Origin of the sequence: uncultured Roseobacter sp. (assembly GCF_947488185.1) — a bacterium.
GTDB lineage: Bacteria > Pseudomonadota > Alphaproteobacteria > Rhodobacterales > Rhodobacteraceae > Roseobacter.
Genome location: NZ_CANKYM010000001.1, coordinates 166,244 through 218,105, shown reverse-complemented (window position 1 = coordinate 218,105; position 51,862 = coordinate 166,244). Strand labels below are relative to the sequence as shown.

The 51,862-nt window shown below is 59.0% G+C and carries 69 protein-coding genes and 2 tRNA genes (1 of these 71 only partly in view); 48 read left to right on the top strand and 23 right to left on the bottom strand.

From position 1 onward, the window contains the following. The first annotated feature begins 37 nt into the window (after window positions 1-37). From Q1A52_RS01230 to Q1A52_RS01215, 4 genes are all read left to right on the top strand, one after another. Entirely contained in the window at window positions 38-655 is a 618-nt protein-coding gene (locus Q1A52_RS01230; protein ID WP_300009840.1) for a uracil-DNA glycosylase family protein, read from the top strand. A gap of 306 nt (window positions 656-961) precedes the next feature. Then, window positions 962-1,444 carry a 50S ribosomal protein L15 gene (rplO, locus tag Q1A52_RS01225; RefSeq protein ID WP_299829235.1) on the top strand — a complete coding sequence of 161 codons (483 nt, stop codon included), beginning with the start codon at window positions 962-964 and terminating at the stop codon, window positions 1,442-1,444. A gap of 121 nt (window positions 1,445-1,565) precedes the next feature. Next, complete coding sequence (secY, locus tag Q1A52_RS01220; protein WP_299781060.1) at window positions 1,566-2,933, top strand: preprotein translocase subunit SecY; 1,368 nt, start codon at window positions 1,566-1,568, stop codon at window positions 2,931-2,933. Then, window positions 2,930-3,577 (top strand): adenylate kinase, encoded by a 648-nt coding sequence (locus Q1A52_RS01215; RefSeq protein ID WP_300009838.1) that lies wholly within the window; start codon window positions 2,930-2,932, stop codon window positions 3,575-3,577. The genes secY and Q1A52_RS01215 overlap by 4 nt, the downstream gene beginning before the upstream one ends. A gap of 29 nt (window positions 3,578-3,606) precedes the next feature. Here the strand turns inward: Q1A52_RS01215 and Q1A52_RS01210 are convergent, their stop codons facing one another. Then, the gene (locus Q1A52_RS01210; RefSeq protein WP_300009836.1) at window positions 3,607-4,545 is read right to left on the bottom strand and encodes a hypothetical protein; all 939 of its coding nucleotides are present in this window, start codon (window positions 4,543-4,545) and stop codon (window positions 3,607-3,609) included. 311 nt (window positions 4,546-4,856) lie between these two features. On the opposite strand from Q1A52_RS01210, the gene rpsM reads away from it, so the two are divergent. The 14 genes from rpsM (at window position 4,857) to Q1A52_RS01140 (ending at window position 17,680) form a co-directional block, all read left to right on the top strand. Then, window positions 4,857-5,225, top strand: a complete 369-nt coding sequence (rpsM, locus tag Q1A52_RS01205) for a 30S ribosomal protein S13 (protein WP_195819753.1) — start codon at window positions 4,857-4,859, stop codon at window positions 5,223-5,225. Window positions 5,226-5,240: 15 nt separating this feature from the next. After that, window positions 5,241-5,630, top strand: coding sequence for a 30S ribosomal protein S11 (gene rpsK, locus Q1A52_RS01200; RefSeq protein ID WP_159974560.1), 390 nt, complete (start codon window positions 5,241-5,243; stop codon window positions 5,628-5,630). A 113-nt stretch (window positions 5,631-5,743) separates the two neighbouring features. Continuing rightward, on the top strand, window positions 5,744-6,760 hold the full coding sequence (locus Q1A52_RS01195; RefSeq protein ID WP_195819754.1) for a DNA-directed RNA polymerase subunit alpha: 1,017 nt from the start codon (window positions 5,744-5,746) through the stop codon (window positions 6,758-6,760). A gap of 156 nt (window positions 6,761-6,916) precedes the next feature. Continuing rightward, entirely contained in the window at window positions 6,917-7,336 is a 420-nt protein-coding gene (rplQ, locus tag Q1A52_RS01190) for a 50S ribosomal protein L17 (RefSeq protein WP_195819755.1), read from the top strand. Window positions 7,337-7,471: 135 nt separating this feature from the next. Then, the gene (locus Q1A52_RS01185; RefSeq protein ID WP_300009834.1) at window positions 7,472-8,851 is read left to right on the top strand and encodes a trypsin-like peptidase domain-containing protein; all 1,380 of its coding nucleotides are present in this window, start codon (window positions 7,472-7,474) and stop codon (window positions 8,849-8,851) included. A 1-nt stretch (window position 8,852) separates the two neighbouring features. Continuing rightward, on the top strand, window positions 8,853-10,160 hold the full coding sequence (locus tag Q1A52_RS01180; protein ID WP_300009831.1) for a replication-associated recombination protein A: 1,308 nt from the start codon (window positions 8,853-8,855) through the stop codon (window positions 10,158-10,160). A gap of 31 nt (window positions 10,161-10,191) precedes the next feature. Next, on the top strand, window positions 10,192-10,572 hold the full coding sequence (gene crcB, locus Q1A52_RS01175; protein ID WP_299859108.1) for a fluoride efflux transporter CrcB: 381 nt from the start codon (window positions 10,192-10,194) through the stop codon (window positions 10,570-10,572). After that, entirely contained in the window at window positions 10,569-11,612 is a 1,044-nt protein-coding gene (locus Q1A52_RS01170) for an RluA family pseudouridine synthase (RefSeq protein WP_300009828.1), read from the top strand. The genes crcB and Q1A52_RS01170 overlap by 4 nt, the downstream gene beginning before the upstream one ends. Next, window positions 11,609-12,283 carry an HAD-IA family hydrolase gene (locus Q1A52_RS01165; protein WP_300009825.1) on the top strand — a complete coding sequence of 225 codons (675 nt, stop codon included), beginning with the start codon at window positions 11,609-11,611 and terminating at the stop codon, window positions 12,281-12,283. Before Q1A52_RS01170 ends, Q1A52_RS01165 begins: the two co-directional genes overlap by 4 nt. Next, the gene (locus tag Q1A52_RS01160; RefSeq protein ID WP_300009823.1) at window positions 12,280-12,984 is read left to right on the top strand and encodes an ATP12 family chaperone protein; all 705 of its coding nucleotides are present in this window, start codon (window positions 12,280-12,282) and stop codon (window positions 12,982-12,984) included. Before Q1A52_RS01165 ends, Q1A52_RS01160 begins: the two co-directional genes overlap by 4 nt. Window positions 12,985-13,188: 204 nt before the next feature. Continuing rightward, window positions 13,189-14,205: an amino acid ABC transporter substrate-binding protein gene (locus Q1A52_RS01155; protein ID WP_299781076.1), complete on the top strand. Its 1,017-nt coding sequence runs from the start codon at window positions 13,189-13,191 to the stop codon at window positions 14,203-14,205. 132 nt (window positions 14,206-14,337) lie between these two features. Then, window positions 14,338-15,552: an ABC transporter permease subunit gene (locus Q1A52_RS01150; RefSeq protein WP_299829256.1), complete on the top strand. Its 1,215-nt coding sequence runs from the start codon at window positions 14,338-14,340 to the stop codon at window positions 15,550-15,552. A gap of 5 nt (window positions 15,553-15,557) precedes the next feature. Further along, window positions 15,558-16,856, top strand: coding sequence for an amino acid ABC transporter permease (locus tag Q1A52_RS01145; RefSeq protein ID WP_300009819.1), 1,299 nt, complete (start codon window positions 15,558-15,560; stop codon window positions 16,854-16,856). Window positions 16,857-16,909: 53 nt separating this feature from the next. After that, window positions 16,910-17,680: an amino acid ABC transporter ATP-binding protein gene (locus Q1A52_RS01140; RefSeq protein ID WP_300009816.1), complete on the top strand. Its 771-nt coding sequence runs from the start codon at window positions 16,910-16,912 to the stop codon at window positions 17,678-17,680. Between the two features lie 27 nt (window positions 17,681-17,707). Here the strand turns inward: Q1A52_RS01140 and Q1A52_RS01135 are convergent, their stop codons facing one another. From Q1A52_RS01135 to ttcA, 9 genes are all read right to left on the bottom strand, one after another. Next, window positions 17,708-18,202, bottom strand: coding sequence for a histidine phosphatase family protein (locus Q1A52_RS01135; protein ID WP_300009814.1), 495 nt, complete (start codon window positions 18,200-18,202; stop codon window positions 17,708-17,710). 4 nt (window positions 18,203-18,206) lie between these two features. Then, window positions 18,207-18,857: a ferredoxin gene (locus Q1A52_RS01130; RefSeq protein WP_300009811.1), complete on the bottom strand. Its 651-nt coding sequence runs from the start codon at window positions 18,855-18,857 to the stop codon at window positions 18,207-18,209. Next, on the bottom strand, window positions 18,854-19,648 hold the full coding sequence (locus Q1A52_RS01125) for a sterol desaturase family protein (protein WP_300009808.1): 795 nt from the start codon (window positions 19,646-19,648) through the stop codon (window positions 18,854-18,856). Before Q1A52_RS01125 ends, Q1A52_RS01130 begins: the two co-directional genes overlap by 4 nt. Window positions 19,649-19,705: 57 nt before the next feature. Next, entirely contained in the window at window positions 19,706-20,569 is an 864-nt protein-coding gene (argB, locus tag Q1A52_RS01120; protein WP_300009805.1) for an acetylglutamate kinase, read from the bottom strand. 59 nt (window positions 20,570-20,628) lie between these two features. After that, window positions 20,629-21,282, bottom strand: a complete 654-nt coding sequence (gene yihA / locus Q1A52_RS01115) for a ribosome biogenesis GTP-binding protein YihA/YsxC (protein WP_300009802.1) — start codon at window positions 21,280-21,282, stop codon at window positions 20,629-20,631. Further along, entirely contained in the window at window positions 21,279-22,010 is a 732-nt protein-coding gene (locus Q1A52_RS01110) for an MOSC N-terminal beta barrel domain-containing protein (protein ID WP_300009799.1), read from the bottom strand. The genes yihA and Q1A52_RS01110 overlap by 4 nt, the downstream gene beginning before the upstream one ends. After that, entirely contained in the window at window positions 22,007-23,830 is a 1,824-nt protein-coding gene (gene yidC, locus Q1A52_RS01105; protein ID WP_300009796.1) for a membrane protein insertase YidC, read from the bottom strand. Before yidC ends, Q1A52_RS01110 begins: the two co-directional genes overlap by 4 nt. A gap of 155 nt (window positions 23,831-23,985) precedes the next feature. Beyond that, a complete protein-coding gene (locus tag Q1A52_RS01100; protein ID WP_367277973.1) occupies window positions 23,986-25,302 on the bottom strand; it encodes a putative bifunctional diguanylate cyclase/phosphodiesterase in 1,317 nt (438 codons plus the stop codon). A gap of 345 nt (window positions 25,303-25,647) precedes the next feature. After that, entirely contained in the window at window positions 25,648-26,472 is an 825-nt protein-coding gene (gene ttcA, locus Q1A52_RS01095) for a tRNA 2-thiocytidine(32) synthetase TtcA (RefSeq protein WP_300009790.1), read from the bottom strand. A 98-nt stretch (window positions 26,473-26,570) separates the two neighbouring features. Here ttcA and Q1A52_RS01090 point away from each other — a divergent pair, with 98 nt between their 5' ends. Continuing rightward, window positions 26,571-27,101, top strand: coding sequence for a DUF3833 domain-containing protein (locus Q1A52_RS01090; protein ID WP_300009787.1), 531 nt, complete (start codon window positions 26,571-26,573; stop codon window positions 27,099-27,101). A gap of 8 nt (window positions 27,102-27,109) precedes the next feature. Here Q1A52_RS01090 and yidD read toward each other — a convergent pair whose 3' ends face one another. The 3 genes from yidD to rpmH are packed head-to-tail and all read right to left on the bottom strand — an operon-like array spanning window position 27,110 to window position 27,922. Beyond that, window positions 27,110-27,352 (bottom strand): membrane protein insertion efficiency factor YidD, encoded by a 243-nt coding sequence (gene yidD, locus Q1A52_RS01085; protein ID WP_300009784.1) that lies wholly within the window; start codon window positions 27,350-27,352, stop codon window positions 27,110-27,112. Then, entirely contained in the window at window positions 27,349-27,762 is a 414-nt protein-coding gene (gene rnpA, locus Q1A52_RS01080; protein WP_300009781.1) for a ribonuclease P protein component, read from the bottom strand. Before rnpA ends, yidD begins: the two co-directional genes overlap by 4 nt. Before the next feature lie 25 nt (window positions 27,763-27,787). Beyond that, a complete protein-coding gene (rpmH, locus tag Q1A52_RS01075; protein ID WP_037911188.1) occupies window positions 27,788-27,922 on the bottom strand; it encodes a 50S ribosomal protein L34 in 135 nt (44 codons plus the stop codon). 311 nt (window positions 27,923-28,233) lie between these two features. On the opposite strand from rpmH, the gene Q1A52_RS01070 reads away from it, so the two are divergent. From Q1A52_RS01070 to Q1A52_RS01055, 4 genes are all read left to right on the top strand, one after another. After that, window positions 28,234-28,977 (top strand): VTT domain-containing protein, encoded by a 744-nt coding sequence (locus tag Q1A52_RS01070; protein WP_300009778.1) that lies wholly within the window; start codon window positions 28,234-28,236, stop codon window positions 28,975-28,977. A gap of 3 nt (window positions 28,978-28,980) precedes the next feature. Next, on the top strand, window positions 28,981-30,399 hold the full coding sequence (locus Q1A52_RS01065) for an FAD-dependent oxidoreductase (protein ID WP_300009775.1): 1,419 nt from the start codon (window positions 28,981-28,983) through the stop codon (window positions 30,397-30,399). Between the two features lie 13 nt (window positions 30,400-30,412). Then, on the top strand, window positions 30,413-31,840 hold the full coding sequence (locus Q1A52_RS01060; RefSeq protein WP_300009772.1) for a HAMP domain-containing sensor histidine kinase: 1,428 nt from the start codon (window positions 30,413-30,415) through the stop codon (window positions 31,838-31,840). Between the two features lie 124 nt (window positions 31,841-31,964). Continuing rightward, a tRNA-Arg gene (locus tag Q1A52_RS01055) sits at window positions 31,965-32,041 on the top strand. A 48-nt stretch (window positions 32,042-32,089) separates the two neighbouring features. Here Q1A52_RS01055 and Q1A52_RS01050 read toward each other — a convergent pair. Both Q1A52_RS01050 and Q1A52_RS01045 read right to left on the bottom strand, forming a co-directional pair. Next, entirely contained in the window at window positions 32,090-33,205 is a 1,116-nt protein-coding gene (locus Q1A52_RS01050) for a site-specific integrase (RefSeq protein WP_300009769.1), read from the bottom strand. A gap of 209 nt (window positions 33,206-33,414) precedes the next feature. Continuing rightward, on the bottom strand, window positions 33,415-33,636 hold the full coding sequence (locus Q1A52_RS01045; RefSeq protein WP_300009765.1) for a hypothetical protein: 222 nt from the start codon (window positions 33,634-33,636) through the stop codon (window positions 33,415-33,417). 98 nt (window positions 33,637-33,734) lie between these two features. On the opposite strand from Q1A52_RS01045, the gene Q1A52_RS01040 reads away from it, so the two are divergent. Both Q1A52_RS01040 and Q1A52_RS01035 read left to right on the top strand, forming a co-directional pair. Further along, complete coding sequence (locus Q1A52_RS01040; protein WP_300009762.1) at window positions 33,735-33,923, top strand: type II toxin-antitoxin system HicA family toxin; 189 nt, start codon at window positions 33,735-33,737, stop codon at window positions 33,921-33,923. Between the two features lie 18 nt (window positions 33,924-33,941). Beyond that, window positions 33,942-34,349 (top strand): type II toxin-antitoxin system HicB family antitoxin, encoded by a 408-nt coding sequence (locus Q1A52_RS01035; protein ID WP_300009759.1) that lies wholly within the window; start codon window positions 33,942-33,944, stop codon window positions 34,347-34,349. An 89-nt stretch (window positions 34,350-34,438) separates the two neighbouring features. Here the strand turns inward: Q1A52_RS01035 and Q1A52_RS01030 are convergent, their stop codons facing one another. The 7 genes from Q1A52_RS01030 to Q1A52_RS01000 all read right to left on the bottom strand — a co-directional run bounded on the left by Q1A52_RS01030 (window position 34,439) and on the right by Q1A52_RS01000 (window position 37,559). Continuing rightward, on the bottom strand, window positions 34,439-35,320 hold the full coding sequence (locus Q1A52_RS01030) for a DUF2303 family protein (protein ID WP_300009756.1): 882 nt from the start codon (window positions 35,318-35,320) through the stop codon (window positions 34,439-34,441). A 24-nt stretch (window positions 35,321-35,344) separates the two neighbouring features. Further along, complete coding sequence (locus Q1A52_RS01025; RefSeq protein WP_300009753.1) at window positions 35,345-35,677, bottom strand: hypothetical protein; 333 nt, start codon at window positions 35,675-35,677, stop codon at window positions 35,345-35,347. 94 nt (window positions 35,678-35,771) lie between these two features. Beyond that, on the bottom strand, window positions 35,772-36,005 hold the full coding sequence (locus Q1A52_RS01020) for a hypothetical protein (protein WP_300009750.1): 234 nt from the start codon (window positions 36,003-36,005) through the stop codon (window positions 35,772-35,774). Then, a complete protein-coding gene (locus Q1A52_RS01015; protein WP_300009747.1) occupies window positions 36,002-36,289 on the bottom strand; it encodes a hypothetical protein in 288 nt (95 codons plus the stop codon). Before Q1A52_RS01015 ends, Q1A52_RS01020 begins: the two co-directional genes overlap by 4 nt. Next, on the bottom strand, window positions 36,289-36,507 hold the full coding sequence (locus Q1A52_RS01010) for a hypothetical protein (RefSeq protein ID WP_300009745.1): 219 nt from the start codon (window positions 36,505-36,507) through the stop codon (window positions 36,289-36,291). Before Q1A52_RS01010 ends, Q1A52_RS01015 begins: the two co-directional genes overlap by 1 nt. Beyond that, on the bottom strand, window positions 36,507-36,869 hold the full coding sequence (locus tag Q1A52_RS01005) for a hypothetical protein (RefSeq protein WP_300009743.1): 363 nt from the start codon (window positions 36,867-36,869) through the stop codon (window positions 36,507-36,509). The genes Q1A52_RS01010 and Q1A52_RS01005 overlap by 1 nt, the downstream gene beginning before the upstream one ends. 75 nt (window positions 36,870-36,944) lie before the next feature. Beyond that, entirely contained in the window at window positions 36,945-37,559 is a 615-nt protein-coding gene (locus Q1A52_RS01000; protein ID WP_300009742.1) for a helix-turn-helix transcriptional regulator, read from the bottom strand. Here Q1A52_RS01000 and Q1A52_RS00995 point away from each other — a divergent pair. Beyond that, window positions 37,558-37,908, top strand: coding sequence for a hypothetical protein (locus tag Q1A52_RS00995; protein WP_300009741.1), 351 nt, complete (start codon window positions 37,558-37,560; stop codon window positions 37,906-37,908). The two genes, Q1A52_RS01000 and Q1A52_RS00995, sit on opposite strands and share 2 nt — an antisense overlap. 5 nt (window positions 37,909-37,913) lie before the next feature. Here the strand turns inward: Q1A52_RS00995 and Q1A52_RS00990 are convergent, their stop codons facing one another. Beyond that, window positions 37,914-38,300, bottom strand: coding sequence for a hypothetical protein (locus tag Q1A52_RS00990; protein WP_300009739.1), 387 nt, complete (start codon window positions 38,298-38,300; stop codon window positions 37,914-37,916). A gap of 98 nt (window positions 38,301-38,398) precedes the next feature. Between Q1A52_RS00990 and Q1A52_RS00985 the strand changes: the two genes are divergently transcribed. The 22 genes from Q1A52_RS00985 to Q1A52_RS00880 form a co-directional block, all read left to right on the top strand. Next, on the top strand, window positions 38,399-38,743 hold the full coding sequence (locus Q1A52_RS00985; protein ID WP_300009737.1) for a hypothetical protein: 345 nt from the start codon (window positions 38,399-38,401) through the stop codon (window positions 38,741-38,743). Between the two features lie 45 nt (window positions 38,744-38,788). Next, window positions 38,789-39,079 carry a hypothetical protein gene (locus Q1A52_RS00980; protein WP_300009735.1) on the top strand — a complete coding sequence of 97 codons (291 nt, stop codon included), beginning with the start codon at window positions 38,789-38,791 and terminating at the stop codon, window positions 39,077-39,079. Then, window positions 39,076-39,285, top strand: coding sequence for a hypothetical protein (locus tag Q1A52_RS00975; protein WP_300009733.1), 210 nt, complete (start codon window positions 39,076-39,078; stop codon window positions 39,283-39,285). The genes Q1A52_RS00980 and Q1A52_RS00975 overlap by 4 nt, the downstream gene beginning before the upstream one ends. Then, a complete protein-coding gene (locus Q1A52_RS00970; protein WP_300009731.1) occupies window positions 39,285-40,091 on the top strand; it encodes a site-specific DNA-methyltransferase in 807 nt (268 codons plus the stop codon). Before Q1A52_RS00975 ends, Q1A52_RS00970 begins: the two co-directional genes overlap by 1 nt. Beyond that, on the top strand, window positions 40,084-40,950 hold the full coding sequence (locus Q1A52_RS00965; protein WP_300009729.1) for a DUF5131 family protein: 867 nt from the start codon (window positions 40,084-40,086) through the stop codon (window positions 40,948-40,950). The genes Q1A52_RS00970 and Q1A52_RS00965 overlap by 8 nt, the downstream gene beginning before the upstream one ends. After that, on the top strand, window positions 40,950-41,357 hold the full coding sequence (locus Q1A52_RS00960) for a hypothetical protein (protein WP_300009727.1): 408 nt from the start codon (window positions 40,950-40,952) through the stop codon (window positions 41,355-41,357). Before Q1A52_RS00965 ends, Q1A52_RS00960 begins: the two co-directional genes overlap by 1 nt. Then, entirely contained in the window at window positions 41,350-41,736 is a 387-nt protein-coding gene (locus tag Q1A52_RS00955; protein ID WP_300009725.1) for a hypothetical protein, read from the top strand. The genes Q1A52_RS00960 and Q1A52_RS00955 overlap by 8 nt, the downstream gene beginning before the upstream one ends. After that, on the top strand, window positions 41,733-42,338 hold the full coding sequence (locus tag Q1A52_RS00950) for a hypothetical protein (RefSeq protein ID WP_300009723.1): 606 nt from the start codon (window positions 41,733-41,735) through the stop codon (window positions 42,336-42,338). Before Q1A52_RS00955 ends, Q1A52_RS00950 begins: the two co-directional genes overlap by 4 nt. Window positions 42,339-42,505: 167 nt before the next feature. Further along, on the top strand, window positions 42,506-43,084 hold the full coding sequence (locus Q1A52_RS00945) for a hypothetical protein (protein WP_300009721.1): 579 nt from the start codon (window positions 42,506-42,508) through the stop codon (window positions 43,082-43,084). Then, window positions 43,084-43,761 carry a hypothetical protein gene (locus Q1A52_RS00940; protein WP_300009719.1) on the top strand — a complete coding sequence of 226 codons (678 nt, stop codon included), beginning with the start codon at window positions 43,084-43,086 and terminating at the stop codon, window positions 43,759-43,761. The genes Q1A52_RS00945 and Q1A52_RS00940 overlap by 1 nt, the downstream gene beginning before the upstream one ends. Before the next feature lie 82 nt (window positions 43,762-43,843). Further along, the gene (locus Q1A52_RS00935) at window positions 43,844-44,077 is read left to right on the top strand and encodes a hypothetical protein (protein ID WP_300009717.1); all 234 of its coding nucleotides are present in this window, start codon (window positions 43,844-43,846) and stop codon (window positions 44,075-44,077) included. Window positions 44,078-44,090: 13 nt separating this feature from the next. Then, a tRNA-Met gene (locus Q1A52_RS00930) sits at window positions 44,091-44,167 on the top strand. 378 nt (window positions 44,168-44,545) lie between these two features. Then, window positions 44,546-44,713 (top strand): hypothetical protein, encoded by a 168-nt coding sequence (locus Q1A52_RS00925; protein WP_300009715.1) that lies wholly within the window; start codon window positions 44,546-44,548, stop codon window positions 44,711-44,713. Between the two features lie 189 nt (window positions 44,714-44,902). After that, window positions 44,903-45,397, top strand: coding sequence for a phage terminase small subunit P27 family (locus Q1A52_RS00920; protein ID WP_300009713.1), 495 nt, complete (start codon window positions 44,903-44,905; stop codon window positions 45,395-45,397). A gap of 7 nt (window positions 45,398-45,404) precedes the next feature. Next, the gene (locus tag Q1A52_RS00915; protein ID WP_300009711.1) at window positions 45,405-47,111 is read left to right on the top strand and encodes a terminase TerL endonuclease subunit; all 1,707 of its coding nucleotides are present in this window, start codon (window positions 45,405-45,407) and stop codon (window positions 47,109-47,111) included. After that, window positions 47,108-47,284, top strand: coding sequence for a hypothetical protein (locus Q1A52_RS00910; RefSeq protein ID WP_300009709.1), 177 nt, complete (start codon window positions 47,108-47,110; stop codon window positions 47,282-47,284). Before Q1A52_RS00915 ends, Q1A52_RS00910 begins: the two co-directional genes overlap by 4 nt. Continuing rightward, a complete protein-coding gene (locus Q1A52_RS00905) occupies window positions 47,284-48,630 on the top strand; it encodes a phage portal protein (protein WP_300009707.1) in 1,347 nt (448 codons plus the stop codon). The genes Q1A52_RS00910 and Q1A52_RS00905 overlap by 1 nt, the downstream gene beginning before the upstream one ends. After that, complete coding sequence (locus tag Q1A52_RS00900; RefSeq protein ID WP_300009705.1) at window positions 48,620-49,213, top strand: HK97 family phage prohead protease; 594 nt, start codon at window positions 48,620-48,622, stop codon at window positions 49,211-49,213. Before Q1A52_RS00905 ends, Q1A52_RS00900 begins: the two co-directional genes overlap by 11 nt. A gap of 116 nt (window positions 49,214-49,329) precedes the next feature. Next, window positions 49,330-50,562: a phage major capsid protein gene (locus Q1A52_RS00895; RefSeq protein WP_300009703.1), complete on the top strand. Its 1,233-nt coding sequence runs from the start codon at window positions 49,330-49,332 to the stop codon at window positions 50,560-50,562. 89 nt (window positions 50,563-50,651) lie between these two features. After that, complete coding sequence (locus Q1A52_RS00890) at window positions 50,652-51,104, top strand: hypothetical protein (protein WP_300009701.1); 453 nt, start codon at window positions 50,652-50,654, stop codon at window positions 51,102-51,104. A gap of 56 nt (window positions 51,105-51,160) precedes the next feature. Beyond that, a complete protein-coding gene (locus Q1A52_RS00885) occupies window positions 51,161-51,640 on the top strand; it encodes a hypothetical protein (RefSeq protein WP_300009699.1) in 480 nt (159 codons plus the stop codon). Window positions 51,641-51,699: 59 nt separating this feature from the next. Beyond that, on the top strand, window positions 51,700-51,862 hold the start of the coding sequence (locus Q1A52_RS00880) for a hypothetical protein (protein ID WP_300009696.1). Its footprint extends 413 nt past the window's final position; the window shows 163 of its 576 coding nt (coding positions 1-163); the start codon lies at window positions 51,700-51,702; its stop codon lies beyond the right edge, outside the window.

The window sequence follows — 51,862 nt, the reverse complement described above, 5'->3', positions numbered from 1 at the left end:
AGCGATGGGGCAAAACCTTAAACTTGAAGCACAACGCATGAGCGCAAGAATAGAAGAGGCGTATCAAAAGACCGAAAACACGCTCGGATGGCGCTTTCTATCCAGTCCTGTTTCCGTACTTAACAAGGCCGATATCGCTTTTATTGGGCTGAATCCCGGGGGATCAGAGGTGCCACGTGACCATGCTGAATTTGCAATGGCTCAAGGTAGCGCTTTCCGCGACGAGGAGTGGGCGGGTTGGCCAGCAGGGCAAAGCCGGCTTCAAGTGCAAGTTTTGCGCCTGTTTGAACAACTAGATGTGTGCCCCGAAGATGTGCTCGCTGGAAACCTAGTACCGTTTCGGTCGCCGTCGTGGTCCGATTTGCGGGACAGGGAGTTCTCGTTGCAATTTGGTCGATCACTTTGGTCCAAGGTTTTGGGTCGTGTGAAACCATCGCTTGTCATTTGCATGGGAAAAACTGTGACCGTTGAACTGGCTCGGCTACTGCAAGCAGAAAACGAGATTGCGGTCGACATTGGCTGGGGCGCTGTAAAAGCTACCAGAGCGGAATTTCAATCCGGCAGGATTATTGGCTTGCCGCACTTGTCCCGTTTCCCGGTGATTACTCGTCGTGAGTGTCAAGCGCCTTTGAAGAGACTATTCGAAAACTGGTAAGTTAAGAGGACTGCAATACTAACCGTGATCCCCGATCGCGGGCATCGCCCGACCGCCCCCATGGGCGGGCGCTTCGCACCCGGGGGTAAACCCCGCTGCGGCCTCAAAAGGTCCGGCGGACCTTTTGCAAGACGGCCTTCGCCCCTCGGTCGGGCGCTGCCCTTTCAATGTGCTTAAACGGACCCTTGATCCATCCCTCAACCCCGTCTATATGCCGACGATCACCTGATGAGGTGACAGAATCGAAACGCCGTGTTTGCCCGCTCCCGTCGCTGGGGGGTACATCCGGCCAAAGGAGAAGCGACAATGAAACTGAATGAACTGTCTGACAACGCAGGCGCCACCAAGAAACGCAAGCGCGTAGGTCGTGGCCCGGGTTCCGGCACCGGTAAAATGGGTGGCCGGGGTATCAAAGGTCAGAAATCCCGCTCAGGCGTGGCGATCAACGGGTATGAAGGCGGGCAGATGCCGCTCTACCAACGCCTGCCGAAGCGTGGCTTCAACAAGCCGAACCGCAAGCAGTATGCCGTCGTGAACCTCGGTCTGATCCAGAAATTCATCGACGCCAAGAAAATTGACGCCAAGAAAGCGATCACCGAAGACGTTCTGATTGAGTCCGGCCTGATCCGTCGCAAGCGCGATGGCATCCGTGTTCTGGCCAAGGGTGATGTGACGGCAAAGCTGGACCTGACGGTCACAGGCGCGTCCAAATCCGCCATCGAAGCGGTGGAAAAAGCCGGCGGGTCACTGACCGTGGCGGCGCCGGTCGCGGAAACGTCAGAGGCCTGAGGGCCTAGTTCAGGCTTGTGGGCGGCGTCATCGCCGCTTACATAGTCTTTCAAGTTTTCCCGAACGCCGCCCGCCGGAAAACGGCTCGGGCGGCGTGTCCGTATCAAAAGAGAGCCCGTTCATGGTATCTGCTGTCGAAAGCATGGCCGCCAACACCAGCTGGTCCGCGCTGGGTAAGGCCACCGACCTTCGCAATCGTATCCTTTTCACGCTTGGTCTGCTGATCGTTTACCGTCTGGGCACGTTCATCCCGGTGCCGGGAATCGACGGTGTGGCCCTGCGCGAGTTCATGGAGCAGGCGGGGCAGGGCATCGGCGGCATGGTCAGCATGTTCACCGGGGGGGCGCTGGGACGGATGGGCATCTTTGCCCTTGGGATCATGCCCTACATTTCGGCCTCGATTATCGTTCAGCTGATGACCTCGATGGTGCCGTCGCTGGAGCAGCTCAAGAAAGAGGGCGAGCAGGGCCGCAAGAAGATCAACCAGTATACACGTTACGGCACGGTGCTGCTGGCCACATTGCAGGCCTACGGGTTGGCTGTGAGCCTCGAAGCAGGCGATATCGTCACCGATCCGGGCCTTTTCTTCCGCATGTCGTGCCTGATCACGCTGGTGGGCGGGACGATGTTCCTGATGTGGCTGGGCGAACAGATCACCGCGCGTGGCATCGGCAATGGTATCTCGCTGATCATCTTCGTGGGCATCATCGCCGAGGTCCCGGCGGCCCTGGCGCAGTTCTTTGCCTCCGGTCGCTCGGGCGCGATCAGCCCGGCGGTGATCATCGGGGTGATCATCATGGTCATCGCGACGATCATGTTCGTGGTCTTCATGGAGCGCGCGCTGCGCAAGATCCACATCCAGTATCCGCGCCGTCAGGTGGGCATGAAGGTTTATGACGGCGGCTCTAGCCATTTGCCGGTCAAGGTGAACCCGGCGGGCGTGATCCCGGCGATCTTTGCCTCCTCCCTGCTGCTGCTCCCCGTGACCATCAGCACCTTTTCGGGCAATTCGACCAACCCGCTGATGTCCTGGCTGCTGGCGAATTTTGGTCCCGGACAGCCGCTCTACCTGACGTTCTTCGTGGCAATGATTGTCTTCTTCGCGTATTTCTACACCTTCAACGTCAGCTTCAAACCGGATGATGTGGCGGATAACCTGAAAAACCAGAACGGCTTTGTGCCCGGCATCCGGCCCGGTAAGAAGACCTCCGAGTACCTCGAATACGTGGTCAACCGCGTGCTGGTGTTAGGCTCAGGCTATCTGGCGGCTGTCTGCCTGCTGCCGGAAATCCTGCGTGGACAGTTCGCCATTCCCTTCTACTTTGGAGGCACGTCCGTGCTGATCGTCGTGTCGGTGACCATGGACACGATCCAGCAAGTGCAGAGTCATCTTCTGGCCCACCAATACGAAGGTCTGCTTGAAAAGTCGCAGCTGCGCGGTAAATCTGGCGGCAAACCACGCAAGAAACGGAGCCCCGTCCGCCGATGAACATTATCCTACTGGGGCCTCCCGGGGCTGGTAAGGGCACGCAGGCGCGTCACCTTGTAGAAACACGTGACATGGTGCAGCTCAGCACCGGTGATATGCTGCGCGAGGCCAAAGACAGCGGCACGGAAATGGGTAACATCGTTGCGGACGTGATGGCCCGCGGCGCGCTTGTGACCGATGAGATCGTGATCGGGTTGATCAAGGAAAAGCTGCAGACCGTCAAAGCCAGCGGATTTATCTTTGATGGCTTCCCGCGCACGCTGGCGCAGGCGGATGCCCTGGGCGACCTGTTGGAGAGCCAGAATGAAACCCTCGACGCGGTGATCGAGATGCGGGTTGATGATGCCGCACTGGTTGCGCGGATCGTTGCGCGCTCGACCTGCGCGATGTGCGGTGAGGTCTATAACGACAACACCAAACCGATCCCGGCGGATGGCAAATGCACCAATTGCGGGGGCACCGAGTTCAAACGCCGCGCGGATGACAATGAGGAAAGCCTCAAGACCCGCCTGATGGAATACTACAAGCAAACCTCGCCGCTGATTGGCTACTACTACGCCAAGGACATGCTCTCGCGCGTGGATGGGCTGGGCAGCATTGATGCCGTCCAGGGCGAAATCGGCGCGGCGCTCGACGCATCCTGACGAACCGGGGCGACTGGCACTTCGTCGTGCTAGACTTGATCAGGCCTTCTGATCTGTTTTGCAAAGTCAGGTAGGCGCTTTTTGATAAAGTTGTAGAACTTGGTGTTGCGCTCGTTTGTGTCGGTCACGCCGTGAATATGCAGGATAGCGGCTTTGAGGACGGAGACCACCTGCTTGTTGGTCTCGAATTTCGCAGCAATGCCCCGGGACGGATGCCATCCCTGCACCTTTCCATTGCTCACTCTCTTGAAAACCTCGAAGAGGGTCAGGTTGTCGGGAGGATCAGCAGCCTCGGTGTCAAAGGCGCTTTCGTGGCTCGGGACCGGGGTGACCCAGTCAGGAAGCTTGTCGACAGGTGTATTGATCAAATAGTTCGAAAGCCATAATTTGCGGGTGCGGCGGTATTGATCTGATGCCTCTTCGCGCCTTTCCTTTTCGCCTTTTTTGGGGTCTGTCGCGTCATAGAGCAGTTTGAACAGACCCCTGTTTCTGTCACTGAACAGTTTATACGCAACCTTTATGTCGATGTTGAATTGGTGCGTCGTGGTCTTCTTCGGGTCATGTTTGCTCAATTCCGGCCCATGGCCGTGGGTCGTTCGGATCCGCCCGTTTGCGAAGTAAATGCTACCGATCAGGCCGTCCTTGACGCTGGCGATGAGCTTGACCTTGGACTCTTCCTTGTAGTCCTCCGCGGCCCACTCCGGGACGCTCGAGGTGGTGTCCCACGCAGGCGTCTCGTTCTGGCCGTAGTCGGGCAGGAACGGACTGGAGGAGGTATCAACTTCGCGTTGCACAACGGTGCTGGCCCGCGACTGCACCTGCCGCAGCTGTGTCACAGCGGCGCTGTCATCCGCCTTTGCCTGCAGCGCGCCCAGTGCAGGGCTGGCTTTGCCACTGGTTTGGGCGGGGCGGGAGGATGCATGTTTCATACGCTTGGAGGCAGGATGGGTGGTTGTAAGTTTTGACATCGGAGGTCCCTTGACGACAAACGGGTACGTTACAACCTAGCCTAGAGATATTGAGGGGTCTATACTCGCGTGGGCTGTTGTCACCCGGCGAAGTTTGGCCACCTGAAATGACATCGCATCGGCGGGTTGACGCCTGCGCCAAAACCCCATAACACGCGCTATCTCTAACGAGAATCAATTTGTCTCAACGGTCGCTCCCGCGAGGCAAGATCACCTGATCAGCTGACGCCCGATGCTATGAAAAGCCTCGGGCTTACGTTGTGAAAAAAGGGTCTGGAACTACGGACCCGCAACGAAAAGGAATAGACCACGTGGCACGTATTGCCGGCGTAAACATCCCGACTGCAAAGCGGGTTCCCATCGCCCTCACATATATCACCGGTATCGGCAACACTTCGGCAAAGGCAATTTGCGAAGCGGTTGGTATCGATGCGACCCGCCGGGTCAACGAACTCTCCGACGCCGAAGTTCTGGCCGTGCGCGAGCACATCGACGCCAACTACACCGTCGAAGGTGACCTGCGTCGCGACACGCAGATGAACATCAAGCGCCTGATGGACCTTGGCTGCTACCGTGGCCTGCGTCACCGTCGCAACCTGCCGGTCCGCGGTCAGCGCACCCACACCAACGCTCGCACCCGCAAAGGCCCCGCAAAGGCCATTGCCGGTAAGAAGAAATAAGGGAGGGTCTGACCAATGGCACGTGACAGAGTACGCGTTAAGAAAAAGGCCAGCAAGAACATCGCCGCAGGTGTGGCGCATGTGAACAGCTCCTTCAACAACACCAAGATCCTGATTTCCGATGTGCAGGGCAATGCGATCTCCTGGTCGTCCGCTGGCACCATGGGCTTCAAAGGCTCGAGGAAATCCACACCCTATGCGGCCCAGATGGCGGCAGAGGATGCGGGTCGCAAGGCGCAGGAACACGGCGTGAAGACGCTGGAAGTGGAAGTGCAGGGGCCCGGCTCTGGCCGTGAAAGCGCGCTGCGTGCGCTGGCTGCTGCGGGCTTCAACATCACATCCATCCGCGACGTGACGCCAATGGCGCATAACGGCTGCCGCCCACCGAAGCGCCGCCGCGTTTAATCAGAATTTGACTATCGGGGCCGCGGGATTTCTCGCGGCCCCCATCCGCTTTTTTGAAACCTCGAGAGTCTTCGCCTTTAGGACATGGGGCGCCGGCAAGAATGGAGGGACGCATGATCCACAAGAATTGGGCTGAATTGATTAAGCCGCAACAGCTTGACGTGAAGCCGGGCAATGATCCGGCACGTCAGGCAACCGTGACCGCCGAACCGCTGGAGCGTGGCTTTGGTCTGACCATGGGCAACGCGCTGCGCCGCGTGCTGATGAGCTCGCTGCAGGGCGCGGCGATCACATCCGTACAGATCGACAACGTGCTGCACGAATTCTCATCCGTTGCCGGTGTGCGCGAAGACGTGACCGACATCATCCTGAACCTCAAGGGCGTGTCCCTGCGCATGGAAGTCGAAGGACCCAAGCGTCTGTCGATTTCAGCGAAAGGTCCGGGCGTTGTTACCGCGGGCGATATTTCGGAATCGGCTGGCATTGACGTGCTGAACCGCGAACATGTGATCTGCCACCTCGACGATGGTGCCGATCTCTACATGGAGCTGACCGTGAACCAGGGCAAAGGCTACGTCTCTTCCGAGAAGAACAAGCCCGAAGACGCGCCCATTGGCCTGATCCCGATCGATGCGATTTATTCGCCGGTCAAAAAGGTCAGCTACGATGTGCAGCCGACCCGTGAAGGTCAGGTGCTGGACTATGACAAGCTGACCATGAAGGTGGAAACAGATGGCTCTCTGACGCCAGACGACGCTGTAGCCTTTGCCGCGCGTATTCTGCAGGATCAGTTGGGCATCTTCGTCAACTTCGACGAGCCCGAGTCCGCCTCCCGCGCGGATGAGGACGATGGTCTTGAGTTCAACCCGCTCCTGCTGAAGAAAGTGGACGAGCTGGAACTGTCTGTCCGCTCGGCGAACTGCCTGAAGAACGACAACATTGTTTACATCGGTGATCTGATCCAGAAAACCGAAGCGGAAATGCTGCGCACGCCGAACTTTGGCCGCAAATCCTTGAACGAAATCAAGGAAGTGCTCTCGGGTATGGGTCTGCACCTCGGCATGGACGTCGAAGACTGGCCGCCAGACAACATCGAGGATCTGGCCAAGAAATTCGAAGACTCCTTCTAAGGGGTCTTTGCGATAGCCCGCCGCGTGCGGGACTCAAATGCCCGCAGCTGGCGGGGAATATCCGGGCCAGAAGGCCCCAAGGAGAGCCGGGTGACACGCATCACCCGGTCAGACAAAGCAAAAACGCCCGTAGAGGGCATGATTTGGAGATAGAAAATGCGTCACGCACGTGGATACCGCCGCCTGAACCGTACACATGAGCACCGCAAGGCGCTCTGGGCCAACATGGCCGGCTCGCTCATCGAACATGAGCAAATCAAGACAACACTGCCAAAGGCAAAAGAACTGCGCCCGATCATCGAGAAAATGATCACGCTGGCGAAACGCGGCGATCTGCACGCGCGCCGTCAGGCGGCTGCCAAGCTGAAGCAGGACCAATACGTCACCAAGCTGTTTGATGTGCTGGGCCCGCGCTACAAGGACCGCCAGGGCGGTTATGTGCGCGTCCTGAAAGCGGGCTTCCGCTACGGCGACATGGCACCGATGGCGATCATCGAGTTCGTGGATCGCGACCGCGATGCCAAAGGCGCTGCCGACAAGGCGCGTCTGGCAGCTGAAGAAGCCGCTGACGAATAGGCCAAGCGCATCGCGCTGTGCACTGACCCTTGTCCCCCTTCGGGCGAGGGTTTTTTTGTGCGTCCGGCCCGGATATTCAGGGTCAAGGCATGCTGGGGTGTTGCGGTCCGTGCAAGCGGGGCGCATATCTGGGGCATGCGGACCTTTCTGACCATTGTGATGCTGATCTGTGCTGCACCGCTGACGGCTCAGCAGGTGCCAAAGTCTGCGGCGGAGATCCAGTTGAGTTTTGCGTCACTGGTGCGCGAAACGGCCCCCGCGGTCGTGAACATCTATGCACGCTTTGTGACGGAAACCCGCCGCCGCACGCCCTTCATGGACGACCCGTTCTTTGACGGCTTTTTCGAAGGTTTCGGCCGCCCGGAGCCGCGGGTGCAGAATTCGCTGGGGTCCGGTGTGATCCTGTCCGAGGACGGGATCATCGTCTCGAACTACCACGTGGTGGGGATGGCGACGGATATTCGCGTGGTGCTGTCGGATCGCCGTGAATTTACCGCGCAGGTTTTGATTGGGGATGCCGAAAGCGATCTGGCCATTCTGCAACTGGAAGGGGCGGAAGACCTGCCTCATTTGCCGCTACGCGCCTCGGATACCGTCGAGGTTGGCGAGCTGGTCCTGGCCATCGGTAACCCCTTCGGCGTCGGCCAGACGGTGAGCAGCGGCATCGTATCGGGCCTGGCCCGCTCCGGCGCAGCCACCGGATCGGGGCGTGGCTATTTCATCCAGACCGACGCGCCGATCAACCCAGGCAACTCCGGTGGCGCGCTAATCGACGTGCGTGGAGAGCTTATCGGGATCAACACATCGATCCTGACCCGATCCGGCGGCTCTAATGGGATCGGCTTTGCGATCCCGTCGGATCTCGTGGCCGCTTTCGTGGCGCAGGCGCGGGCGGGACGCACCAGTTTCGCACGGCCTTGGGCAGGGATGGGGGGACAACCTGCGGATGCGGAGATTGCGGAGGCCTTTGGTCTTGATCGTCCCGGCGGGATCATCATTTCGGCAATGCACGCCGAAAGCCCCTTTGCACATGCCGGTATTGCCGTGGGGGATGTGATCGTCGCTGTGGACAACCATCCGGTCAATACGCCGCCTGAGATGCTCTACCGGATGAGCGTCACCGGGCTTGGGCAAACCGCGCGGATTACGTACCTGAGGGAGGGTGCAGAGCAGACGGCCGAGGTGCGCCTGATCCCGGCGCCGGACGTGCCGGAGCGCGAGCCTTTGGTTTTGCAGGATACAGACGTTCTGCCGGGGCTCAGCCTGGTGCGGGTAAACCCGGCGGTGATTGCCGAATACACCCTGCCGTTGGAAAGCCAGGGGGTTCTGGTCACGGATACCGGGCGGTTCGGTGCGCGCGTTGGCCTGCGTGTGGGTGACGTGATTGTGGGGATCAATGAACAGGGTATTGCGCGCCCGCGGGACGTGGCGGCCGCGTTTCGCGCCCGTGCGCGCGGCTATGCGGTGACCGTGATCCGCGGAAACCGGCGCCTTCAATTGCGGTTTGGGGTGTGACGTGACCGATCTTTTTGCCAGCGAAACTGTCCCAGAACCGGTCGGCCACCGCCCGCTGGCCGACCGGCTGCGCCCGCAAACCCTAAATGAGGTGATCGGGCAGGATCAGATACTGGGGCCGGAAGGGCCGCTGTCGGTCATGTTGGCCTCCGGCACGCTCAGTTCGCTAATTTTCTGGGGGCCGCCGGGGGTAGGAAAGACCACAATCGCGCGGTTGCTGGCACATGAGACCGATTTGCACTTTGTGCAGATCAGCGCGATCTTCACCGGCGTGCCGGATTTGCGCAAGGTCTTTGAGGCGGCGAAGATCCGGCGACAGAACGGGCAGGGCACGCTGCTCTTCGTCGACGAAATCCACCGCTTCAACAAGGCACAGCAGGACGGGTTCCTGCCGCATATGGAGGATGGCACGATCCTGTTGGTGGGGGCGACCACCGAAAACCCATCGTTCGAATTGAACGCCGCCGTCATGAGCCGGGCGCAGGTCATGGTGCTCGAACGGCTCGATCTGAAGGACCTTGAGCTGCTGGCCCAGCGGGCGGAAAAGGAGTTGGACCGCGCTTTGCCACTGGAGGGCGCGGCGCGCGAGGCGCTGTTGGAGATGGCCGATGGCGACGGGCGGGCCCTGCTCAATCTGATCGAACAGGTGGCTGCGTGGAAGGTGGAAGGCAAGCTGGACACCACGGCCCTCTCCGCCCGGCTGATGCGGCGGGCGGCGCAATACGACAAGGGCGGGGATGCCCACTACAACCTGATTTCGGCCTTGCACAAGTCCGTGCGCGGGTCCGATCCCGATGCCGCCCTCTACTGGTTTGCGCGGATGCTGGAAGGTGGCGAGGACCCCAGGTATCTGGCGCGGCGGATCACGCGGATGGCGGTGGAAGACATCGGGCTGGCGGACCCGCAGGCGCAGGCGATCTGTTTGCAATCCTGGGAAACCTACGAAAGGTTGGGCTCTCCCGAGGGCGAATTGGCGCTTGCGCAGGCCCTGGCCTATCTGGCGCTGGCCCCGAAATCCAACGCGGCCTATGTGGCCTACAAGGGCGCGCGCGCGGCAGCCAAGCAAACCGGCTCCGAACCGCCGCCGAAACACATCCTGAACGCGCCGACCTCGATGATGAAGGATCAGGGGTACGGCGCAGGCTATGCCTATGACCATGACGCTGAGGACGGGTTTTCGGGGCAGAACTACTTTCCGGAGAAAATGGCCCGCCCGAGCCTTTATCAACCGGTCGAACGTGGCTTTGAGCGTGAGTTAAAAAAGCGTCTGGACTACTTTGCCAAGCTGCGGGCGAAGCGCGAAACTTGACAATCACAGGCGGGTACGTGACAGACCGCGCATGATGAAAACTCTGATCATGGTGGCCGCGGGTGGCGGGCTTGGCGCGTCGTTGCGGTTCCTCTGGGGCGTTTCCGTGATGCGGGTAACCGGCCCGTCTGAATTCCCCGTGGCGATCATGATGGCAAATGTGCTGGGCTCCTTCCTGATGGGCGCTTTCGTGGTGCTGGCAGCGCATAAGGGGCTGACGCATCTGAGCCCCTTCGTGATGACCGGTCTTCTGGGCGGGTTCACCACCTTCTCGGCCTTTTCACTGGAGGCGGTGACCTTGATCGAACGCGGTGATCTTGGGGCCGCCGGGCTCTATATGGCGCTCTCCGTCGTCCTTTCTGTTGGAGGTTTGATGCTGGGCCTCTGGATGACACGCGGGGTGCTGCTATGAGCCGGGTTCAGACAGTGACGGTTGGCGAGGAGGATGCGGATCAGCGGCTGGATCGGTGGTTCCGCCGTCAGTTTCCCCAAATCAGCCAGGGGCTGATCGAGAAGATGTGTCGCAAAGGTGAAATCCGCGTGGACGGTGGCCGGGTCAAAGCCGCCACGCGTCTGGACGTTGGGCAGCAGGTGCGGGTGCCACCCCTGCCGGACAGGGCTGCGCCGCCGCCGGAACCCCGCACGTCAGTCTCGGACGCGGACAGCAAACTGATCCAGTCCTGCGTTATCTACCGGGACGACCACGTCATTGCGCTCAACAAACCTGCCGGGTTGCCGACGCAAGGCGGGTCTAAACAGACCCGCCACGTGGACGGGCTGGCAGAGGCGTTGAAATTCGGTTTTGACGAAAAACCACGGCTGGTGCATCGGCTCGACAAGGACACGTCGGGCGTCTTGTTGCTGGCACGCACGCGGCTTGCGGCCAAGGCACTGACCGCAGCGATGCGGCACCGTGAGACGCGCAAGATTTACTGGGCGCTCGTGGCCGGGGTCCCGACGCCGTACCTTGGCGAGATCAAGTATGGGCTGGTCAAGGCGCCAGGTCACGGGCGCGGCGGCGAGGGCGAAAAGATGATCGCCCTGCACCCGCGTGACATTGATGACACGCCCGGGGCAAAGCGGGCGCATACGCTCTACGCCACGCTCTACCGTGTCGGTTCTCGCTCCGCTTGGGTTGCGATGGAACCGTTGACGGGACGGACCCACCAGTTGCGGGCGCATATGGCAGAGATCGGGCATCCGATTGTCGGTGACGGCAAATACGGCGGCTCTGGGCAGGAAAACATGGGTGATGGTTGGGGCGCGCAGCTGGGTGGCATCATTTCCAAGAAACTGCATCTGCACGCGCGCATGATGCGCTTTGAGCATCCTGAAACACGCAAGACCATCACAATAACGGCCGATCTGCCGCAGCATATGGCGCAGAGCTGGGAGACCTTCGGTTGGACCGAAGATCTGGCTGCGGAAGACCCCTTTGAGGCCTTGGGATGAGCGGCACCCTGCGGCTGGTGATCTTTGATGTGGATGGCACGCTGGTGGACAGCCAGGGTGACATTCTGGCGGCCATGGGCGCGGCGTTTGACGCGGTTGATCTGCCTCGCCCTTCGCGCGCGACCGTACTGGGCATCGTGGGCCTGTCCCTTGAGGTCGCGATGGCCCGCTTGGCCCCGGAGGCCGATCATGCTCGCATGGTGCAAGCCTACAAAGACGCCTACATGACTTTGCGCGCGAAAACCGGAGCGGCGCAGTCTTCGCCACTCTATCCCGGTGCCCGTGAGACGCTGGAACGACTACAGTCGGCGCCGGACGTCCTCCTGGGGCTTGCGACAGGCAAATCAAAACGCGGTCTGGACAAGCTGATCGAAGCGCATGCGCTTGAGAATGTATTCGCCACTCGGCAGGTTGCTGATTTTCACCCGTCCAAGCCACATCCGTCGATGATCTATCAGGCCATGTCGGACGCCGGTGTGGAACCGCAGGATACGGTGATGATTGGCGATACCAGCTTTGACATGGAAATGGCGGCGGCGGCGGGCGTGTCCGGATTTGGCGTCAGCTGGGGGTATCACCCTGTCTCCGCTCTCTCTGCCGCGCAACTGGTGCTGGACGAGTTTTCCGCCCTTGAAGGTGCGTTACAGACACTCTGGAGGGCCTCGGCATGAGTGAATGGAAGGCCAAGCGGTTCTGGAAAGCGGTGGAGATCGCCGAAGTGCGGGAAGGCTACGGGATCGAACTCGACGGACGCCCGGTGAAGACACCCGCGAAACGGACACTCCTTGTGCCTACACGCGGCTTTGCCCAGGCGGTTGCGGCGGAATGGGAGGCGCAGGAAGAGATCATAGACCCGCAGAGCATGCCCTTCACCCGCACCGCCAATGCCGCCTTGGACAAGGTGGCGATCCAACATGCGGAGGTCGCGGATATGTTGGCGGCCTATGGCGACAGCGATCTGCTCTGCTACCGAGCGGAGCAGCCGGCCGAACTGGTGGCGCGTCAATCCGAGCGTTGGGATCCGCTGCTGGCCTGGGCGGAACAGGTGTTGGGGGCCCGACTGGAGGCGCGGGCGGGCGTGATACATGTGCCGCAGGACGCGCAGGCGCTTGCCGCGCTCAAGGCACGGGTGCATGCCCTGTCTGATTTCCAGCTCGCGGCCTTCCATGACCTCGTCAGCCTGTCAGGGTCACTGATTCTGGGCTTCGCCGCCACGCAAGATATGCAAACTATTCAAGCGCTTTGGGACATATCGCGTCTAGATGAAGTCTGGCAGGCAGAGCAATGGGGCGCGGATGATGAAGCGGAGGCCGCTGCAGCTATAAAACAGGCGGCGTTTGAGCATGCCAAAACAGTTTTTGAGCTATCATAGGGTCAAAAATCCCGCGTACCGTGAGGAAAGCTAAAACATAACGGCAAGACGGGCTGATTTTGCCATGCCTGCCCTTGACGTTATTGCGTGAATTCGCCCAGTATATCGCCCACTTGGAAGGTCAAAACTTTCAATATCGCCTCCGGCCTAACATGTGCCGGTCGACCCGCCGTTAAACTGGCGGAAAATCAGGAAGAGGTAAAAATGAAAAAATCAGTAATCCTTGGCGCGCTAACCGTCGCTGGCCTGTCGGCTGGTGCTGCGGCCGCTGGTACGTTGGACGACGTCAAAGCGCGCGGCAAACTCAACTGCGGCGTGACCACAGGTCTCGTGGGCTTCGCGGCACCGGATGCGAACGGCGAATGGAAAGGCTTTGACGTGGCGGTATGCCGCGCGATTGCCGCCGCCGTTCTGAACGATCCGACAGCCGTTGAATTCGTACCGACAACGGGCAAAACACGTTTCACGGCGCTTGCGTCTGGTGAAATCGACGTTCTGGCTCGGAACACCACATGGACCTTCAGCCGGGACGTTGACCTCAAGTTCACCTTTGTGGGTGTGAACTACTATGATGGTCAAGGCTTCATGGTTCCCAAAGCATTGGGTGTTTCGTCGGCTAAAGATCTCGATGGCGCGACCGTCTGCATCCAGACCGGTACAACCACCGAGCTGAACCTCGCGGACTTCTTCCGCGCCAACAACATCAGCTACGAGCCGGTGCCGATCGAGACCAATGCCGAAGCGCAGCAGCAGTACCTTGCCGGCGCCTGCGACGTCTACACAACAGACGCATCTGGTCTTGCCGCGACACGTGCGACATTCGAAGCACCGGGCGACCACGTCCTGCTGCCCGAGATCATCTCCAAGGAGCCGCTGGGCCCGCTTGTCCGTCATGGCGACGACGAATGGGGTGACGTCGTCCGCTGGACGCTCAACGCGCTGATCACAGCTGAAGAGCTGGGTGTAACATCCGCCAACGTGAACGAGATGGCAGCCAACACCGGTAACCCGGAAGTGGCGCGTCTGCTGGGCACCGAAGGCACGCTGGGTGATATGCTCGGCCTGGACGCCGAATGGTCCAAGCGCGCAATTGCCGCGGGCGGTAACTACGGTGAAGTCTTTGCCAAGAACATCGGTGAAGAAACGCCCATCGGTCTGGCACGTGGGCTGAACGCCCAGTGGACAGATGGTGGTCTGATTTACTCGCCACCGTTCCGCTAAGAACGACACGGACAAGGGCGCAGGGACACTCCTGCGCCCTTTCCTTATGACGACCCACAAAACGAAAACCCGGCCACAGAGACGCCCAAGCGTCCGTAAAAACCAAAGGCCGGAACCACGGGGAAAAATTCAATGACGACACTGACGGACCCACCACGGGAGTCCTTCCGCCTGTCTATGCTGATCAATGACACGCGGTATCGGTCACTCACGTTCCAGGCGATTGCGCTGCTGGTCTTGATCATCGCATTTGCATATTTGACGAATAATCTGCTCACCAACCTCGCTGCGGCTGGATTGAACATCGCCTATGATTTTCTGGGCTCGCCGGCCGGCTATGACATCAACCAGACGCTTGTGGAATACGACAGCCAGTCAACACACGCGCGCGCGGCGGTTGTCGGTATTCTGAACACGCTGCTGGTGGCTTTTCTGGCGTGCATCACCGCGACCGTCTTTGGCGTGATCGCGGGCGTTCTGAGGTTGTCGAACAACTGGCTCGTCTCCAAGCTCATGGCGTTCTACGTGGAGATTTTCCGGAATATCCCCGTGCTGATCTGGATCATCATCATCTTCACGATCATGACCGCCGTCCTGCCGGGGCCGCGTGAATTCCGTGGCGACAATCCGACGTCGACGATGCTTCTCGATCTTTTTGCCTTTACCAACCGTGGTATCTACATTCCCGCTCCTGTCTGGGGGCCGGGTTCGATGGTGGTGGTTGCGACCTTCATTGCATCGGTGATCGGCGTCATCGCCTATCGGCGCTACGCGACCAATCTGCTTTATGCCACGGGTCGCCTGTTGCCCATGGGATGGCCCAGCCTTGCGATCTTCTTCGTGCCGACCATCCTGATGTTCTACATCATGGGGCGTCCGATCGGCCTGGATGTCCCGGAGCTGCGAGGCTTCAACTTTCAGGGCGGTATCAAGGTCGGCGGTCCGCTGATCGCGCTGTGGTTCGCATTGTCGGTCTACACAGGGGCCTTCATCGCGGAGAATGTGCGCGCCGGTATCCAGGCAGTCAGCAAGGGACAGACCGAAGCTGCATCTGCGCTGGGGTTGCGCCCTGGTCGCGTGATGAACCTCGTGGTTTTGCCACAGGCGCTGCGCGTCATCATCCCGCCACTGATCTCGCAGTATCTCAACATCACCAAGAACTCATCGCTGGCGATTGCCGTGGGCTACGCGGATATCACCGCGACGCTGGGGGGCATTACGCTCAACCAGACGGGCCGTGCGATTGAGTGCGTGCTTTTGCTGATGCTGTTCTATCTCACGATCTCCCTGTCGATCTCGGCGATCATGAACGTTTACAATAACTCCGTGAAACTGAAGGAGCGCTGAGGCCCATGTCAGATACACATGCCCAAACCGTGGCCTTCGTGCGTGAAACGGAAATCCCCGAAGCCGCGCCACCCTATGCGGCCACCGGGCCTGTCAAATGGATGCGCGAGAACCTTTTCGCGACACCGGCAAATGCGCTGCTGACGGTGGTAGCCGCCTACGCGATCTATCTGATCCTCGCGCCCACGCTGCCGTGGATCCTGAACGGGGTCTGGACCGCCAACAGCCTCGCGGAGTGCCGCGAGATCCTGCAGGGCGCGACGGGTGCCTGTTTCGCGGTGCTGACCGAACGCTGGCCGCAACTGCTCTTTGGCTTCAAATATCCTTCGGAGCTCTACTGGCGTCCATCACTGGCCTTCGTGCTGCTGTTTGTCGCCGTAGCGCCGGTGCTGTTCTTCGATCTGCCGCGCAAGCTGCTGATCTTCACCGGGCTCTTCCCTTTCATCGCCTACTACCTGATCTGGGGCGGCACCATCTTCGTGCCGATTTTGGCGCTTGTGGGCTGTCTGGGGGGGTATGCCGTCTACCAGCGGTTCGTCACCGGCAGTTTTGCAGCAGGATTCTTCGGGGGCATCGCAGCGGCTCTGTTGATCTGGTACATCGGCGGTCTGCTGATCCCGGATGGCGCATCCGAAAACGCCATGCTGACACCGGTGCCCAGCCGTGATCTGGGTGGGTTCATGCTCAACATGATGTTGGGTGTCACCTGCGTGTCGCTGTCGATCCCCATCGGGATCGCCCTGGCACTGGGACGTCAGTCCAGCATGCCGCTGATCAAGGTGGTCTGTGTTGTCTTCATCGAGTTCATCCGCGGCGTGCCGCTGATCACGCTGCTTTTCGTGGCGTCGGTGATGCTCAGCTACTTCTTCCCGCCGGAATCCACGGTCGATCTGTTCCTGCGTGTGGTGATCATGATCACCATGTTCTCGGCCGCTTATATCGCCGAGGTGATCCGGGGCGGCCTCGCCGCCTTGCCGAAGGGACAGTATGAAGCCGCGGATTCGCTGGGTCTGGATTATCCGCAGGCGATGCGGCTGATTATCCTGCCGCAGGCGCTGAAGATCTCCATCCCAGGTATCGTGAACGTGGCCGTCGGGCTATTCAAAGACACTGTCTTGGTCTCTGTGATTTCCATGTTCGACCTTCTTGGCATGATCCGCGGACCGATCCTCGCCTCGACCGAATGGAACGGCGTCTACTGGGAACTGCTGGGCTTTGCCTCGCTCCTGTTCTTCGTCGTCTGCTACGGCATTTCGCAATACTCACAATGGCTCGAACGTCGCCTCGCGACCGATCACCGTTAATCTTCCCGCACCTAGCGACAGCGGTAGGGAAATAGAAAAGAAGGGCCTGAACAATGGCTGAACACGCAACTCAAATGCAGATCTCCGACGAGATCGCGATCACCATCTCCAAGATGAACAAGTGGTACGGGACGTTCCACGTGCTGCGCGACATCGACCTCACGGTCAATCGCGGTGAACGGATCGTCATCTGCGGGCCCTCGGGCTCGGGAAAATCCACGCTCATCCGCTGCATCAACGCACTGGAAGAGCACCAGCAGGGCTCCATTGAGGTGGATGGCACACTACTGTCCTCGGATCTGAAGAACATCGACAAGATCCGTTCGGAGGTTGGCATGTGCTTCCAGCACTTCAACCTCTTCCCGCATCTGACGATCCTGGAAAACTGCACGCTGGCGCCGATCTGGGTGCGCAAAACGCCCAAGAAAGAAGCCGAAGAGACCGCGATGCATTTCCTTGAGAAGGTCAAGATCCCCGATCAGGCGCTGAAATATCCCGGCCAGCTTTCAGGGGGCCAGCAGCAGCGGGTGGCGATTGCGCGCAGCTTGTGCATGCGCCCGCGCATCATGCTCTTTGACGAGCCGACCTCGGCGCTGGACCCGGAGATGATCAAGGAGGTGCTCGACACGATGATCGAGCTCGCCGAAGAGGGCATGACCATGCTCTGCGTGACGCACGAGATGGGCTTTGCGCGTCAGGTGGCGAACCGCGTCATCTTCATGGACGCGGGGCAAATCGTTGAACAAAACGAGCCAGAGGCCTTCTTCAACAACCCGCAAAGCCCGCGCACACAGCTGTTCCTCAGCCAGATCCTGGGCCACTGACAGGTAGGGTGGGCTTTCAGGCCACCTTTACACCAGCTCCCGCGGGATCACGAAATCAATCGGCTGGCCCTGGTGCCAGCCGATTTTCTTCCACTCCTCAGCATCGAAATCGACAACCAGGGTCGCTCCGGTCGGATAGTCAGCAAACCGATCGTGCTGTGGCGGCGCCTTGACGATCCGCTCTGCCATCTCGGCAATGCCTGCATTGTGACCCAGAATTAGAACGCAGCGACCCGTTGCCGTGTGCAGGACGTCCAGTATGGTCTCCGGTTCGGCCAGGTAGAGTGCCCGGGTGAACGTAACAGGTACGTCATCCGGCACCGCGAGCCCCAGCACTGTCTGTCCCGTCCGCTCGGAGGAAGAACTCAACACCTGATCCGGCTGGTATCCTGTCCTGCGCAGCCAGTCTCCCAAGGCTTTGGCAGAGGCCACCCCGCGCTTGTTCAACGGTCGGTCGTGATCGCCAAGATGCGGATGGTTCCAGTCCGATTTCGCGTGACGCATGAGGATCAATCTGAGCACGGGGTCATCCTTTGAAGGCGGCCATGTGAAAGGCCGATTGTTCCGGGTCGCGGCCAAAACGCTGCGAGACCGGGCAAGCGCGTCGAACCCTGCACCCTTGTGTCATACAATCCTGGCCCGCGTCCGTTTCCAGATAGCTCTTGCACGCCGGTACATCGTAGGCATGGGTGGCTGCAAGGGCACTGACCGGACAAGCGGTTGTACAGGGCTGATCGGAACAGCTGTCGCATGGGCTTGGTGCGACAGCGGCGGGGATGTCCAACACTGAGTCGATCCACAGCGCCCCGCGGATGGAGATCATCAGCCCGGCGTCGTCATGGATCATCATACCGGTCGGGCTTTGAAAAAAGCGCCCCGTCTCCAACGACCAACGGATGAAGGGTGCGTAGGGGGGACCATCAGAGGGGAAGACCGCCTCGCCACCCAGCGTCTGCGCGATCTCTCCGATCACACGCTTTGACCACCGATCCAGCGGGTTCGGCCGGTCGTCGCGGTACTCCGAAGCGGCAGTGAAATGTGCCCAGTACTCTTGGCCCGCCCCCAGCAGCACCAGCGTTTCCCCGGCATCTTCGATGTCAGACCGTGTTCCATGTCTCGCGCCCATGACAAAGAGCCCGAAGGGCGCTGCCAGGTGTGAGATATCCTCCAGGGTCATTTCCTGGCGAAGGGCAGGGCGATGGACCATCCGAACCGGCTGGGCCGGTCATCCTGCCACTCCAGCCCCACTTCCATATCATCATGCCCGGCCGCTGGCTGCGCGATATAGGTTCCGAACATCTGGTCCCAGATTGATAGGGCGAACCCGTAGTTGCTGTCGTGCTCGGAACGATGCACGGAATGATGCACCCGGTGCATATCCGGCGTGACCAGCAGGCGCCGCACAATCGCGTCGAGCCAAAGCGGCAGGCGGATGTTGGCATGATTGAACATCGCTGTGCCGTTCAGCAGGATCTCGAAAAGGATGACGGCAATGGCCGCCGGGCCCAGCAGGTAGACGAGGCCGATTTTCAACACCATGGAGAGGGCAATCTCCACCGGGTGAAACCGGATTGCCGTGGTAACATCCATATCCACATCCGCATGGTGCACCCGGTGCAAGCGCCACAGGATCGGCACCTTGTGAGTGATCAGATGCTGCAGCCAAATTGCAAAATCGAGCACCAGAATGGCGATGCCGATCTCCAGCCAGCCCGGCCAGCCAAGCGCGTTGAAAAGACCCCAGCCCTGGGCCTGCGCATCCACAGCAGCTCCGACGGCAAGCAGCGGCATCGCAAAGGCCATCGCCCGCAGGGTCAGCGTGTTGGCGATGGTGATGCCCCAGTTGGTGGTCCAACGGCGACGCCTTGTCTGGCTGCGGACACGCCGCGGCGCCAGTGCCTCAAGCGTGGCCAGAACGGCGAAAAGGCCCAGAAAGATGCTTAGGCGGATGACAACTTCGTTTTCCATGGCTCACATGTACTGCAGCGCACGGTCCAGACCAAGCGACAGCTTGACACATCTGCGTTAGCCCGCGCGGATGATCGACCCCGCGCCATGCTCGGTAAAAAGCTCCAGCAGGCAGGCATTGGGCGCACGCCCATCAAGGATGACCGCCGCCCGGACGCCGCCCTCGATGGCCTCCAATGCGGTCTCCGTCTTGGGGATCATGCCGCCGGCGATGGTACCGGCGCTGGTCATCTCGCGGATCTGATCGGCGCTGAGCTCGGTCACCACCTCGCCACTTTCGTTTTTTACGCCTGCGACATCGGTGAGCAGCAAGAGCCGGTCGGCCTTGAGTGCGGCGGCCACGGCACCCGCTGCCGTATCGCCGTTGATGTTGAAGGTTTCGCCCTCCCGACCCATCCCAAGCGGGGCAATGACGGGGATGTATTCCTTTTCCGCCAGATCGCGCAGCAGCCTTGGATTGACCTCTTGCGGCGCGCCGACAAACCCTAGATCCGGGTCCGCTTGCGTGCAGGTGATCATTCCCGCATCCTTGCCCGACAGCCCCACGGCGCGCCCGCCCTGACGGTTAATCGCCTGCACGATCCGCTTGTTGACGAGACCGGCGAGCACCATTTCCACCACATCCATGGTGGCCGCATCTGTGACCCGCTTACCGTTCACGAAGTCCGACTTGATCTGGAGCTTTTCCAGCATCGCATTGATCATCGGCCCGCCGCCGTGCACGATCACCGGGTTCACGCCGACCTGCCGCATCAAGACGACGTCACGCGCAAACTCCTCCATCGCAGCATCGCTGCCCATGGCGTTACCGCCGAGTTTGATCACCACCGTCGCATTGGCATAGCGCTGCAGGTACGGCAGGGCCTTGTTGAGAGTGCTTGCGGTTGCGATCCAGTCACGGTTCATGTCTTGGGTCTTCATCTTTGGGCCATCCGTTGCGGCGTTATGATCGCGTGCCCGCCGTCGCGCAAGGGGCCCGTCTACTCGAGTGTCGCGATGATAGATCGCAAAGTCGGGATGCCCCAGCCCTTTTCGCTGGAGGTCACGATGATCTCCGGGTAGGCGGCGGGATGTTTGGCCAATGCGGCACGCACCTGATCCAGTACCTTAGCCCGTTCCGCTTCCTTCACCTTGTCGGCTTTCGTCAGGACCACCTGAAAGGTGACCGCGGCACTGTCGAGCAGGCTCAGGATCTCATCATCCACTTTCTTGACGCCGTGGCGCGCGTCGATCAGCACAAAGGCGCGGCGCAGGGTTTGACGCCCTGACAGGTATTGTTTCAGCAGCCGTTGCCATTTCTCGACAACCGGCACTGGCGCATTGGCGAAACCGTAGCCCGGCAGATCGACCAGATAGTGCTCTTCACCGGCGGTGAAAAAGTTGATCTCCTGCGTGCGGCCCGGCGTGTTCGAGGCGCGCGCCAGTCCTTTGCGCCCGGTCAGCGCATTGATCAGCGAGGATTTCCCGACGTTGGAACGCCCGGCAAAACACACCTCCAGCCGGTCAGGCTCCGGCAGGCCCGACATCGCGACCACGCCCTTGACGAATTCAGTGTCACCCGCGAACAGCAATCGCCCGGTCTCAAAAGTCTGCGGATCCGGTTCTTCGGCAATGGGAAAGGGCAGGGCACTCATGTCAGGGCGTCACCGACATCGGCGGATCCTGCTTTGCTCACCTTGAAGTAGACGCCGAAATCCCGTGTATCCCACCCGTCTTCCAGCAGCCGCAGCATGCCCAGATCACGGCTGCCTGTCACCGGGTTCGCGTCCGGTGCGCGACACCGTTCGATGGGTTCCACCGGGCTGAGCATTGCGGTGCCCAGCGTGATGTCGGATTTCAGCAGATCGATCTCTTCCCAGGGCGCAAGGCCGTCGAGCCAGAGGTTGATCCGAAAACGGCGCATATCGACATCCATCCCGGCCTTTTTGCTGAGCGCACGCAGTGAGGCGAGATTGCCGATAGAGACGGATGCATAGGATACATCGGTCATGCCCTGAGCCGGTGCTTTGACCAGCCGGGCGGGACCGGGGCGATTGTCTGGCCATAGATCACCGATCCAGTCTGCCAGCACGCCAGTGCCGCTTGCCGGGTTGAATTCCAGCGGTGCGCGATCCGGATGTGTCATCCGCACGCCGTTTGCCGTTCCTGCGGCGGTGATCGCCGACAGTCGCGGACCGGAGGCAACCTGCAGAAAGTTGCGCCGGGGCTGCCACTCGTCCGTATCCTCGGCTTCCGCGTTCAATAGAGCCCAGGCACGATCCCCCACCACCGCTTTGTCAGGGTCGAGATCGACCCGCTCCACCGCCTCGCTGCCAAGACCCTTGAGGGGGTGTCGCCAGATATGGGCGAGGGTCGCGGTCACTTGTCAGCGTCCTCGGCAGCTTTGCGTTTGAAACTGCTCTTGATGTTGCCGAAGACGTCAGGCGAATACCCTTGGCTGCGCATGATCAGGTATTGTTGCGTGAAGGTGATCGTGTTGTTCGCAATCCAGTAGACCACAAGACCGCTGGCAAAGCTGCCCAGCATGAACATGAAGACCCAGGGCATCCAGGCAAAGATCATCTGTTGCGTCGGGTCCGTGGGTGCGGGGTTCAGTTTTTGCTGCAGCCACATGGAAATACCGAGCAGCAGAGGCAGGATGCCGATGAAGATCAGTGCCATGATCGAGGTCGGTTCGGGGCCCGCGAAAGGCAGAAGACCAAAGAGGTTCATGATCGAGGTTGGATCAGGGGCGCTGAGGTCCTGAAAGGGGCCGAAGAAGGGCGCGTGCCGCAGCTCGATCGTGACAAAGATCACCTTGTAGAGCGAAAAGAAAATCGGGATCTGCAAGAGGATGGGCAGACAGCCCGCAGCGGGGTTCACCTTTTCGCGTTTGTAAAGCTCCATCATGCCCTGCTGCATCTTCTGCCGGTCGTCGCCTGCCTCTTCCTTCAGCTTCTCCATCTGCGGCTGCAGTTCTTTCATCTTGGCCATGGAGACATAGGATTTGTATGCCAGCGGAAAGAGAAGCGCTTTGATGATCAGGGTCAGCCCGATGATCGCCCAGCCCATATTGCCGATCAGCTGGTTCAATTCGTGCAGCAGCCAGAATATCGGTTTCGTCAGAAAGAAGAACCAACCCCAGTCGATGCTGTCGATAAACCCTTCAACGCCAGCGGATTGGTAGTTGCGGATGGTTTCCCATTCCTTGGCGCCCGCAAACAACTGGCTGGTCACGGTCACGGAAGTGCCGGGGGCCACAGTTTGGGTGGGCTGTACGGTTTCAGCCTGGTAGATATCCCGACGCTCATCGTATTTGGCGACCGACTTGAAGGCGCTGCCCGGTGCGGGGATCAGCGTGGACATCCAGAAGTGGTCGGTGAAACCGATCCAGCCGTTCTGGGAAACCTGCGTGATCTCTGCGCGCGCGCCTTCGCGTTCTGCGAATTCGAAATCGGGCATGTCCGACCAATCGGTTTCAGTCAATTCGCCATCTGCCATGGCGACGACACCCTCATGAAGGATGAAGAAATTCTTCAGATCCGAAGGTTCACCGTGGCGGGCCAAAACGCCGTAGGGGGCCATGCTGACGGGTCCTGCGCCGGTATTGGCAACGGATTGTGTGACCGTGAACAGATAGTCGGCATCAATGGCAATTGTGCGCGTGAAGAGCTGACCGGCACCGTTGTCCCATGTCAGCGTAATCGGGTTGTCGACTGTCAAGGTTTCACCGCTGGCCAGTGTCCAGAGTGTATTGGGCCCCGGCACCGACGAGGGATCCATCCCGGCACCCGGCGCCCAGCCATAAAGCGCATAGTAAGCGTCGGCTGTGCCCACAGGAGAAAGCATCTTGACGATTTCGGCGCCTTCTTCCTGGGTTACCCGGTAGTCATTAAGAGACAGATCGTCGATCCGCCCGCCAAGCAGGGAGACGGAGCCGCTGACCCGGTCTGTCAGGACAGGGATGCGCGGTGCGTCGGCCAGAGCATCCTCACGGGTTTCGGTTTCAGGCGCCGCCTGCGTTTCAGCCGTTGAAGAGGGAACGGTCGCAATAGCCGTGCCCTCTGATCCTGTGGTTTGTGCCGCTGATGGACTTTCCAGTGGCACCTCCGGTTCAGGGGGGGGGAACAGGATAAACCAGACCAGGATCACGAGGAAACTGAGTGCTGTTGCAAGAATAAGGTTCTTGTTTTGATCGTCCATCTGGGACAGCCACCTGATCTGTTTGTATCAGCGTGGGTTCAACAGAGTGCAGCCCCAAAGGTCAAGCGGATTCGGGGTCTTTGGGCTGTTTTCACTCAGGTAGGCATAGATGGATGGGGCATTTCAGCCGCGACCCTAGTGGTCCCCTTTTTGGGTCAGTTGGCGCGATTGCCCAAGATGCGCGGCACATCCTTAAGCTTGGTGTTGTGGTTCGCAATCCATGTGAGTGTTTCGTCAAAGGGCATGGGCTTTCCGATCCCGAAGCCTTGAACATGATCGCATCCAAGCTGCGCAAGCAACGCGTGCTCGCCAACAGTTTCCACACCTTCCGCCAGCGTTTCGACACACAGACGCTCGGCCATGGTCAGGATGGCGCTGATCATGCGTTGCTGTTCGGGGTCACGGTCCGCTTTCATCACAAAGGATCGGTCAATTTTGATCCTGCTGACCGAGAAGCGGCGGATGGAGGCAATGGAGGCATGGCCCGTGCCAAAGTCATCCAGATCTATGCGGCAGCCCAGTTCGCCCAAGCCATTAATATTGCGCGCAATGATGTCATCCGGCGCATTTGAGACAACGGTTTCCAGCACTTCGACTGCCAGACGTTCCGGGGTCAGGTGAAAGCGGTCAAGTTCCCATTTGACTTTGTCGATGAGTCTCGGGTTGCGCAGTTCCGGGCCTGCAAAGTTTACACCAACCTGGGGAACAGATGCCCCCGCGTCATCCCATGCTTTCATGGCGGTAAAGGCGTGGAACATCATGACCTCCGCCAAGCGCTCCAGCATGTCGGACTGTTCGACTGCGGGCAGAAAATCAGCGGGCGAGATCATGCCGCGCTGGGGGTGATTCCAACGTGCCAGCGCTTCAAAGCCCGTCACGCGACCGGTATCTGTCGAAATCTGGGGCTGGAACCAAGGTCTGATGTCGCCATTCTCCAGCGCGTTGGCGACTTCCTGACGCAATTCCGCGCGCGTTTCGGTTCGGCGCTTCATTTCATCGGAATAGGCACGGATCGCATTGGGCCCGTGAGCTTGCGCCTCGCGGAGTGCTGTGCGGGCAGCTTCAATCCAAGCGCGGGGTGATTTGTTAATCACACGTGTGTGCTGGCAGAACCCAACGGATGTGGTGATGTACACGGTTGTACCGTCGATGGAAATCGGTTCCTCAAGCGCTGTTTGCAGCCGACCTGCCAGTTGAATGCAGAGTTCGAGGTCGAGTTGCTTGACTGGTTTCAGGCAAGCGGTGAATTTGTAGTCCCCGGTTTGGGCAATCGCATCGCCATCGCGCAGTACGGATGCGACACGCTCGCCTGCGCGCGCGACGATCAAGTCAGTTGCGGCTTGACCATACCGGTCGACGATGCCGTCCGTCTCATCGATTTCAACTTTAAAAATCGCTGAAAAGTGTGAGGTTTCGCGAACCTGTTTGAAGACACGCGCCACGGTTTCCTCGAATGCGTCCCTGTCCTGCAAGGGTGAGCGACTACTATTTTGGGCTGCCCGGGAGGTTGCGCCATTCCCGCCAATGAGGACATAAACAAGAGGCATTGCAACAGCGACTGCAACTAACGCCGTGTCCCCGCCGAGCCAGTAAACGACCAGGGAGATTGCGGGTAGACAGGCCAGCGCCAAGGGGCGTGTCAAAATTCCGGCAATCTTGCTGCGCATCCCTGCAGCTTTCTTGGCAAAGACCCCTGCCATATTGCGTACCTTTCAGACCCGTGCACAAAGCACATTGCCGGGCAAGATATGCTGGTACCCATGACCTGCCCGTTAACAACGAAACACTGATTGTAGCGGGATTGACTAAAATCCCGTCTATTTCAGGCTCAGGCCTTCGAAATCGAAGAGCTTTGGATCTAACAGATGAGACGGGCGCGCGTTCATAAGGGCGCGGAACATCACCTGTCTGCGGCCGGGGCTGTTTTTCTCCCAACCATCGAGGATCGCTTTGACTTGCTGACGCTGAAGACCGTCCTGGCTGCCGCAAAGATCGCAGGGAATGATCGGATAGTTCATTGCCTTGGCAAATTTCTCACAATCGGCTTCGGCCACATGGGAGAGCGGGCGGTACAGGAACAGATCTCCTTCTTCATTCACCAGTTTGGGCGGCATCGTCGCTAAACGCCCACCGTGAAAGAGATTCATGAAAAAGGTTTCCAGGATATCGTCGCGATGGTGGCCAAGAACAACTGCGCTGCAGCCTTCTTCGCGCGCGATCCTATAAAGATGACCGCGGCGCAGGCGTGAACAGAGTGCGCAAAAGGTACGACCCTGTGGAATTTTGTCCATGACGATGGAGTAGGTGTCCTGATATTCAATGCGGTGCGGTACACCCATTTTCTCCAAAAACGCTGGCAATACCGTCGCGGGGAAGCCCGGTTGACCCTGGTCGAGATTGCAGGCGAGCAGATCGACGGGCAGAAGACCACGCCATTTCAACTCATAGAGCACTGCCAGCAGTGTATAACTGTCTTTGCCACCCGACAGGCAAACCAGCCAGCGAGTGCCGGGTTCGATCATGCCATATTGCTCAATGGCTTCCCGGGTCGCGCGCACAATCCGCTTGCGCAACTTCTTGAACTCGGTGGTCGACGGCGCGCCGTTGAAAAGCGGGTGAATGTCCTGAGGTGTATCCAACATGCAAGCCGTCCTGATCGGGTTTTGCGCCTCTATACCGGCATTGTGGTTGAACCAAAAGTGCCTGTTGCGCGTACTCAATTGTAGGTGAGGAGGCCGTCATGATCCGACTTGTTATTGCGCTTTCATTTGCCGGGCTGTTGTCCGCATGCGTGGGAAAACCCGCTCTGGAGGATGAGCCGCTGTCGTCCCGGCAATTGAACCTGGAAGAGTTCTTTGAGGGACGCGTTGTGGCGTATGGCCAGTTTCAGGATATCTTTGGCACCGTTCGCCGCCGCTTTGATGTTCAAATTGAGGGCACATGGGACGGAGAGACGTTGAAACTTGTGGAGGACTTTACCTATGAAGATGGCAGTACGGAACAGCGGGTCTGGAGCCTGCAAAAGACCGGACCAGAGACATGGCGCGGCACTGCCCCGGGCGTGATCGGCGATGCCACGGGCGAAGAGCGGGGCGATACCTTTAACTGGCAATACACCATCGACCTACCGGTGCCGGATGGCACGTTGCGGGTGCGTTTTGATGACTGGATGTGGTTGCTGAGCGACACCCGCCTGCTCAATCGCGCGTATATGAAGAGATATGGCATCGATATCGGCGAGGTGATCATCACTTTCGAAAAGCAATCCTGACGGCGGGTCTATCCAGCATCCTTTGATTTCGTCTCTGGTACCGGATCATATCCGCTGGCGCCCCAGGGATGACATCGGCCGATACGCCGGAGCGTGAGCCAGCCTCCTCTCACCGCACCGTGCTTTTCCAGACAGTCCAATGCATAAGCACTGCAGGTCGGTTGATAGCGGCAGTTGTGCCCGACCCAAGGGCTGAAAAGCAGCCGGTAGGCACGTATCGGCAGCGCCATGATCTGGGCCATGAGTGTCATCTGGCCGGACCATGCAGTTTGCGCAGGGCGGTTTCGAGGTCAGCCCGCAACTTGTCAAACGGCAGGGTGGCCGTGTGATCACGTCGCCCGATCAACACATAGTCCACACCGTCGCGACCCTGATGCGTCAGGACCAGTCTTGCAGCTTCGCGTAACCGACGTTTGGCGCGGTTCCGTGCCACCGCGTTGCCAACCTTTTTGGAGCAGGTGTACCCGACTCGCATACCCTGCGCGTCCCCGTCAGGACGTTTGTACATCTGAAGAATGAAACCCGTCATCGCAACCCGCCTGGCCCGCGCGGCCCGTTGGAAGTCCGCACGTTTCTTAAGCGTCTCCAGACGTAAAGAAACCGCCGGAAGCGTCTCTCCGGAGGCAGGTGTGCCCGGCGGAGAAGCTTGCGGCGGTGTCATGTTCCCGACCTTGTCCGTGGCGCGATCAGGCGCTCAGCGATTTCCGGCCCTGGGCGCGGCGCGCGTTGATGATCTTGCGACCGGCTTTGGTGGCCATGCGCGCGCGGAAACCGTGGCGCCGCTTGCGCACGAGGTTGGAAGGTTGATAGGTGCGTTTCATCGCTCCGTCTCCATGTCTGCTGCCCGGTGGCGCGGAATCGCGTGGCCACCCGGTGTCATTCGAAGCCCGTGCTCTAAAGCGCTCTTGGCCCCAAGTCAAACCCCGAAGGCGGGAATATTGCCGCAGATTGCAATAATTTCGGACCCGGCAGGGTAAGGAGGCATCAACTTGTTTCAAATAGAGCCGTTTCGCGGGGTTAGGGCGGCGAAACCGTCACAGCTGATCAAGCGCCCGTGATGGGCCTATCGCCACGCGCCATAAGCCGTCATCTAGCAATTGAATTGAAACAGGCGCTCTGAGAGGACAGTGTAATGTCAGATATGACGGACAATCCCAAATCCGGGTCCAAATCAGGACTGATGCGCAATCTGCCCCTGATCGTGATCCTTGGCGTTGCCGCAGTCGGAGCATTCACACTGAAAGACTACATCAGTTTCGACGCCTTGCGTGACAACCGTGAGGCGCTGATTGCCTTTCGCGACAGCCACTTTGTGCTGACGACCCTGACCTTTCTCGCAGCTTACGTCGTGATCGTGGCGTTTTCCCTGCCGGGAGCGCTGATCGCAACTCTGACCGGCGGGTTCCTCTTTGGCACCTTCGGCGGCTCCGCTCTGAGTGTGACGGCGGCGACCATTGGCGCCACGGTGATCTTTCTGGCGGCCCGCTACGGGCTGGGCGAGAAGCTCAAGGCGCGCATGGATGCCTCGCAGGGCACAGTGCGCAAAGTCAAGGAAGGCATTGATGAGAACCAGTGGTCGATGCTCTTTTTCCTGCGCCTCGTACCAGTAGTGCCCTTCTTCGTTGCCAATCTGGTACCGGCCTTTCTGGCTGTGCCGCTACACCGTTACGTGATCTCCACCTTCCTCGGGATCATTCCGGGATCGCTGGTCTACTCTTCGGTTGGTGCCGGGTTGGGGGCGGTGTTTGAGCGCGGGGAAAGCCCCAACCTCGGCGTCATCTTCGAACCACACATCCTGCTGCCCATTCTGGGACTTTGCCTGTTGTCCCTGCTGCCCGTAATGATCAAGGCCGTGACCGGCAAGAAAGACCTCTGACACATGACCCGTCTCAAGACAGATATCCTGATCATTGGCGCAGGATCCGGTGGGCTTTCCGTGGCTGCCGGTGCCGTGCAGATGGGCGCCGACGTGGTCTTGCTTGAGGGTCATAAGATGGGGGGTGATTGCCTCAACTATGGCTGTGTACCGTCCAAAGCACTGATTGCGAGCGGTAAGGCCGCCCATGCGCAGCGCCACGCCGAACAATATGGTGTCGCGAACGCGCCCGGTACGGCAGACTATGCAGCGGCCAAGGATCACGTGGCCGACGTGATTGCACAGATCGAACCCGTGGACAGCCAGGAGCGGTTCGAGGGGCTCGGTGTCAAGGTCATACGAGAATTCGGGCATTTTATCTCCTCCAACGAAGTGCAGGCGGGCGACACGGTGATCAAGGCGCGGCGTATCGTGATTGCGACCGGGTCCTCGCCGCTGGTGCCGCCGATCCCCGGGTTGGAAAATGTGCCATATGAGACCAACGAGACGCTGTTTGACCTGCGCGAGCCGCCCGAACACCTGCTGATCATCGGCGGTGGCCCGATCGGGATGGAAATGGCGCAGGCTCACGTGCGCCTGGGCAGCAAGGTCACCGTGATCGAAGGCGCCAAGGCGCTTGGAAAAGACGACCCTGAACTGGCGGCAGTGGTGCTGAGCAGCCTGCGCGACGAAGGTGTCGTGATCGAAGAAGACGCGAAAGCCGCCGAAATCAGGGGCAAACCCGGCGCCATCGAGGTGGTGACGGAGGACGGCCGCCAGATCAAGGGCACCCACCTGCTGATGGCGGTGGGGCGCAAGACCAATACCGAAAAGCTGAATCTCGACGCGGCGGGCATAGAGACCACGAAAACCGGCGTAAAGGTGGATGCCAGCCTGCGCACAACCAACCGCAAGGTCTATGCCATCGGGGACGCGGCAGGCGGTCTGCAGTTCACCCATGTCGCGGGGTACCACGCAGGGGTCATCATCCGTTCGATGCTGTTTGCCTTGCCCTCCAAGGCCAAGACGGCGCATATCCCCTGGGCTACTTATACCGATCCCGAACTGGCGCAGGTCGGCATGACCGAGGCTGAAGCCAAGAAGGAGCACGGCAGCAATCTGGAGGTCGTGCGCTTTCACTACGATCACAACGACCGGGCGATTGCCGAGCGCAAGACCAAGGGGTTCATCAAGGTGATGGTGGTCAAGGGGCGCCCGGTGGGGGCATCCATCGTCGGATATCAGGCGGGCGAACTGATCAACCTCTGGGCCCTTGCTCTGGCCAACGGCATGAAGATGAGCCAGATCGCCGCGATGGTCGCGCCCTATCCCACGATCGGAGAGATCAACAAGCGCGCCGCAGGGGCCTATTTCAGCCCGCGGCTCTTTGACAGCCCCATGGTCAAACGGATTGTAGGGCTTGTTCAACGCCTCGTGCCGTGAAACGCTGACGTCCATGTTCAATTCGCTCTCAGGACGTCTGGTTATCTTGACCACCATCTTCGTGATGTTGGCCGAGGTCCTGATCTTTGTGCCATCGATTGCGCGGTTCCGCGAAGACTACCTGATGAACCGGCTGGAACGGGCGCAGATTGCATCACTGGCCTTGTTGGCCGATGACATGATTGACCGCGAGCTGGAGGCTGAGCTGCTGGAAAACGCGGGCGTCTTCAACGTGGTGCTGCGCCGTGATCAGGTGCGTCAACTCATGCTCGCCTCGCAATTGCCGCAACCGATCTCACAGACCTTTGACATGCGTGAGGACGGGGCCGCCGTTCTGATCCGCGATGCATTGACCCGCTTTGTTTCCCCCGAGAACGAGGTCATCCGGGTGATCGGCGCGCCGGTTCGCGACGCCGGGCTGCTGATCGAGATCACGATGGAAACCACCCCCCTGCGGGATGCAATGATCGACTACGGCATTCGTATTCTGATCCTCTCCGCGGTGATTTCGATCTTCACGGCCTTTTTGCTGTTCATTGCGATGCGTGCCTTGCTGCTGAAGCCCATCAAGGGCGTGGTTGGGCACATGCAGAACTATGCGGAAGCCCCGGAAGATGCACGCCGGATCATCACGCCGTCGGCCAGTGTGACCGAACTGCGCGAGGCGGAAGAGGCATTGCAAAAGCTGGAAACCGACCTGACCCAGGCCCTGCGGCAGAAAGACCGGCTGGCGCAACTGGGCAGTGCGGTCAGCAAGATCAGCCACGATCTGCGCAATATTCTCACCTCGGCGCAGCTGTTCACCGACCGGATCGAAATGAGTGAAGACCCGACGGTCAAACGCATGGCCCCTAAGCTGGTAAGCAGCATTACACGGGCCGTGCACCTCTGCGAAAGCACGCTAGCCTTCGGCAAAGCCGAGGAGCCAAGCCCCACATTGACCATGTTGCTTCTGGCGGATCTGGTGGAAGAGGTGATCGACAGCGAAAGGCTTGCCGTGGGCGAGGCTGATGTCAGTTTCTCCTGTGCGGTGCCATTCGGCATGATGGTGCGCGCCGATCCGGAGCAGCTATTCCGTGTTCTGGCCAATCTCATCCGCAATGCCCGACAGGCGCTGGTTTCGACAGGCACCGCTGGTGAGATCAGCGTGGATGCGCGCGAAGATGACGAAGCCTGGTGGATTGATGTCACCGATACCGGGCCGGGACTGCCACCAAAGGCACAGGAGCATCTGTTCACGCCGTTTCAGGGGGGTGCCCGCAAAGGTGGCTCGGGTCTTGGTCTTGCGATTTCTGCGGAATTGATCCGCGGGCACGGCGGGACACTGGAGCTTGCCAAAACCGGATCGGACGGCACCTGTTTCACGATTTGCCTGCCGAAAGGTGACGGGACGATGATGTCAAATGGCAAGGTCGCGGCACAGTCTGAAGTCATCGTGTAGAGCCAGCTTGCGAATGTACATTTACGAAGTTTACCAGTCTGCTGAGCCATAACGCCTCCCTGACGGAATTTTCCACCGATTGGGCTTGCATAACTCTGCACACAGCACTAAACCGCGCGACAGTGGACCGATAGCTCAGCTGGATAGAGTACTTGACTACGAATCAAGGGGTCGGGGGTTCGAATCCTCCTCGGTCCGCCACTTCAAAAAATTAGTCAATAAATACATATCCTTACGTCCCAATTTTGTTCAGGATTTTACGACCTGAACAATTTGTGTATCCGGTTCGTTCGCGGAAAGCATGCGGCGCTTTTCGGCTGACTTAGTGTAGCCTTCAATTTCCTTCAAGGATTCGTGCCCCGCCCATGCTCCGATCTGATGGGTGGAAGCACCGGCTTCCGACAGGCGGTTCAGGCAGGTTGACCGAAGCCCATGAGCCGTTCGGCGTTGGTCGTTTTTCAGGCCCGCTGCGCGACAGGACGCGGAAAACCAGTTGCTTGCCGCTTTCTCAGATCGTGCGCTGCCGTGGTCGGTGACCATCCATGTCAGGTGGCGTTCCTTTTGCGTTGCGATAGATCTGCGCAAGAAGTCGTATGCCTCATGATCCGCAAAGCTTGGCAGCGGCCTATCAAATTGAACTTCAACTTCGCCTTTGGTTTTCTTCTGCACGTATTTGAGCCAGCCTTCTTTGTCGACCATTCCTGGCCCGAGCCTCACGGCATCGCAGATGCGGCAACCGAAAAACAGCATGAGTTCCATGGCCAGTCGCTGGCTCGTTTCCAGCGGCCATCTTTTGCGGAACAGATCAATATGCGTGCTTGTCCAAGGCTGATGTTTTTTGCCTTTGCGGGCCTTCGGCATTTCGGCAAGCAAAGCGTAGTTCTTTTCTATTTCGTTTTCGGATTTGAGGAACGCGAACAGGGCGCGCCAGGTCTTCATGCGCATGCGCTTTGCGTTGCGGGTGGTGGCCTCGGGCATGTCGGCCAAGTCTTTTTCGATAATCTCAGGTCGAATTCCGCGTATGGGCACATTGCCGCCGGTTGCCATTATTTCGTCTGCGTGAGCCTGCAGCCGCACGCGATACCCTTCGCTCAGCTCTTTGAAATCGTCGGAAGCAATAAACATCCGCCATCCGTAACTGAGGGTTCCGGCCTTGGGTGCAGCGCTGCGCTTCCTTGGCGTTGCCGGGGCCTCAATTTGTTTTTCGGCTTCCAGATAGGCTTTCAGAAAACGCTTGTCGTTCTCCGGCAGGTCGGGCAGACGGACGCCTGTTGCGCGATGGTAGACGTAATACACGTCATCTTGCGTGAAGCGGCGCAGGCCTTTCAACTTACCAGTCCCCATGCTTTGTTTGCCGCTTCGCATTCTGATTCCTCAGGCGTCTTTGTGGCTTCATAGGGCAGGTCATCTGCGAAGGCGTCAAGGTCGTTGCGATCATAGACCCGTTTGCTATCCAATTCCTTGCGCGGAATTAGGAGTGTCCCCAGCTTGGTTTCTGAGATGCCCAGATAGTGCGCGGCCTGTGGCGCAGGTAGCAGTCGAGGCGGGAAATCCTTGGTTATTGGCATCGCAGTCTATCGCTCGCGTGGGTTGGTGTGGGTAAGGTTCACGTAGGCACGGCGACGAGGGTTGTATTCGACCCAAGTTGCGTTCGCTTCCTGAAACGCGGTCAGATCGTTCCCGGCGAGTTGCGCAGAGCAGCCGAATTTCTCGACAATGTGGGATCGGTTGATGAAGCCATAGATGCGCAACATTTCCTTGATCCATTTGTGCCTTTGCTCGCCGTACCAGTTCATGCTGAGTTTCCAGAAAAGATGTGTATGTTGATACACATAAAAGGTTGACCGGCCAGTTGAAAATGTGTATGTTGATACACACAAAGGAGAAGGTTACGATGCAACGCAATAGCCGCAAACTGATCAAGATGCTGGAAAAAGATGGCTGGCAGCGCGTTGCGACCAAGGGGGATCACCATCAGTTCAAGCACCCGACCAAGCCGGGTCGCGTGACCATTCCGCACCCTGTAAAGGATATTCCGCGCGGTACGGTCATGTCGATCTACAGGCAAGCGGGCTGGCGTTAACAGGAAAGAGAGAAAGCAATGCATTACGTGGCATTCATTCACAAAGAAGACGAAAGCGAATTCGGTATCAGCTTCCCTGATTTTCCAGGATGCATTGCCGTTGCGAGCGATCTTGATGCCGTTCTGGCAGAAGGTGCAAAGGCATTGGCGTTTCATGCCGAAGGAATGCGCGAGGATGGAGAGGACATTCCGGCACCTTCCAGTATCAAAGACATCTTTGCGGATTCCGGTCTTGCTGGGTGGGCGGAGGGAGCCATGGTGGTGTTGGTACCGCTGGTTACGGACCAAGGCTCGCCCCGCCGCATCAATATCACGATGGACCCTGGCCTGTTGCGGGCTGTCGATGATGCGGCGGACCGGCGCGGCATGAACCGATCTGCCTTTTTGGCGAGTGCGGCGCGCAAGGAGGTTTCGGGGTTGTGGTAGTGGATGTAGCTTGGGTTCCTCGTTCATCCCGATCACCTGTTCAAATGTGAAGCCTGTTCCCCGGTGAAGGGCAACAGGCTGAATACTTACTAGAGAGTACCGGTGCGCAGTTCGCGGCAGGACGCATCGCCAAAGAAGACCGGCAAGCCGGTGTCGTCAGCGATTTGGGTTGCGATCTGCTGGAAGTAGGCCCGACGCTGGTATTCGACACGCCGCCATTCAAAGCCAAGTTTCAGGCCATCAGCCTGTGGCCGGAAGCGGAACGCAGCCCGCAGCTCCACCGGTTCCTCGCCGTTGTAGAGCGGGATTGTCAGTTGAAACTCGCGCGGTACAACCACATCGTTTTCGACACGGGTGTCTGTTTCGTAGGTGAATTTCCGGTCGCCGTTTTCCAGCCTTGTGCTGGATTTGAAACCGACTTGCGTGTTCGCTTCCAGATCGCGGCTGATTTCGATCATCACGCCCGGCTCCGGGTCGGTGATGTCCACTGCGTTCTCTTCCAGGAAGGCTGCAAATTCCGCCTGGCTGTGGAACGTGCCTTCAAATTCATTCCACCGCTTGAACTCTTCGGACATCAGCAGCTTGAGCGTGGCGCGGTGTTCGTTCGCGCCGGAGGTGCCAAACTCGTCCATGTCGTTGTGGGGATGCCAGTCCAGAACCGCTCCGATGCCCATGGCGTCAAAGTTTGCCACGATCACCGAATTGCTGCTGCTGAAACGGTTGACGTAGCTGGTCAGCGACTCCCGGTCATCCAGCCGGATCGATTGCACCACATGCGGCGGCAAACGGTATTTGTCCCCGATGTCCTGCAATTGGTATCCGTCCGGGACAAAGGCCCAACGTTTGCCGCGTTCGCCTTCAATGGTGGGATGTGAAAGACGCTCAAGATCGATTGCCGCGTCCAGTTCCGCGCGCGGGTCTGCGGCCACCTTCACGTTGGTCTGCTCGTTAGGGGATGTCTTCTTTGCCATGTCTGTCTCCTGGCTTTGGTGGGGTTACTCGGCGGCGTGACTGCCGCGCCGTTCTTCCAGATCGTCCATCATGTCGAGCTGGTTGGGATCGCGCCGGGTCAGCTGAGCGTCATCGGTCGCAAAATAGATGCCGGTGCCCATCGGTTTCGTGGGCTTCTTGAGCTTGATTTCAGGCGTGCATTCGATCTGCCCAGCCTTGTTCATCTTGAACGGCAGGGTGATCGTGATGGAGCCGCTGGCACCGGTTTCGCACACTGCCTGCATCAGTTCTGCAAGCTTGTCGTCGCCGTTTTTCAGCAGTTCGCCGCGTCGGAAAGATTGCAGGAACTCAAGGAAGTTCAGTTCATGTTTGGGCATTGAGGGGTCCTTTTCTGGAAAAGGCCGGGGCGCAGTGGCCCCGGCTGAGGCGTGGGGAAAGGGAGATTTCCCCGGCAGGTAAGTGGTGTGGGTTTCACGGGTCACGCGCCAGAATGTCGGCCCAAAAGCTAGCAAGCTGCAGATCATACTTGGCCCTTTGGATGTCCTCGCCATCGCGTGTGAGGGTCAGGATTGCATCCACGGCAGTCTTGATTTCCGCGTCTGTGTGGTGCGGTGCATCGGCGAGGATGCCACGGGCGCGGCGCAACTCTTCTTCGTTGCGCAGCAGCTTGTCGTCGGGTGCGAGATCGGGGGTGTGCAGTGTCATGCGGCCTGTTCCTTCTGCGGGGGTTTCGGCGCGGCGCGCCTGGCCGCGTCGATCCAGTTGACGATTGCGGCGTCTTCGGTGTCGCCACTGCCGAAGATATCCAGCAGCTTGATTTCGCAGCGTCCCGGCCCCCAATTCCCGTGGCAGTCGGGCGGGGTGAAGTCGCCGCCGTTTTCAATGCAGAGCGCCCGCATGGTGTCGGGGCGTGTCTGGGGGCCTTCGGCTTGCAGGTTGATGGCAAGGCGGCGGGCGCGGGCGGCGCGGCACAGGTCGTGGTGCGGCATCAGAACAACCCCCGTGAATAGTCCGGGTCGGTAGGGCGGGCGATGCCGACCGCTTCCAGAATGATGAACGGTGCGTCATTCTCGCGGGCCAGCCGTTCGGCGGTGCGCTGTGCATCCTCGCGGCTGCTGTAACGCTGGCGGGGTTCCGTCTTGGCCCCGGCATGCTGCGGCTTGCGGCACACCATCCAGAACCGAGCAAAGGGGGGTAGGTTCGACATCACGCGGCCCTTGCGGTCTCAAGGCTACGCAGGGTGAGCAGTTCGCGGCACATGCTGGAGAGGCGGGCGGAGAGGATCAAGTGTTCGCGGTCTGTCAGCTCGCCCATGTGGCGGTCGGGTCCGTCCTTGGCCAGATCGCGCAGCACTGCACTCGACACCGCGTAGGTGATGAGTGGGGTATTGTGCGCAATGCGCAGGGCGATGGTTTCACCGCAGATGTCCGGCAGTATCATCACCAGAACGGCGGTGTCATCGTCACTCAGCCGCCCTTTGTGCCGCGCGGGGCAGTAGGCCGCTAAGCGGCGCAGCTCGGCGTCAGGAACAATGTCGCAGGGTTTGAGAGTTTGGCATTCGTGTTTCATAGTCGCTCCCATCTTGGCGATGGGGTACGACTATCGGGTAAAATAACCCAAGTCAACAATTACGGGTAATTTTACCTAACTTGCGCTGTTGGCGTCAGGGCGGAAGGATGCGACCACCGGTCCCATAACGGATATCAAGTTGCTATCGACAAGCTGGGGCTTCTCGCTCGCGTTCGGCGGTGAGATATACGGGGGCAGATACCTGCCAAGCAGCGTTTCTGCGCTTCCGGTATTTGGATCAACTCTGTTTGCGAGAACAATATCACCCGTTTTGGCGGAAGAATTCAGATCGAGAATGAGTATGTCGCCCTTAGACAGATTGAACGCTGGGGCATCCCGCGTCAGCTTAAAGGGGCAGGGGCTTTTTGCCTTCGGTGCCAGTGATTTCATAACGTCCTCAACCTGGAAGGCCTTTTGCGGTTCCCATGCGACCGCATAGCTTTCTTCAAACCCACTAGCAGGTGGAGGTTGAATTTCGGTAAAATCGGCTGGGTCTACGTTGAGAACCTTGGCGAGCCGAACTAATGCATTTGCGCCAATGCTTGCATCCTTCTCTCCGGCCTCAAGTCTGCGCCGCCAGTTTCTGATGGCGCTCTCGGACATTCCTATCTCAAGGGAAATGGCGCGGTCGCTCTTACCCGTCTCTTGTTCGTAGGCGTCAACTGCCTGCAATATCGCTTTAATTTTCATGTCAGAAGCCTACAGGCGGCCAAACCGCACCGCGACGGGTAATAAAACCGTTGACTATTGGGTAATAAAACCCGATATCAGAATAATGACACTTGTTGAAAAGCTTCTGAAAGTGACTGCGGGCTACAAATCGGCTGCTGGAATTTCCAAGGATAGTCGTTTGTCCCGTCAGGTCTTTGATGACGGCAAAAAGATCGCGGCACTTCGTGGCGGTGGAGATTTGACAACGCGGCGGTACGAGGCGGCATTGGCTTGGTTCGATGCGAATTGGCCGCAAGGTGTCGAAAAGCCGGATGAGCTTTCTGAGTGCGCCAATTCTACCAACAAAGAAGTTGGGCGGGCTGCATGATCGCTTCACCTGACTTCCTCGGCATAGCCGGTCAGCAGATCAAAGGCGGTTGCGTCCGGTGTCGTCATGCAATCATCGCGCAACCGCATAAGAATTGTTTCATGCGTGCCCCGAATGCCTGGGTTTGCCATTTCGAACCCCATCAATGCCCCCCAGGTCATCCCTGTCATGGCGAGTTGACCCATGGCTTTGCGGGTTTCCTCAAGCGTTTCTTCTATCGTTTCACGTTCCGGAATGTCGGTGGGGCCGGTGATCGTTTCGATCACGGTGCTGCAGGGTTCACCAAGGTACAACAACTGAACCGGGTGGTTCTGGATACCTTCAACATCTTGAGCGCCTGCGCATGTGCAGATCGCGCATGCGACAATGGGCGCGGCTTTCTTCCAAATCATATCGGTCGGGCGTTCCTCATGGCGTTCGGTTGGTGGGGCAGGCCGGTGCGTGTGCAGAGCGGGCCGGTCTGCCAGTTGTTTAAGGGGTATCTGATCACATGACGAAGCTTGCCGCCAATGAATTTCACACCTCTTCAACGCCTTGTAACCCGTCGCGCGGTGACATGTCCCGGTGCAAAACCTTGGATCGGTCCGATGTTTTGTATCTGAACCCAGCGCATTCGGCTGAGTTTCGCGAGTGGTTCGCGCCGATGGTGGCGCAGTGGCTGAAAGAGCGTTTTGCGAACCCCGAACAGGTCGCCGCTGCGTTTTCCGTGCGGAATTCGACGGCGTGGAATTGGTGGAATGGCGACAACCGGGCGTCGGGTGATGCGGTTGCGCGGATATTCATGGCGTTTCCCGAAGCGGCGGTTTGGTTCCGGCAGCATTGGGAGGCGCGGTAATGCGGGCGGGTTTCCAAAGTTTTGGATCAAAAGGTTGGTGTGCCCATGGCTGATCAATGGTCGGAGTGGTTTGAGCATGATGGTCTGCCCAACTTGGCGCTGATCGGGTGCTACGTGCGGTGTCAGGCGTTTGATGGCAGGTCGGAAGAGGGCATCGTTGAGCCGCAGGTGATGCAGCCTCCAGAGAACTATCACTCGGCGTGGGTATACCACCAAAAGAAAATCCTGCGCGAGTATTTGGGATCGCGGGTGGTGCGCTATCAAATCCGGCGTCCGCGCGGCATGGCGCTGTTGGATCGGGCGCTGCGCGTTGATGTGCCGGAGTTGGCGTCATGAACGCGCTGACCCGCTTTGAGCGTGAAATCCGCGAACATGAACTGACCGTCACCGCTATGCGCGGATCGCCCCGCTGGACACCGGACATGGATGCGGAGATTTTGAAGAGTAAGGGGCAGTACCGCACCATTGCTGCGCTCGCCCGGCGCTGGTCCCTGACGTCTGTCACGGTTCTGACACGCTGGCACATCTTGAGGGCGCGGTAATGCTGGACCTGATGCACAGCGGCAAGATCAAGAGCGCGAAGCGGGTGGTTCTGGTCGGGGACTGTTTGCTGATCGAAGGCGATGCGCTGGACATCCTGCCGGAACTTGGCCCGGTGGCTGACCTGGGCGTGATGGACCCGCCGTACCGTCTGACATCGGGAGGAAATACGCCGGGGGCCATGGGCGGCAAGTTCGACAGTGAGCGGTATGACAACACCGGGTTCCTGATGGACGTAGTGAAGTGGTCCGAGATCGGCGGGCCTGTCTACCGCGTCCTCAAGAAGAATGCGGATTGCTACGTCATGGCCGAAGACAAGAACGTCTTTGCGGCCCATGGCGGCTTCATGGGGGCCGGGTTCAAGTTTCACAGCCTGCTCACGTGGGACAAGATCAGCCCGTCCCGCACCCGGTATTACATGAAGGATGGCGAGAACGCGGTACGCTTGGCCAAGGGCGACGGATGTGAGGAAGAGGCAGACGGGTACTTGGCCTTATTCCTTTGGAAGGGCAGGGCGCGGGACATCGCGAGAGGTGGAGACAAGCGCATCCAGCGGATGCCGCGCCCCAAGAACGCGGTGCACAAGACGCAAAAACCCGTCGACCTGATGGCGATCTACATCCTCAATTCATCCAAGCCCGGTGATGTGGTCATAGACCCGTTCATGGGGTCGGGCACAACACTGGTGGCCGCGATGCGGCACGGGCGCAAGGGCATCGGTATCGAGGTTGACCCGGACAACTTTGACGCAGCCGTTGATCGCCTTGTTACGGCGGAAGCCGAGTTGCGGGGGGCAGGTTGTGGCTGAGAATAGCGGCATTGAGTGGACCCACCACACGTTCAACCCATGGACAGGCTGCACCAAGATCAGTCCGGCCTGTGATCACTGCTATGCAGAAGGCTGGGCCAAGCGCTCCGGTCATGTCCAATGGGGACCTCACGCCAAGCGCCGCCGCACAAAGACATGGGGTAACCCCGTGAAGTGGAACAAGGCGCTGGAAGGTACAGGGCGGCGGGAGCGCGTGTTCTGTGCGTCTCTGGCTGATGTGTTCGACAATCACGGAAGCATTGACAGCAGTTGGCGAGATGAACTTTGGGACCTCATTGAAGAGACGGAAAACCTCGACTGGCTACTGCTGACCAAACGGCCCCAGAACATCGAACGGCTTCTTCCATCGTATTGGCTGCGCGATCCCAAGCCCAACGTATGGCTGGGCACAACCGTTGAAAATCAAAAGACTGCAGAGCAACGCATCCCGCATCTACTTCGAATTCCAGCGGCTATTCACTTTCTGTCATGCGAACCACTGATTGGCGAGATCAACCTCCGTGAAATCGCGGGCCTTTCCAAGGATGAGGACGGCACGGTTGATGTCTGGTGGGATGCTCTGACGGGCATCGCATACGACGAATGGGGCGATGAAATGCCTTGCAACGATGATCTGCCAAACAGCGTGTCATGGGTGATTACCGGCGGAGAAAGCGGGCCGAACTACCGCCCAGCGAATCCCGACTGGTTCCGGGCTTTGCGCGATCAGTGCGAGGATGCCAGCGTGCCGTTCCTGTTCAAGCAATGGGAGGGCAAGACGCAATCCCAGATCAAGGCAATGGGTCGCGAGTTGGATGGCCTCGTTCACGATGCATTCCCAATGGTTGGAGCGGTCTGATGGTCGCCTACAGCTTCCAGCCCGGATTCGCGCCGCTGATCCTCTCCGGCGTCAAGACATCCACGATCTGGCCCCCGCGCAAGGTGCCCCATGCGAAATTGGGTCAGACGGTGCATTGTTTCACCGGTCTGCGCAGCGAAAACTGCGTGCGGTTGCTGGAGGCACCCTGCATCAAATCGGTGCCGCTGGAAATATGGCCGGATTGCGTTGTCTCGGACGGGCGGCGGATGGACAACCCGGAGTATTACCGGACGCTTGCCCGGATCGAAGGCTTCGACCAGTTCGGCAATCTGCAGGCGTGGTTTGACCGCCGCTACGGCTTGCCAGTGCGTGACCTGACACAGATCGCGTGGGACTTTTCAGCGGCAGATTTCATTGCAGAAATGGCCGGTGCGACCCATGGGTAGCGCAGCAACACGCTCTGAACTCGCCGTGGCACGGCATGTGGCACCGGAGAACTTTCAGACCGCCTGTTGGGGTGAAATCGACGCCGCGCCCTATTGGAGACGGGGTATTTGCTTCAATCCGGGATGCTGCGCCCCGTTCGAGCCGCGCCGCGACTGGCAGATGTACTGCAGCAAGGCTTGCGAGCGGGCAGGGGTGTCGGAAATGCGGCGCTGGGGGCACAGGCTGGCCTTGCCCAGCCTCATTCATCGCATCGGCAAATACGAAGCCAAGGATGACGCAATACGTGAGCGGACACGCGCGGCGCGGCGGCACATCGCACAGCTTCAAAGCGCGTGGTTGGAAGAGCGGCAAACCAGAGCGGGGCAGGTCAGGTCATGAGTGTTCAGCCCATCATGGTTGTCTCCGATACGGGAGCGTTGCCGGAATACCCGATCCCGCGCGGAGAACGGCTCGCCTCGCATTCGTTTTTCAACCTGCATTACGACCGTTTTCTGAATTCGCGGCTGTACCTGTTGGCGGATTGGGACGTGAAGGGCATTGCGATTGCGCTGTTCTGCCGCGCGCAGGATCAGGACCCGGTAGGCACTTTGCCGAATGATCCGCGCGAGATTGCGGCCATGCTGAACATGTCAACAGACGACTGGCAGGGCTATTGCAGGCGCGACCCCTCGCCGCTCCACAACTGGACGCCCTGTCTGGTTGGCAACCGCGTACACCTGATGCACCCGGTTGTGACCGAAGTGGCGCAAGCGGCCTTTGAGCAGCGTGTAAAGGGTGCTGATCGCAGTGACGCGGATAAGGAACGCCAGCAGCTCAAGAGGTTGAAAGGCAACGTCGCCAAACTGGCGGGTGAGCGGTTTTCAGAGAACGAAATGTACCTGGCGCAGTTGGACGCGTGGCTGACGGAACACTATCCGCAGGGCAACCGGACGGTACCGCGCATTCTTAAAGGCATGGAGGCGTTGGGAACGCAATTCTAACCGTTTCTGTCCAACGGACAGAATTGGATGTCTTGCGACAGAACCGGTTCATCTTCGGTCATTCTGTCGTCTGCAGAGAGAGAAAAGAGAAGAAAAGAGAATTGAAAAGAAACTGAAAATGGCGGTTCGCGTCAAAACTAAGGTTTGAGCAGAAAGGCAAGGGCGGCATGGCTGAGAATGAGACTAAGCGGGACCGGGTGCGCAGGTTGCTGATTGCGCCGTTGGCCGAAGACGGGATGCGGTTCAAGCATGGCACCCCGCAGGACAGGCAAAAACATCAGTTGGACAGGTTGGCGGATGATCTGGGCTACATGACCGATGCGGGTCTTTTGGCCTTGCGGGACTGGATGCGGTCGCATGGCGATGGGTCCAACCGTTGCTTTTGGCCTGCGACTGTCGCGGTGATCAGCACGGCAGAGTGTTTCGAGCCAAGGCCCTTGGAGGAACTGCCTGCGCTGCGGCGGTGGTTTGCGTCGGCGGCGGGCAGGGCTGCGCTGGAGGGTAACCGATTGGTGGCGGAGTATGAGTTCTGGCGGAAGTTCAAGCGCCCGCCGGTTCAGCCCAGAGACAAGGAAGCCGTTGCGCGTCGGGCGGCGGAATGGGCCACAAAGGCGGAGCGGGTCAGGGATCGGGTGGCGCGTGGTCTCTCTCCCCTGCATGACGATGCGGCATGGTTGGATTGGTATAATTCGGTCACCGAACGGGCGCAGGCCCTGGTGGCTGCGGATCGGGAGGATGCGGCGTGATGCTTGCGAGGGATGTGAAGCCAGATCATCTTGGGCGTGTCCGAAAAGAAGTTCCCATCTTGCAATTGGTGGAGTGGGCATTTCGCACAGAACTGGCGTCGATTGAGTTTGACGAACTCGCGCAAAGTTCCGGTGGCCATCGTCCTTCGTTTGGGACCGAATACCTATTGCTGCAGCGGCACAACTTGGGATGCAAAGTTGATGGTGGAGGCCGATCTGAGCCGCATCCCGATGCGGATTTGGTCGCCTCTGCCTTGGGCGCGTTGCCGGTTGGGCATGGTGGTCGCAAGGTTGCATTATGGGTTGCCGAACTTGCCCGCGCAGGGATGCGGCCAGATTGGCGCGAGGCCGCGAAACCTCAATGCGTTCCTTTGGATTTGAAGCGCACCAAGCACGGGATGTTTGCCAAGACGGAAAGCCTCGGTTCGCTGGTTTATGTGAGTAGAGGGCGGTCAAGAACAATTGATGTTCGTTGGTGCCCGGTTGTCCACCGCAACTCTGTGGTTGATCTGGCGCGGCGGCGGCGTGCTTATTTGCAATGGTGGTCGGCGCTGAAAGAGCTTCGGGACACGTTCAGAATTCACGCCAATCTGAGCGCATATGTTGTGTCTGATCGTCTTCCTGACCGCACACCTTGGAAAAAAGGTGTTGACGAAAATCTCATTTCGTTGACATAAAGGCACCGAACCGAAGTGCGCCCACAGGAAACTGTTGGGCGCATTTCTGTTACTAATCCTCAAATCAAAAAGGAGAAGGCAGATGAAAACTGTCCGAGCAAAGTTCTTTGTGCAATCGGTTGAGCATGTTCACACCGGAACCAGTGAACCCTGTTCCAACATCGTGATGGCCCCGGTCTACGCCAATGGGGAAGAGAATGCGGATTGGTCCAAACACACGCCCGGCGGCAAGCTGGAAATGATGGTGACCAATCAAGCGGCCATCGATCAGTTCGACCTTGGCAAGGAATTCTATCTGGATTTCACACCGGCTTAACGTTGGTCGTTTGTGTCGCGGTGGAGCAGTTGGCAGCTCGTCTGGCTCATAACCAGAAGGTCGCAGGTTCAAGTCCTGCCCGCGCAACCAATACCAGGAGAGGTTCCCGGCGTTTGAAAGGACGCATCCCAAGCACATGCCGTAAGTCCTAATCGGCGTCAGACACTGACGCGGGCTGGAAGTAGCAATGGACCGAGCGGGATAGGTCCGGCGCTGCGTCAATGCAATGGACTGGCGATGCCCACAATGCCTGGAACATTTCGTGCGCCACACATGCCTGACCGGCAAGAGCGCTCTCGAAACTATGACCGAGTTCGCGGGTCAGCACGTGAGCGCGGCTATTCTCGAAGGTGGGACAAGGCATCAAAGGGTTTCCTGCGCAGCAATCCGGTCTGCCCTGGCTGCGAGGCAGTAGGCATTCTTTGCGCTTCTGAGGTGACAGACCATATCTTGCCCCATCGCGGCGACATGGCGTTGTTCTGGGACCGTGACAATTGGCAGGCCTGCTGTCGTTGGCATCACGATGTGGTCAAGCAAAGGTTGGAGCATGACTTTGACAATGGGCGGGCTGTTGAGGCTGATTTGAAGCTGACCAGCCCAAGAGCATTGGCACTCGCCGACGCCCTGCGACCGTAGGGGAGGGGGTGTCTCAATCGCTGGAATACCGTCAGTCCGGGACCGGCGCCTAAGTACAAAAAAATGCGCGCAGGTTTCCGGGAAACTTTTTTTTGAGAGGTGGAAAAACTCATGGCCGGAAGACGCAGAGGGCCAGCACCGGAGCCTGCAGCGGTGAAACGGGCGAAGGGGAATTCAGGCCGTCGCTCAATGAAGGCGGCTGAGATCGAAGAAGAGGCCACGGCGGCTGCAGATGCTGTTGATGAAAACCAACCTGCCGACCTGACGCCGCCTGACTGGCTGAATGTGCAGGGCCGCGCTGTGTGGGAGCAACTTGCCCCGAAGCTGAAAGCGATGCGGATTCTGACAAAGCTGGATGAGCTGTCATTTGGTCGGTACTGCCAAGGCTTTGGCACGTGGCTTGAGCTGCAGAAGATCATGGACGAGAAGGGCACGTTTTATGAGAGCGAAAGCCCGCACGGCACATATCAGCGGTCACATCCCGCTTTCATGCAGGCTGATCGGTTGGATCGGAAACTGGTGACCATGGAGGGCAATTTCGGACTGAACCCGGCAGATCGGCAACGATTGTTTGCAGCACGTGCCGATGCCGAAAGAAACCCGGACCTGTTCAATCCACCGGGCCAAGACGCTTCGTCAGATCGAAAAGGCAAGGCTCAATCGCCCATTGGGCTGCTGAACTGACTAACTCATGCCTGTTCGCGTAGGGAAGGGCCATGGGCGGCATGGACCGAAGGTCCGACCACGTGGGGTTGGGCAGTCTGCGATATGGGATGCGGACCGCAATGTCTGGGTCAGCGGTGAGTATTGGTTTGATGAATCTGCCGCCCAGGCAGCGGTCGATTTCTTTCCGCAGTATCTTCGCCTGACGTCCGGCGAATGGTCTGGCAAGCCGTTCGAGCTTGAAGACTGGCAGCAAGACGAAATTGTCCGCCCACTGTTCGGGTGGAAACGCCCGGACGGAACAAGGCGTTTTCGTCGTTGCTATGTGTGGGTTCCGCGCAAGAACGGTAAGACAGAGCTGGCGGCAGGCATTGCCCTACTGATGCTGCTAGGTGACGCGGAAGATGGCGGCGAGGTCTATTCAATTGCGGCAGACAAGGATCAGGCGAAAATCGTTTTCGACAAGGCCACGGCCATGGTGGGTAAATCGGATGTGCTCAATGATGACTTGGTTTGCTTGAAGACGGCCATTTACTGCGGCGCGTTGAACGCCTCGTTCAAACCGCTCTCCGGTTCGGGCAAGGGCAAGCATGGCATGGCTGCAAGTGGCCTGATCGGGGACGAAATCCACGAATGGCCGAACGGTGACCTGTACCAGTTTATGCACGATAGCCAGGGCAACCGACGCCAGCCTTTGGAGTTCCTGATTTCCACCGCTGGAAAGAAAGGCGGCTATGGGTCGGAGATCTTTGACGAGTGCGAAAAGATCATTGACGGCGTGTTGGACGATCCAGAAACACTGGTCGTGATCTACGCGGCAGATGAACAGGACGACTGGACGCAGGAAACAACCTGGTTCAAGGCAAATCCCAACCTCGGGGTGTCGAAGAAGCTGGAGACGATGCGTTCCGACGCGCGCAGGGCGTTGCAGTCGCCCAGGCTAGAGAACAGCTTTAAGGCGTATCACCTTAATATCTGGTCGGAGCAGGCAGTGCGCTGGTTGCCAATCGATATGGCCGATGACACCGGGCGGCGCTTTGGCTGGAAGTATTGCGCAGGCCCGGTGGGTTGGAAGTCGCTGGAATTCGAGCTGGTCGGAAAACGGTGTTTCAGTGGAATCGACCTGTCGAGCATCAATGATCTAACCGCCTTGATCCATTGGTTCCCCGTTCAACAAGGTCTGGATGTGCCCGCAATTGTGGCGCGGTTCTTCAAACCTCACGATCTGGTGGAGGAGCACCGGAAAAGAGACAAACTGCCTTATGATTTATGGGCCAAGAACGGTGCGTTGCTGACCACGCCAGGCAATGTCGTTGACTACGCATTCCTGAAACAGACGCTGTTTGACGACGCGGAGCGGTTCGAAATAGAGAATATCGGCGTCGACCGCTACAACGCCACGCAAACGACGATTGAGATTGCGCAAGAAGGTCTGCCCATCGAGTATTTCCAGCAAGGGTTTATTTCTATGTCTCCGCCGTCGAAGGAACTCGAACGGCTGGTGATGTCGAACGCCTTGCACCATGGGGATCATCCGATTTTGGCGCGACATGCGCAGGTTGTCGCGGTCGATGAAGACCCTGCGGGCAACATCAAGCCGACTAAGGCGAAATCGACCCAGCGGATCGACGGAATCGTCGGGCTGGTCAACGCAATTGGCGTGGCATCGCGCGATGAAGGCGATGCCGGAAAGCTGACAAGTGAGAAAATCAAACAACGTGGGGGTCTGCTGTGAGCGCGAACAATGAACCAAAGCGCATGACCCCGTGGGTGGAGTTTCGGGACGTGCTTTGCGTGGCAGGCGTCGGCTTGATCGGGTATGGGGCGTGGCTGATAGAACCGGCGTACGGCTTCATCGCGCCCGGTGTGATCCTGACCGGCATTTCCGTCTTCGGGGTGCGCACCTGATGGGAATTCTGTCTTCGCTTAGGTCAGCGGATGCATCGACAGGCGAGACCCGAGAAAAGGTCAATCCGGCGCATCCGCGTGACCCGGTTTTGGCGCAACTTTTCGGCGATCCCGACGGTACCAATGTCACGCCCGACAGTGCGATGCGGGTTACGGCTGTTTATGCTTGTGTGGCGCTGATTGCAGAGACGCTGGCGGCGCTGCCCCTGCATGTTTACCGGCGCGATAGCTCTGATGCAGGTGTCGTTTCCACGTCTAAGGCGACAGAGCACCCACTCTACGGATTGCTGCATGATATGCCTGTGTCCGGCATGACATCTTTCGAGTGGCGGGAAATGCAGATTTCGCATACGGCCCTGCGCGGCGACAGTTTCGCGCGGATTGTGCTGGGTGCGGACGGACGGGTTCGAAGCCTGCCGCCGATCCTGCCGCCGCATATTGAACCTTTCCGGCATTCTGATGGGTCCGTACGGTATCGGTGGTGGCCTGACGGTACCGGGCCAATGCGCATTCTTTTTGATGACGAAGTGCTGCGCGTACCGCACAAGCTGATGGATGGTGTACACAGTCTGTCACCTATCGCAACGCATCGCCTGACCATCGGCAATGCGATGTCTGCGACCCGCTTTTTGAAGGCTTTCTATCAGAATTCTGCCCAGCCCAAGGGCGCATTGATGAGCGAGCAGCCGCTTGATGATGATGCGGCCAAGGCGCTGCGAAAGAGTTGGGAAGAGCGCCACATGGGGCCGCACAACGCCGGTCGGGTCGCGATCTTTGACGGTGGTTTGAAGTGGGAATCCATCGGCATGACGATGGACGAGGCGCAATATCTGGATTTGCAAAAGTTCAGCGTTAGCGACATCGCCCGCATCTACCTCGTCCCACCGCACAAGGTGGGCGAAATGGGCGCGGCGACTTTTTCGAACATCGAGCACCAGGCAATTGAGTTTGTCGTGGACACCATCCTGCGGTGGGTCCGGCGTCACGAAATGCGGTACAACTCTTACTTGCTATCCAGAACAGATCGCGCTGCAGGGTACTACATCGCCTTTGACATGAAGGGCTTGCTGCGGGGCGATGCTGCGGCGCGGGCGGCGTTCTATCGGAATCTGTTCTACATCGGCGCAATGACGCCAAATGAAGTCCGGGCGGCTGAGGATATGAACCCCTATGACGGTGGTAACGAGCACTACGTGCAAGGTGCAACCGTACCGATTGGGGCCTTGGGGCCAGATGGGTCTGGCGCGCCCGGATCAATCGACGATGCGCTGCAATCGATGATCGATGCAGCGCTCCAAACAGCCTTGGAAAAACTGGATCAGGGAGGCCTATCAAGTGGCGAATGAAAACAGCAAAACGCCAATCGTGGAACGGCGTGTCATGGCGTGTTCGGAGTTGGAAGTGCGCGACGCGGAGGGTGAACCGCCGGTGTTGGTTGGCTATGCAGCGCTTTTTGACGAGCGGTCCGAAGACCTTGGCGGGTTTGTTGAGCAAATCGCGCCGGGTGCGTTTTCCGGGTCGGTTGGCGGCGATATCCGGGCGCTGATCAATCACAACAGCAATCACGTGCTGGGGCGCACCAAGTCCCGTACCTTGCGCGTGGAAGAAGACAATCGCGGCCTGCGCATCGAGGTCACGCCCCCTGACACTGGCGCTGCACGTGATCTGCTGGAATCTGTGCGGCGTGGGGACATTGACCAGATGTCCTTTGGCTTTCGCACAAAGAAAGACAGTTGGGACGAGGTGGACGGCACGATCGTTCGCACATTGCTGGATGTCACCTTGATTGAAGTTTCGCCGGTCACTTTCCCGGCTTATCCGCAGACTGAAATTGCATTGCGGTCCATGGAGGCTTGGCAGGAAGAGAACACGCCAGAGCCGCCCGATTTCACACTACGTCGTCGCAAGCTGGACCTTTTGGAAGGCTGAACGCCCGGCCCGGTGACGCGGGCCAATTTTCGAAACTCACCACAACCATAAACCCCGCCTGCGGGGCCAATCGGGGTGCCCGCGCGGTGCCTTTTGGTCAACTGAAAGGACAGACCATGACTTTGAAGGAAATGCGCGAGAAGCGCGCCAAACTGATCAAAGACGCCCGTGCGCTCATTGATCTGGCAGAGACCGAAAAACGGTCGATGACCGAAGAGGAAGATACGCAGTACAAGAAGCTTTTTGACGAAGCTGACGAACTGCGTGCAAAGATCGAGCGAGAAGAGCGCCAGCGCGAAGCCGAACGCACGCTCCAGCAAGAGCTTGGTGCCGAAGGGGAGCGCAACGGTGATCGTGGTGCAGATCGCGGCGCGGAACGCGGGCGCACAGATCACCTGATGGCAACGTTTCGCAGCTTTCTGGCAAGCGGCGACATCGGGGGTGATGGCGCACAGGAATTTCGCGACCTGTCCGCTGGGGTGAACGTCGAAGGCGGGTTCCTGGTCATTCCGGAAACCTTCGTCACGCAGCTCATCAAGGCGATGGACGATATGGTCATCATTCGCGAGTTGGCCAATATTATCCCGATGACCAACGCCGCATCCATCGGTGCGCCGACGCTGGATGCCGACCCAGGGGATGCGGACTGGACCACGGAACTTTCTACCGGAACGAACGACGATGAAATGCGCCTTGGCAAGCGCGTGATGCAGCCGCACCCGATGGCAAAACGCATCAAGATTTCCAACCAGTTGCTGCGCACTTCAGCCTTGCCTGCCGACGCGCTGGTGCGCCAGCGTCTCGCCTACAAGTTCGGTGTGACGCAGGAAAAGGCATACATGATTGGCAATGGCGACAAGAGGCCCCTCGGCCTCTTCGTCCCTTCAACGAGCGGCATTTCCACAGGGCGTGACGTGTCCGAAGATATGACGCAGACCAAGCCAACGGCGGATGGGCTGATCAACGTGAAATACAGCCTGAAAACTGCATACTGGAACCGGTCGAACTGGCTGTACCACCGCGACGTGATGAAGGAGATTGCCAAGCTCAAGGACAGCGATGGCCAATACCTCTGGCGGGAAAGCATGCGGGAAGGCGAACCGGATCGGCTGCTGGGGCGTCCTGTGCGGATGTCCGAGTTTGCGCCGAACACGCTTGCGGCAGGGCAATACATCGGTCTGCTGGGCGATTTCGAGCACTACTGGATTCTCGACGCGCTGCAGATGCAGATGCAGCGGCTCGCTGAGCTTTACGCCGAAAGCAACCAGGTCGGTTTCATCGGACGCTACGAGGGCGACGGTGCGCCTGTGCTGGAAGAGGCCTTCGCGCGCGTTCAACTGGCCGCGTAGGTCACAAATCCCGCTGCCCTTTGGGCAGCACAGGACGGGCCAAGATGGCCCGTCCCATTCCTTTCTGTCTGACAAAACGAGGTAGGACAATGAACCCGACACTTTTGAACAGTCTGGCCCTGATGCATCTTGCAGGTACGGTCGCCGCTGCAGACAACACAGACGCAGACTCCGCGATCATCGATATGGCGGGCTATGAAGGCGTCATTCTTTTCACCACAGTCGAGGACTCCGTTTCTGGCGGGATCGCAACCGCCACGGTGGAGCAGAACGCCGACAATTCCGGTGCGGGCATGGCGGCATTGGCCGGTGCGGTGGCTACGCTGACGAGTGCTGCCAACGATGACCTGAACGGCAAGTTCCTGGCCATCGATGTCTACCGCCCGCGCGAGCGCTACTTGCGCCTCAATCGCGCGTCTTCCGGGGCAAATATTGCATTCGGACCTGTCATGGCGTTGCGCTATGGGCAACGGAAGCTGCCCGCACCCGATGTAGACGACATGGGCGCGCTGGTTTCGGTGACGTCCCCCGCCGGGGCGTGATCCACGATCCGGGTGAGAGATCACCCGGACCCATCACACTGAGTTAGGAGAATAAAATGCAGGTCAAATTGCATTCGATCATGGCGGGACCAGACGGTTGCGCAGATGCTGGTCAGACTGTCCCGGTGCCCGACCGGTTGGGCAAGGCTTTGGTGAAAGGTGGCTTTGCCCAGAAGGTCAAAGGAGCAAGGCGGGAGACCGCCGCGATTGACCCTGCCCTGGCAGAACGGCAGGAACGTAATCGTGCCCAGGAACAAGAGCAGGCGCGCGAAGAGGCTGCGAAGTCTCCCGAAGCGGTGTTGGAAGCCCTGGCACGTCTTGATCATTCGGACGACGAGGATTGGACGGCGGGTGGCAAGCCAGCCATGGACCGCGTCAAGGCGCTGACCGGCAGTACATCGATTACGCGGGCGGAAGTTGACGAAATTGCCCCAGACGTCCTGCGCGAAACCGATCTGGACAACGGGACGGCAAAGGGCCCGCCCAGTACAACCGCTCCGCAAGGTGGCGGGGCGGTCAAGTCCAGCAAACCCTGACCAGAACTTTAACTCAGTTCGCGCGCTATGGCGCGCGATAGAGCCCTATCGGAGCGCAGATGAAACGCCTTGTATCCGTCAGAACAGTACCGCCCGCCACAGAGGTCATTACTGCAGATCAGGCAAAGTCCGATAGGCTGCGTCGTGACGGGTCTGATGCGGACGGTGAAATTCAGCTGCTTGTGGATGCGGCAATCTCGCGGCTGGATGGGGCGCAGGGTA

Bases quoted from the DNA above. Each gene is read 5' to 3' on its own strand.
- Q1A52_RS01230 (WP_300009840.1), top strand. From the start codon at position 38: ATGAGCGCAAGAATAGAAGAGGCGTATCAAAAGACCGAAAACACGCTC.
- rplO (WP_299829235.1), top strand. From the start codon at position 962: ATGAAACTGAATGAACTGTCTGACAACGCAGGCGCCACCAAGAAACGC.
- secY (WP_299781060.1), top strand. From the start codon at position 1,566: ATGGTATCTGCTGTCGAAAGCATGGCCGCCAACACCAGCTGGTCCGCG.
- Q1A52_RS01215 (WP_300009838.1), top strand. From the start codon at position 2,930: ATGAACATTATCCTACTGGGGCCTCCCGGGGCTGGTAAGGGCACGCAG.
- Q1A52_RS01210 (WP_300009836.1), bottom strand. From the start codon at position 4,545: ATGTCAAAACTTACAACCACCCATCCTGCCTCCAAGCGTATGAAACAT.
- rpsK (WP_159974560.1), top strand. From the start codon at position 5,241: ATGGCACGTGACAGAGTACGCGTTAAGAAAAAGGCCAGCAAGAACATC.
- Q1A52_RS01195 (WP_195819754.1), top strand. From the start codon at position 5,744: ATGATCCACAAGAATTGGGCTGAATTGATTAAGCCGCAACAGCTTGAC.
- rplQ (WP_195819755.1), top strand. From the start codon at position 6,917: ATGCGTCACGCACGTGGATACCGCCGCCTGAACCGTACACATGAGCAC.
- Q1A52_RS01185 (WP_300009834.1), top strand. From the start codon at position 7,472: ATGCGGACCTTTCTGACCATTGTGATGCTGATCTGTGCTGCACCGCTG.
- crcB (WP_299859108.1), top strand. From the start codon at position 10,192: ATGATGAAAACTCTGATCATGGTGGCCGCGGGTGGCGGGCTTGGCGCG.
- Q1A52_RS01170 (WP_300009828.1), top strand. From the start codon at position 10,569: ATGAGCCGGGTTCAGACAGTGACGGTTGGCGAGGAGGATGCGGATCAG.
- Q1A52_RS01165 (WP_300009825.1), top strand. From the start codon at position 11,609: ATGAGCGGCACCCTGCGGCTGGTGATCTTTGATGTGGATGGCACGCTG.
- Q1A52_RS01160 (WP_300009823.1), top strand. From the start codon at position 12,280: ATGAGTGAATGGAAGGCCAAGCGGTTCTGGAAAGCGGTGGAGATCGCC.
- Q1A52_RS01155 (WP_299781076.1), top strand. From the start codon at position 13,189: ATGAAAAAATCAGTAATCCTTGGCGCGCTAACCGTCGCTGGCCTGTCG.
- Q1A52_RS01150 (WP_299829256.1), top strand. From the start codon at position 14,338: ATGACGACACTGACGGACCCACCACGGGAGTCCTTCCGCCTGTCTATG.
- Q1A52_RS01145 (WP_300009819.1), top strand. From the start codon at position 15,558: ATGTCAGATACACATGCCCAAACCGTGGCCTTCGTGCGTGAAACGGAA.
- Q1A52_RS01140 (WP_300009816.1), top strand. From the start codon at position 16,910: ATGGCTGAACACGCAACTCAAATGCAGATCTCCGACGAGATCGCGATC.
- Q1A52_RS01130 (WP_300009811.1), bottom strand. From the start codon at position 18,857: ATGACCCTGGAGGATATCTCACACCTGGCAGCGCCCTTCGGGCTCTTT.
- Q1A52_RS01125 (WP_300009808.1), bottom strand. From the start codon at position 19,648: ATGGAAAACGAAGTTGTCATCCGCCTAAGCATCTTTCTGGGCCTTTTC.
- argB (WP_300009805.1), bottom strand. From the start codon at position 20,569: ATGAAGACCCAAGACATGAACCGTGACTGGATCGCAACCGCAAGCACT.
- yihA (WP_300009802.1), bottom strand. From the start codon at position 21,282: ATGAGTGCCCTGCCCTTTCCCATTGCCGAAGAACCGGATCCGCAGACT.
- yidC (WP_300009796.1), bottom strand. From the start codon at position 23,830: ATGGACGATCAAAACAAGAACCTTATTCTTGCAACAGCACTCAGTTTC.
- ttcA (WP_300009790.1), bottom strand. From the start codon at position 26,472: ATGTTGGATACACCTCAGGACATTCACCCGCTTTTCAACGGCGCGCCG.
- Q1A52_RS01090 (WP_300009787.1), top strand. From the start codon at position 26,571: ATGATCCGACTTGTTATTGCGCTTTCATTTGCCGGGCTGTTGTCCGCA.
- yidD (WP_300009784.1), bottom strand. From the start codon at position 27,352: ATGACACTCATGGCCCAGATCATGGCGCTGCCGATACGTGCCTACCGG.
- rnpA (WP_300009781.1), bottom strand. From the start codon at position 27,762: ATGACACCGCCGCAAGCTTCTCCGCCGGGCACACCTGCCTCCGGAGAG.
- rpmH (WP_037911188.1), bottom strand. From the start codon at position 27,922: ATGAAACGCACCTATCAACCTTCCAACCTCGTGCGCAAGCGGCGCCAC.
- Q1A52_RS01070 (WP_300009778.1), top strand. From the start codon at position 28,234: ATGTCAGATATGACGGACAATCCCAAATCCGGGTCCAAATCAGGACTG.
- Q1A52_RS01065 (WP_300009775.1), top strand. From the start codon at position 28,981: ATGACCCGTCTCAAGACAGATATCCTGATCATTGGCGCAGGATCCGGT.
- Q1A52_RS01060 (WP_300009772.1), top strand. From the start codon at position 30,413: ATGTTCAATTCGCTCTCAGGACGTCTGGTTATCTTGACCACCATCTTC.
- Q1A52_RS01050 (WP_300009769.1), bottom strand. From the start codon at position 33,205: ATGCGAAGCGGCAAACAAAGCATGGGGACTGGTAAGTTGAAAGGCCTG.
- Q1A52_RS01045 (WP_300009765.1), bottom strand. From the start codon at position 33,636: ATGAACTGGTACGGCGAGCAAAGGCACAAATGGATCAAGGAAATGTTG.
- Q1A52_RS01040 (WP_300009762.1), top strand. From the start codon at position 33,735: ATGCAACGCAATAGCCGCAAACTGATCAAGATGCTGGAAAAAGATGGC.
- Q1A52_RS01035 (WP_300009759.1), top strand. From the start codon at position 33,942: ATGCATTACGTGGCATTCATTCACAAAGAAGACGAAAGCGAATTCGGT.
- Q1A52_RS01030 (WP_300009756.1), bottom strand. From the start codon at position 35,320: ATGGCAAAGAAGACATCCCCTAACGAGCAGACCAACGTGAAGGTGGCC.
- Q1A52_RS01025 (WP_300009753.1), bottom strand. From the start codon at position 35,677: ATGCCCAAACATGAACTGAACTTCCTTGAGTTCCTGCAATCTTTCCGA.
- Q1A52_RS01020 (WP_300009750.1), bottom strand. From the start codon at position 36,005: ATGACACTGCACACCCCCGATCTCGCACCCGACGACAAGCTGCTGCGC.
- Q1A52_RS01015 (WP_300009747.1), bottom strand. From the start codon at position 36,289: ATGCCGCACCACGACCTGTGCCGCGCCGCCCGCGCCCGCCGCCTTGCC.
- Q1A52_RS01010 (WP_300009745.1), bottom strand. From the start codon at position 36,507: ATGTCGAACCTACCCCCCTTTGCTCGGTTCTGGATGGTGTGCCGCAAG.
- Q1A52_RS01005 (WP_300009743.1), bottom strand. From the start codon at position 36,869: ATGAAACACGAATGCCAAACTCTCAAACCCTGCGACATTGTTCCTGAC.
- Q1A52_RS00995 (WP_300009741.1), top strand. From the start codon at position 37,558: ATGTCAGAAGCCTACAGGCGGCCAAACCGCACCGCGACGGGTAATAAA.
- Q1A52_RS01000 (WP_300009742.1), bottom strand. From the start codon at position 37,559: ATGAAAATTAAAGCGATATTGCAGGCAGTTGACGCCTACGAACAAGAG.
- Q1A52_RS00990 (WP_300009739.1), bottom strand. From the start codon at position 38,300: ATGATTTGGAAGAAAGCCGCGCCCATTGTCGCATGCGCGATCTGCACA.
- Q1A52_RS00985 (WP_300009737.1), top strand. From the start codon at position 38,399: ATGACGAAGCTTGCCGCCAATGAATTTCACACCTCTTCAACGCCTTGT.
- Q1A52_RS00980 (WP_300009735.1), top strand. From the start codon at position 38,789: ATGGCTGATCAATGGTCGGAGTGGTTTGAGCATGATGGTCTGCCCAAC.
- Q1A52_RS00975 (WP_300009733.1), top strand. From the start codon at position 39,076: ATGAACGCGCTGACCCGCTTTGAGCGTGAAATCCGCGAACATGAACTG.
- Q1A52_RS00970 (WP_300009731.1), top strand. From the start codon at position 39,285: ATGCTGGACCTGATGCACAGCGGCAAGATCAAGAGCGCGAAGCGGGTG.
- Q1A52_RS00960 (WP_300009727.1), top strand. From the start codon at position 40,950: ATGGTCGCCTACAGCTTCCAGCCCGGATTCGCGCCGCTGATCCTCTCC.
- Q1A52_RS00955 (WP_300009725.1), top strand. From the start codon at position 41,350: ATGGGTAGCGCAGCAACACGCTCTGAACTCGCCGTGGCACGGCATGTG.
- Q1A52_RS00950 (WP_300009723.1), top strand. From the start codon at position 41,733: ATGAGTGTTCAGCCCATCATGGTTGTCTCCGATACGGGAGCGTTGCCG.
- Q1A52_RS00945 (WP_300009721.1), top strand. From the start codon at position 42,506: ATGGCTGAGAATGAGACTAAGCGGGACCGGGTGCGCAGGTTGCTGATT.
- Q1A52_RS00940 (WP_300009719.1), top strand. From the start codon at position 43,084: ATGCTTGCGAGGGATGTGAAGCCAGATCATCTTGGGCGTGTCCGAAAA.
- Q1A52_RS00935 (WP_300009717.1), top strand. From the start codon at position 43,844: ATGAAAACTGTCCGAGCAAAGTTCTTTGTGCAATCGGTTGAGCATGTT.
- Q1A52_RS00925 (WP_300009715.1), top strand. From the start codon at position 44,546: ATGGCGTTGTTCTGGGACCGTGACAATTGGCAGGCCTGCTGTCGTTGG.
- Q1A52_RS00920 (WP_300009713.1), top strand. From the start codon at position 44,903: ATGAAGGCGGCTGAGATCGAAGAAGAGGCCACGGCGGCTGCAGATGCT.
- Q1A52_RS00915 (WP_300009711.1), top strand. From the start codon at position 45,405: ATGCCTGTTCGCGTAGGGAAGGGCCATGGGCGGCATGGACCGAAGGTC.
- Q1A52_RS00905 (WP_300009707.1), top strand. From the start codon at position 47,284: ATGGGAATTCTGTCTTCGCTTAGGTCAGCGGATGCATCGACAGGCGAG.
- Q1A52_RS00895 (WP_300009703.1), top strand. From the start codon at position 49,330: ATGACTTTGAAGGAAATGCGCGAGAAGCGCGCCAAACTGATCAAAGAC.
- Q1A52_RS00890 (WP_300009701.1), top strand. From the start codon at position 50,652: ATGAACCCGACACTTTTGAACAGTCTGGCCCTGATGCATCTTGCAGGT.
- Q1A52_RS00885 (WP_300009699.1), top strand. From the start codon at position 51,161: ATGCAGGTCAAATTGCATTCGATCATGGCGGGACCAGACGGTTGCGCA.